Source organism: Streptomyces sp. NRRL F-5122 (genome assembly GCF_001507435.1).
Taxonomy (GTDB): domain Bacteria; phylum Actinomycetota; class Actinomycetes; order Streptomycetales; family Streptomycetaceae; genus Streptomyces; species Streptomyces lannensis.
Genome location: NZ_LMWH01000117.1, coordinates 1 through 57,671, shown reverse-complemented (window position 1 = coordinate 57,671; position 57,671 = coordinate 1). Strand labels below are relative to the sequence as shown.

General features: G+C 68.6%; 48 protein-coding genes and 2 pseudogenes (1 of these 50 running past the window's edge). 19 read left to right on the top strand and 31 right to left on the bottom strand.

All coding sequences use genetic code 11. The features are described 5' to 3' along the window. Positions 1–654, bottom strand: the 5' portion of a protein-coding gene (locus ADL25_RS15160) for an SDR family NAD(P)-dependent oxidoreductase (protein WP_059128259.1). The gene continues 141 nt to the left of window position 1, outside the view; only the first 654 of its 795 coding nucleotides appear in the window; its start codon is at positions 652–654; its stop codon lies beyond the left edge, outside the window. An 85-nt stretch (positions 655–739) separates the two neighbouring features. After that, positions 740–1,315, bottom strand: a complete 576-nt coding sequence (locus ADL25_RS15155) for a TetR/AcrR family transcriptional regulator (RefSeq protein ID WP_059128258.1) — start codon at positions 1,313–1,315, stop codon at positions 740–742. A 694-nt stretch (positions 1,316–2,009) separates the two neighbouring features. Between ADL25_RS15155 and ligA the strand changes: the two are divergent. Beyond that, positions 2,010–4,054, top strand: a pseudogene (ligA, locus tag ADL25_RS15150) (NAD-dependent DNA ligase LigA). A gap of 263 nt (positions 4,055–4,317) precedes the next feature. Here the strand turns inward: ligA and ADL25_RS15145 are convergent. The 6 genes from ADL25_RS15145 to ADL25_RS15120 form a co-directional block, all read right to left on the bottom strand. Continuing rightward, positions 4,318–6,735, bottom strand: a complete 2,418-nt coding sequence (locus tag ADL25_RS15145) for a glycosyl hydrolase family 95 catalytic domain-containing protein (protein ID WP_059128257.1) — start codon at positions 6,733–6,735, stop codon at positions 4,318–4,320. 236 nt (positions 6,736–6,971) lie between these two features. Continuing rightward, the gene (locus ADL25_RS15140; RefSeq protein WP_059128256.1) at positions 6,972–8,033 is read right to left on the bottom strand and encodes an ABC transporter permease; all 1,062 of its coding nucleotides are present in this window, start codon (positions 8,031–8,033) and stop codon (positions 6,972–6,974) included. Continuing rightward, positions 8,026–9,534, bottom strand: coding sequence for a sugar ABC transporter ATP-binding protein (locus ADL25_RS15135; protein ID WP_059128255.1), 1,509 nt, complete (start codon positions 9,532–9,534; stop codon positions 8,026–8,028). Before ADL25_RS15135 ends, ADL25_RS15140 begins: the two co-directional genes overlap by 8 nt. 20 nt (positions 9,535–9,554) lie before the next feature. Beyond that, entirely contained in the window at positions 9,555–10,631 is a 1,077-nt protein-coding gene (locus tag ADL25_RS15130; protein ID WP_059128254.1) for a sugar ABC transporter substrate-binding protein, read from the bottom strand. A gap of 104 nt (positions 10,632–10,735) precedes the next feature. After that, entirely contained in the window at positions 10,736–11,494 is a 759-nt protein-coding gene (locus ADL25_RS15125; RefSeq protein WP_059128253.1) for an SDR family NAD(P)-dependent oxidoreductase, read from the bottom strand. Further along, positions 11,491–12,798, bottom strand: coding sequence for an enolase C-terminal domain-like protein (locus tag ADL25_RS15120; protein WP_059128252.1), 1,308 nt, complete (start codon positions 12,796–12,798; stop codon positions 11,491–11,493). The genes ADL25_RS15125 and ADL25_RS15120 overlap by 4 nt, the downstream gene beginning before the upstream one ends. 304 nt (positions 12,799–13,102) lie before the next feature. Between ADL25_RS15120 and ADL25_RS15115 the strand changes: the two genes are divergently transcribed. The 9 genes from ADL25_RS15115 (at position 13,103) to ADL25_RS15075 (ending at position 21,244) form a co-directional block, all read left to right on the top strand. Continuing rightward, positions 13,103–13,816, top strand: a complete 714-nt coding sequence (locus tag ADL25_RS15115; RefSeq protein WP_059128251.1) for a FadR/GntR family transcriptional regulator — start codon at positions 13,103–13,105, stop codon at positions 13,814–13,816. Positions 13,817–13,919: 103 nt separating this feature from the next. After that, the gene (locus tag ADL25_RS15110; protein WP_059128250.1) at positions 13,920–14,771 is read left to right on the top strand and encodes a fumarylacetoacetate hydrolase family protein; all 852 of its coding nucleotides are present in this window, start codon (positions 13,920–13,922) and stop codon (positions 14,769–14,771) included. Beyond that, on the top strand, positions 14,771–15,760 hold the full coding sequence (locus ADL25_RS15105; RefSeq protein WP_059128249.1) for an aldo/keto reductase: 990 nt from the start codon (positions 14,771–14,773) through the stop codon (positions 15,758–15,760). Before ADL25_RS15110 ends, ADL25_RS15105 begins: the two co-directional genes overlap by 1 nt. Then, entirely contained in the window at positions 15,757–16,692 is a 936-nt protein-coding gene (locus ADL25_RS15100) for an amidohydrolase family protein (RefSeq protein ID WP_059128248.1), read from the top strand. The genes ADL25_RS15105 and ADL25_RS15100 overlap by 4 nt, the downstream gene beginning before the upstream one ends. Continuing rightward, on the top strand, positions 16,689–17,969 hold the full coding sequence (gene larA, locus ADL25_RS15095; RefSeq protein ID WP_059128247.1) for a nickel-dependent lactate racemase: 1,281 nt from the start codon (positions 16,689–16,691) through the stop codon (positions 17,967–17,969). The genes ADL25_RS15100 and larA overlap by 4 nt, the downstream gene beginning before the upstream one ends. Continuing rightward, positions 17,966–18,655 (top strand): nickel pincer cofactor biosynthesis protein LarB, encoded by a 690-nt coding sequence (larB, locus tag ADL25_RS15090; protein ID WP_059128246.1) that lies wholly within the window; start codon positions 17,966–17,968, stop codon positions 18,653–18,655. The genes larA and larB overlap by 4 nt, the downstream gene beginning before the upstream one ends. Further along, positions 18,652–19,833 (top strand): nickel pincer cofactor biosynthesis protein LarC, encoded by a 1,182-nt coding sequence (larC, locus tag ADL25_RS15085; RefSeq protein ID WP_059128245.1) that lies wholly within the window; start codon positions 18,652–18,654, stop codon positions 19,831–19,833. The genes larB and larC overlap by 4 nt, the downstream gene beginning before the upstream one ends. After that, positions 19,823–20,647 (top strand): ATP-dependent sacrificial sulfur transferase LarE, encoded by an 825-nt coding sequence (gene larE / locus ADL25_RS15080; RefSeq protein WP_079050364.1) that lies wholly within the window; start codon positions 19,823–19,825, stop codon positions 20,645–20,647. The genes larC and larE overlap by 11 nt, the downstream gene beginning before the upstream one ends. Before the next feature lie 90 nt (positions 20,648–20,737). Next, complete coding sequence (locus tag ADL25_RS15075; RefSeq protein WP_107116610.1) at positions 20,738–21,244, top strand: alpha/beta fold hydrolase; 507 nt, start codon at positions 20,738–20,740, stop codon at positions 21,242–21,244. A gap of 257 nt (positions 21,245–21,501) precedes the next feature. On the opposite strand, the gene ADL25_RS15070 is transcribed toward ADL25_RS15075, so the two are convergent. The 5 genes from ADL25_RS15070 to ADL25_RS15050 all read right to left on the bottom strand — a co-directional run bounded on the left by ADL25_RS15070 (position 21,502) and on the right by ADL25_RS15050 (position 26,868). Then, positions 21,502–22,350, bottom strand: coding sequence for a class II fructose-bisphosphate aldolase (locus tag ADL25_RS15070; RefSeq protein ID WP_059128243.1), 849 nt, complete (start codon positions 22,348–22,350; stop codon positions 21,502–21,504). Positions 22,351–22,445: 95 nt separating this feature from the next. Continuing rightward, entirely contained in the window at positions 22,446–23,375 is a 930-nt protein-coding gene (locus ADL25_RS15065; protein WP_059128242.1) for a DMT family transporter, read from the bottom strand. Further along, complete coding sequence (locus ADL25_RS15060; protein ID WP_059128241.1) at positions 23,362–24,372, bottom strand: BadF/BadG/BcrA/BcrD ATPase family protein; 1,011 nt, start codon at positions 24,370–24,372, stop codon at positions 23,362–23,364. Before ADL25_RS15060 ends, ADL25_RS15065 begins: the two co-directional genes overlap by 14 nt. A 34-nt stretch (positions 24,373–24,406) precedes the next feature. Beyond that, positions 24,407–25,579, bottom strand: coding sequence for an SIS domain-containing protein (locus ADL25_RS15055; RefSeq protein ID WP_079050363.1), 1,173 nt, complete (start codon positions 25,577–25,579; stop codon positions 24,407–24,409). Beyond that, positions 25,576–26,868 (bottom strand): D-tagatose-bisphosphate aldolase, class II, non-catalytic subunit, encoded by a 1,293-nt coding sequence (locus ADL25_RS15050; RefSeq protein WP_059128240.1) that lies wholly within the window; start codon positions 26,866–26,868, stop codon positions 25,576–25,578. Before ADL25_RS15050 ends, ADL25_RS15055 begins: the two co-directional genes overlap by 4 nt. Before the next feature lie 150 nt (positions 26,869–27,018). Between ADL25_RS15050 and ADL25_RS15045 the strand changes: the two genes are divergently transcribed. Further along, on the top strand, positions 27,019–27,807 hold the full coding sequence (locus ADL25_RS15045) for a GntR family transcriptional regulator (RefSeq protein WP_059128239.1): 789 nt from the start codon (positions 27,019–27,021) through the stop codon (positions 27,805–27,807). 567 nt (positions 27,808–28,374) lie between these two features. Here the strand turns inward: ADL25_RS15045 and ADL25_RS15040 are convergent. The 5 genes from ADL25_RS15040 to ADL25_RS15020 are packed head-to-tail and all read right to left on the bottom strand — an operon-like array spanning position 28,375 to position 34,477. Beyond that, on the bottom strand, positions 28,375–29,787 hold the full coding sequence (locus tag ADL25_RS15040) for a cellulose binding domain-containing protein (protein ID WP_059128238.1): 1,413 nt from the start codon (positions 29,785–29,787) through the stop codon (positions 28,375–28,377). Next, complete coding sequence (locus ADL25_RS15035; RefSeq protein ID WP_059128237.1) at positions 29,784–31,331, bottom strand: beta-N-acetylhexosaminidase; 1,548 nt, start codon at positions 31,329–31,331, stop codon at positions 29,784–29,786. Before ADL25_RS15035 ends, ADL25_RS15040 begins: the two co-directional genes overlap by 4 nt. 33 nt (positions 31,332–31,364) lie before the next feature. Then, positions 31,365–32,201: a carbohydrate ABC transporter permease gene (locus ADL25_RS15030; RefSeq protein ID WP_059128236.1), complete on the bottom strand. Its 837-nt coding sequence runs from the start codon at positions 32,199–32,201 to the stop codon at positions 31,365–31,367. Beyond that, on the bottom strand, positions 32,198–33,166 hold the full coding sequence (locus tag ADL25_RS15025) for a carbohydrate ABC transporter permease (protein ID WP_059128235.1): 969 nt from the start codon (positions 33,164–33,166) through the stop codon (positions 32,198–32,200). The genes ADL25_RS15030 and ADL25_RS15025 overlap by 4 nt, the downstream gene beginning before the upstream one ends. Positions 33,167–33,205: 39 nt before the next feature. Continuing rightward, positions 33,206–34,477 (bottom strand): extracellular solute-binding protein, encoded by a 1,272-nt coding sequence (locus tag ADL25_RS15020; protein WP_059128234.1) that lies wholly within the window; start codon positions 34,475–34,477, stop codon positions 33,206–33,208. A 197-nt stretch (positions 34,478–34,674) separates the two neighbouring features. On the opposite strand from ADL25_RS15020, the gene ADL25_RS15015 reads away from it, so the two are divergent. Beyond that, entirely contained in the window at positions 34,675–35,538 is an 864-nt protein-coding gene (locus ADL25_RS15015) for a GntR family transcriptional regulator (RefSeq protein WP_059128233.1), read from the top strand. Between the two features lie 119 nt (positions 35,539–35,657). Here the strand turns inward: ADL25_RS15015 and ADL25_RS15010 are convergent, their stop codons facing one another. The 6 genes from ADL25_RS15010 to ADL25_RS48975 all read right to left on the bottom strand — a co-directional run bounded on the left by ADL25_RS15010 (position 35,658) and on the right by ADL25_RS48975 (position 42,766). Then, positions 35,658–40,115, bottom strand: coding sequence for a trypsin-like peptidase domain-containing protein (locus tag ADL25_RS15010; RefSeq protein WP_079050362.1), 4,458 nt, complete (start codon positions 40,113–40,115; stop codon positions 35,658–35,660). A 4-nt stretch (positions 40,116–40,119) separates the two neighbouring features. Continuing rightward, positions 40,120–40,467, bottom strand: a complete 348-nt coding sequence (locus ADL25_RS15005; protein WP_059128231.1) for a CU044_2847 family protein — start codon at positions 40,465–40,467, stop codon at positions 40,120–40,122. A gap of 215 nt (positions 40,468–40,682) precedes the next feature. Next, positions 40,683–41,087, bottom strand: coding sequence for a tetratricopeptide repeat protein (locus ADL25_RS49760; protein WP_059128230.1), 405 nt, complete (start codon positions 41,085–41,087; stop codon positions 40,683–40,685). 236 nt (positions 41,088–41,323) lie between these two features. After that, a complete protein-coding gene (locus tag ADL25_RS49755; RefSeq protein ID WP_199839160.1) occupies positions 41,324–41,491 on the bottom strand; it encodes a hypothetical protein in 168 nt (55 codons plus the stop codon). A 120-nt stretch (positions 41,492–41,611) separates the two neighbouring features. Continuing rightward, positions 41,612–42,544, bottom strand: coding sequence for an aldo/keto reductase (locus ADL25_RS14990; protein ID WP_059128228.1), 933 nt, complete (start codon positions 42,542–42,544; stop codon positions 41,612–41,614). 48 nt (positions 42,545–42,592) lie between these two features. Beyond that, entirely contained in the window at positions 42,593–42,766 is a 174-nt protein-coding gene (locus ADL25_RS48975) for a hypothetical protein (RefSeq protein ID WP_159044930.1), read from the bottom strand. A 592-nt stretch (positions 42,767–43,358) separates the two neighbouring features. On the opposite strand from ADL25_RS48975, the gene ADL25_RS14985 reads away from it, so the two are divergent. After that, positions 43,359–44,150 (top strand): hypothetical protein, encoded by a 792-nt coding sequence (locus tag ADL25_RS14985; RefSeq protein WP_059128227.1) that lies wholly within the window; start codon positions 43,359–43,361, stop codon positions 44,148–44,150. A gap of 199 nt (positions 44,151–44,349) precedes the next feature. Then, entirely contained in the window at positions 44,350–46,254 is a 1,905-nt protein-coding gene (locus ADL25_RS46115) for a lamin tail domain-containing protein (RefSeq protein WP_199839159.1), read from the top strand. A gap of 382 nt (positions 46,255–46,636) precedes the next feature. On the opposite strand, the gene ADL25_RS14975 is transcribed toward ADL25_RS46115, so the two are convergent. Then, positions 46,637–47,302, bottom strand: a complete 666-nt coding sequence (locus ADL25_RS14975; RefSeq protein ID WP_267889249.1) for a TetR/AcrR family transcriptional regulator C-terminal domain-containing protein — start codon at positions 47,300–47,302, stop codon at positions 46,637–46,639. A 19-nt stretch (positions 47,303–47,321) separates the two neighbouring features. On the opposite strand from ADL25_RS14975, the gene ADL25_RS14970 reads away from it, so the two are divergent. Beyond that, positions 47,322–48,584, top strand: a complete 1,263-nt coding sequence (locus tag ADL25_RS14970; RefSeq protein ID WP_059128225.1) for a beta-ketoacyl-[acyl-carrier-protein] synthase family protein — start codon at positions 47,322–47,324, stop codon at positions 48,582–48,584. A 188-nt stretch (positions 48,585–48,772) separates the two neighbouring features. Here ADL25_RS14970 and ADL25_RS52180 read toward each other — a convergent pair whose 3' ends face one another. Together ADL25_RS52180 and ADL25_RS46110 are read right to left on the bottom strand one after the other, a co-directional pair. Beyond that, positions 48,773–49,132 (bottom strand): ATP-binding protein, encoded by a 360-nt coding sequence (locus ADL25_RS52180; protein WP_402525427.1) that lies wholly within the window; start codon positions 49,130–49,132, stop codon positions 48,773–48,775. A 135-nt stretch (positions 49,133–49,267) separates the two neighbouring features. After that, a pseudogene (locus tag ADL25_RS46110) lies at positions 49,268–50,501 on the bottom strand (PP2C family protein-serine/threonine phosphatase); the annotation flags it as partial. 1,046 nt (positions 50,502–51,547) lie between these two features. On the opposite strand from ADL25_RS46110, the gene ADL25_RS49750 reads away from it, so the two are divergent. Continuing rightward, positions 51,548–52,000 (top strand): hypothetical protein, encoded by a 453-nt coding sequence (locus ADL25_RS49750; RefSeq protein WP_181922980.1) that lies wholly within the window; start codon positions 51,548–51,550, stop codon positions 51,998–52,000. 515 nt (positions 52,001–52,515) lie between these two features. Continuing rightward, positions 52,516–52,905 (top strand): hypothetical protein, encoded by a 390-nt coding sequence (locus ADL25_RS14955; protein ID WP_059128223.1) that lies wholly within the window; start codon positions 52,516–52,518, stop codon positions 52,903–52,905. A 190-nt stretch (positions 52,906–53,095) separates the two neighbouring features. Here the strand turns inward: ADL25_RS14955 and ADL25_RS14950 are convergent, their stop codons facing one another. From ADL25_RS14950 to ADL25_RS46105, 3 genes are all read right to left on the bottom strand, one after another. Next, positions 53,096–53,251 (bottom strand): hypothetical protein, encoded by a 156-nt coding sequence (locus tag ADL25_RS14950; protein WP_159044929.1) that lies wholly within the window; start codon positions 53,249–53,251, stop codon positions 53,096–53,098. A gap of 140 nt (positions 53,252–53,391) precedes the next feature. Then, positions 53,392–54,006, bottom strand: coding sequence for a hypothetical protein (locus ADL25_RS14945; RefSeq protein WP_059128221.1), 615 nt, complete (start codon positions 54,004–54,006; stop codon positions 53,392–53,394). A gap of 568 nt (positions 54,007–54,574) precedes the next feature. Further along, positions 54,575–55,024 (bottom strand): hypothetical protein, encoded by a 450-nt coding sequence (locus ADL25_RS46105; RefSeq protein ID WP_234380919.1) that lies wholly within the window; start codon positions 55,022–55,024, stop codon positions 54,575–54,577. A 235-nt stretch (positions 55,025–55,259) separates the two neighbouring features. Between ADL25_RS46105 and ADL25_RS14940 the strand changes: the two genes are divergently transcribed. Both ADL25_RS14940 and ADL25_RS14935 read left to right on the top strand, forming a co-directional pair. Next, complete coding sequence (locus tag ADL25_RS14940) at positions 55,260–55,529, top strand: barstar family protein (RefSeq protein ID WP_059128220.1); 270 nt, start codon at positions 55,260–55,262, stop codon at positions 55,527–55,529. 98 nt (positions 55,530–55,627) lie between these two features. Beyond that, positions 55,628–56,170, top strand: a complete 543-nt coding sequence (locus ADL25_RS14935; RefSeq protein ID WP_059128308.1) for a hypothetical protein — start codon at positions 55,628–55,630, stop codon at positions 56,168–56,170. A gap of 198 nt (positions 56,171–56,368) precedes the next feature. On the opposite strand, the gene ADL25_RS14930 is transcribed toward ADL25_RS14935, so the two are convergent. Next, complete coding sequence (locus ADL25_RS14930; RefSeq protein WP_059128219.1) at positions 56,369–56,995, bottom strand: hypothetical protein; 627 nt, start codon at positions 56,993–56,995, stop codon at positions 56,369–56,371. Between the last annotated feature and the right edge of the window lie 676 nt (positions 56,996–57,671).

Sequence of the window (57,671 nt, the reverse complement as noted above, 5' to 3'; positions counted from 1 at the left end):
AGGCACCACAACGTCCAGCGCCTCTTGCGCCGTGGTGCCGGCGGCTGCGGCCGTTGTGTCCGCAAAAGCGCCCGGAGCTGTCCAGAACGGTGTGCGCACGGGGCCGGGAGAGATCGCGTTGACGCGGATGCCCTTCGGCGCGAACTCCTCGGACAGCGACTTGCTCAGGTTGGTCAGCGCGGCTTTGGCTGCCGAGTAGTCCACGACCATGGGGAAAGGTGTCCGGGCGTTGATGGAGCTGATGTTGACGATTGCTGCGCCTTCGGCCTCGGCCAGGTGGGGGAGTGCGGCGCGACTGGCACGCACGGCGCTGAAGAAGGTCAGGTCGAAGATCCGCTGCCAGTCGGCGTCGCTGACCTCGAGGAATCCGTTGCGGGGTTCGGCGGCGCCGACGTTGTTGACGAGGATGTCGATCCGGCTGTGGCGCTCTGCCGCCTGACGGACCAGGGTCTCGGCCCCCTCCGGGGTTGCCAGGTCGACGGGCACGACCGTGACGTCGTAGGTCTTGGCCAGTGCATCGAGTTCGGGTGTGGAGTGGCGGCTGCCGGCGACGACGTGGACGCCTTCGCGGGCCATCGCCTCGGCCACGGCCAGGCCGATGCCCTTGCTGGCTCCGGTGACAACGGCGACCTTGTCCTTGAGATGCAGTTCCATGAGCATTCCTTTGTGGATTGATTGATACACAATTTTGGCAAGCGGCGGCCCGGCTCACGTGGTGTGAGTCGGGGCACGCCTGTGGTCAGTCCAGGGCGCGCATCGCCACGGTGAGGGCGTCCTCGGTGAAGGTACGGCCAAGGCGTGCCTGGCCGACGACTCGGAGGCCCTGGACGAATGTGGTCAGGAAGCGAGCCAACTCGACCGGGTTCTTGTCCGCCGACAACTCGCCCCGCGACTTCGCCCGCTCCAGGGCTCCCGCAAGTGACGACTCGACGTGTCGCATCGCTGCGGCAACGCGTTCGGTGGCCGGGGGTTGGTTGCCGCACTCGGTGGCGGTGTTGACCACGAGGCATCCGCGCGTGGGGTCGGCCAGATCGGCCTCGATCATGGTGACGAGGATCTGCCGCACCGCGGGCCGGATCTCGGTCGCCTGTTCGAGGATCTTCACCAGGTCGTCCGCTTGGAGGGCGGAGTAGCGATCGAGGGCGCGAAGGTAGAGCTGTTCCTTCGAGCCGAAGGCTGCGTAAAAGCTGCCGCTCCCGATGGACAGTTCTTTGAGCAGATCCTGCAGGGACGTCTCGGCGTAGCCGCGACGCCAGAACAGGTCCATCGCGCGGTCGACCGCCTGGTCGACGTCGAACTCCCTGATCCGTGCCATGCCGGGAAGCCTAGCACTCTTTCTGGATTGGTCAATACAGAAAGCGGCGTGCCTTGATCATCTACCCTGCATCCGCGAGGTGTGCTCCCCTGACCTGCAGCGATTGAGTTGCCCAGCGGACTCTGCTGCCTGCCTCGGGGGCTGGTGATGCATCCGGTGTGTAGTGCTGCGGCCCGTCGGCGCCTGGCTCTGTCCGGTCGGTGCGCCTCGCGCACGGAGGGCCGCGGCGCGCCGCCGAGGCGGACCGGCCGGCGCGGGAGATCGCCGCTCGCCCCCGTCGCAGACCTGACCGCTCCCGTGCTTCGGCACAGCGCGGTAAGGACCGATCACGACACGCACGAATACCTCACAAGCCCCCGCAGCATACGGTTCCGACCCTGACCGGGCCGCTCAGTGCCTCGCCAGCCGACTGGGATCCTCCGACGTACCCCCTGTGACTGGGCTCCACTCTGGCCAGTCTGACCAGGTAGACGCCGCGAGATGCGTCGCAGTGGCGTCAGCGCAGCGACGAGGCGTAATGGGGGACCGGTCCGGCAGACGGGGTGTCCTCCGCATGCGCCATCGTTCTGTACCCGGCGCCGACCACGACAGAGGCCGGGCGATGGCCGGGGTTGCCGCGTGGCCGACCGCCGGCGCAGCGCCTTGTGGAGGCGTGCGGAATCGCATTGTCAGACCCCCACGCAAGGATCAGCGCATGACGACAGCCGCACCTGCCCTTTCGCTGACCGACCGTGCCGCCTACGACCACGCGGTCGAGCAGGCCCTTGCCGCAAGCGCGGCGTACTACAAGGACGGGAACACCACTCTCGACGACGCCTCCTACGACGCCCTTGCCCGCGGGATCGCCGCCTACGAGGAGGCGTACCCCGACCACGTCCGGGCCGACTCTCCCACCGGGAAGGTCGGCGGTGGCGTGGCCCCGGTCGGCGATGTGGCGCACACCGTGGCCATGCTCTCCCTCGACAATGTCTTCGACGCCGAGGGCCTGGCGAAGTGGGACGCGTCCTTGGCCAGACGGATCGACCACCTGGTGCAGGGCGGGTACGCGGTAGAGCCAAAGCTGGACGGAGCCGCGATGGCGGCCCGCTACCGCGACGGGCGCCTGGTGCAGCTCGTCGGACGTGGAAACGGTACCCATGGTGAGGACCTCAGCCACGCGATCGGCTCCATCGTCGGCCTGCCCACGCAGGTTCCCGGCGGCGCCACCGTGGAGATCCGCGGTGAGGTTCTGCTGACCCGGGACCAGTTCGAGAAGGCGAACGAGACCCGCTCCGCGCACAACGCGAAGGTCTTCTCCAACCCGCGCAACGGCACGGCCGGAACCTTGCGGGCCAAGGACCGGCCGTACACCATCGAAACCACCTTCTTCGCCTACGGAGCGGTGGCGCTGGACGGCGTCGACTTCCTGACCGGCGCCGGCCACGAGGCCGTCATGGGCCAGGTCGCCGCGCTGGGCGTGCAGACCACCTCCGCCACCGATGTCGGCCTGCGCGTGTATGCCACCCTGGCCCAGGTGCAGGCCCGCGTCGAGGAGATCCAGCAGCTGCGCGCCGAGTTGCCGTTCGGGATCGACGGGGTGGTCATCAAGGCCAACGACTACGCCGAGCAGCGGACGGCCGGTTTCGGCACACGCCACCCGCACTGGGCCATCGCCTACAAGCTGCCGCCCGTGGAGGCGCAGACCAAGCTCCTCGCGGTCGAGTGGAACGTCGGCCGCACCGGTCACATAGCCCCGCGCGCCGTGCTGGAGCCGGTGGAGGTCGACGGCAGCACCGTCACCTACGCGACGCTGCACAACCCCGCCTTCATCCGCAACAGCGGCCTGAAGGTGGGCGACACGGTCGTGCTCTACAAGGCGGGAGACATCATCCCGCGCGTCGAGGCGCCCGTGGTGGCGCTGCGTACGGGCGAGGAGACCGACATCGTCCTGCCCGAGGCGTGCCCGGGGTGCGGCGGGGACATCGACAAGTCCGGTGAGAGGTGGGAGTGCGCGGGCGGGGCGAGCGGTGGATGCGGGAAGTTGCCGTCCCTGAAGTACGCCGTGGGTCGCGACCAACTCGACATCGACGGCCTCGGCGTCACCTATCTGGAGACTCTTGTCGACGCCGGTCTGGTCAACGATGTCGCCGATCTCTTCTTCCTGAGCCAGGAGCAACTTGCCGAGGCGACCGGAAGCGACAAGCGCGCCGACGCGCTGCTGGTCCAGCTCGCCAAGGCCAAGGAGCAGCCGCTGAACAGGGTGTTCTGCGCGCTGGGCGTCGTGCGGACCGGTAGGACGCTCTCGCGGGAGATCGCCCGTCACTTCGGCACGATGGACGCGATCCGGGCTGCCACACCGGATGAGCTGGCGGAGGTCAACAAGCTTCCTGGCGCGAACGCCCCAAGATCGCGGCTCACATCGCCGCACTGGGCCCGGTCATCGACAAATTGGCCAAGGCGGGGGTGAACATGGTGGAGCCCAGCGTCGGCGATGCGGAGACGGGAAGTCGGCCGCTGACCGGCGAGGCGGTCGTCGTCACAGGAGGCATGCACGGGCCACTGGCCGGCCGCAACCGCAACGAGATGAATGAGCTCATCGAGCGCGCGGGCGGGACGGCGTCCAGCAGCGTGTCGAAGAAGACGACCATCCTGGTCGCAGGGGAGGGAGCCGGGTCCAAGCTGGCCAAGGCCGAGCAGCTCGGCACCAGGGTGCTCTCCGAGGAGGAGTTCGCCGCCCTGCTCGCCGAGTACCTCGCCTGAACACCCCTTCACCGACGTCAGGCGGCCGTCCGAACCCGCACCTCCAGACGTTGACGCCGGCCGCGGCGGCACAGGAGCCCCCCTCCGCCTTGACGAGGTCTCCCTACAGGTCCGATCGATGCGCCCCACGGGGAGCTGCCGGGACGGGGGCGTCGGTACTCCCCTCAAGGTCCTGCGCTCTTCGCCCGTTATGCCTCCACCGCGAGGGCGCCGCCGCGCCCGACTCCATCGACAGGATCGACGCGGACGGCGCCCCCAAGGTGTCAGAGTGGCGTGATCACATACTCCCCGCCTGCCTCGGTCTCGAACACGGCGACAGTGCTTTCGGGGCGCTTCACCTCTGTTCGAGCGCCGCCCATGGAGTGCACGGTGACCGGTGCGGTGGTGCGCAGTCGTACGGTGCCGGTCTGACGCGCTGCCAGGTGGGCGTGGGCCAGAGCGCCGTCGCTCCAGGAGAGGCCGACGGTGAGGCCGCCGCGGGCGAGGAGGCCGGTGACCCGGCCCTCAGGGAGCTGCGTAGGCAGGGCGGGCAGCAGGTGGACCTCACCGGTGTGGGACTGAAGCAGCCATTCGGTCACGCCCGCGGTTGCCCCGAAGTTGCCGTCGATCTGGAACGGCGGGTGCAGGTCGAACAGGTTCGGGGCGGTGTGATCGGGGGTGAGCAGGTCGGTGAGGAGCTTGTAGGAGCGAGCGCCGTCTTCAGAGCGCGCCCAGAAATTGATCTTCCAGGCGAGGGACCAGCCGGTGCCGGCATCCCCACGCATCTCGAGCGTCTTCAGAGCTGCCTGGAACAGTTCCGGGGTGGTGCGCTTGGTGATCTGGTTGCTGGGGTGCAGGCCGTACAGGTGGGAGACATGGCGGTGCTGCTGCTCGGGCGCGCCCGCGTCCCAGTCCTGCTGCCACTCCTGCAGCTGTCCCAGCGCACCGATCTTCATGGGCGGCAGTTGGGCGCGGGCCTCGCGCACCCGGTCGGCGTACGGGCTCGTGGTGCCGAGCGCCGTGCAGGCGGCGAGGTAACCGTCGAAGAGGTCGCGCAGGATCTGGTTGTCCATCGTCGGGCCCGCACACGCGGACACGCCGGCGTGGTGCGCGTTCTCGGGCGAGACGGACGGACAGGTCACCAGGTAGCCGGTGGTGGGGTCGGGGACGAGCGCGTCGAGGAAGAAGCGGACCGCTCCCTCGACGACGGGCAGCCGGCGGCGCAGGGCTTCGCTGTCGCCGGTGAAGCGGTAGTGCTCCCATACGGAGGTGGCCAGCCAGGCGCCGCCGGTGGGCCACATGCCCCAGAAGGCACCGTCCACGGGCGCGGTGCCGCGCCAGGCGTCGGTGTTGTGATGGGCGACCCAGCCGTTCGCGCCGTACTGCACCCTGGCGGTCTTCTGTCCGGCCTGGGCGAGGTCGTCGAGAAGGGCGAAAATCGGCTCCCAGCATTCAAGAAGGTTGGTGGTGGGCGCGGGCCAGTAGTTCATCTCCGTGTTGATGTTGATCGTGTACTTGGAATCCCAGGGCGGGGAGAGCTGGTCGTTCCAGATGCCCTGCAGGTTGGCGGGCTGGGTGCCGGGACGGGAGGAGGCGATGAGCAGGTAGCGGCCGAACTGGTAGTGCAGGGCGACCAGTTGAGGGTCATCCCCCTGGGCGAACGCGGCCACCCGTTCATCGGTCGGTGCGTCGGCCGCCTCCGTGGCGCCGAGGTCGAGCGTGACCCGGCGGAAGAGGGCGCGGTGGTCGCGCACATGCCGGGAGCGCAACTGTCCGTACGGGGTGTCGGCGGCGGCGTTCAGAGGGCGCTCGGCGCGGGCGCGGTGGTCGCCGGAGGCGTCCCGGTAGTCGTTGTAGCTGGTGCCGACGGACACCAGCAGGGTCACCGCGTCGGCCCCGTCCACGGTGAGCGTGCCGTTCTCGCTGCGTACGGAGCCCCCTTCGGCGCGGGCTCGGACCAGGGCGCGGAAGCGGACGCGGCCGGTGACCCCCTCACGTGTCTGCCCGGTCCCTTCCAGGGCGGCGGTGATCCGGTCCGGGGACGACGTCTGGGCCTGCTGGGGGCTGTCGAAGGCGGCGGTGAGCGACAGGACACCGGGGGTGCCGGCGGTCAGCCGCACCACGATCACCTGGTCGGCATGGCTGGCGAATACCTCGCGACGGTATGCCACTCCATTGCGGGCGTACGTCGTGGTCGCCACAGCTGTGTCCAGGTCCAACTCACGGCGGTAGGAGCTGACTTCACCTGTACCCGGAAAGGTCAGGCGCAGGTTGCCGACCGTCTGGTACATCAACTCCCCGACCGGGTTGCCCATGAAGGTGGAGTTGATCAGATCCTGAGCGGAGTTCCACTCGCCGGCGAAGACCCGGCGCCGGATTTCCGGGAGGTTCGCCAGGCCCTTGGGGTTGGCGGGTTCGTAGGGGCCTCCCGCCCACAGGGTGTCCTCGTTGAGCTGGAGCAGTTCGGTGTCGATTCCGCCGAACACCATGGTGCCGAGGCGGCCGTTGCCGAGCGGCAACGCTTCCAGCCACTGGCTTGCGGGCTCGTCGTACCACAGGGCGAGGCGCGAGGCCTCCGGCGTGGCGGCATCCTCCGCTTTAGATGCGGTCTGCGACGCCGTGGACGCCACAGCGGGTGGGAGGCCGACGGCGAGCGCGGCGGAGGTGGCTGCGGAGGTGACGAGAAATTCTCTTCGTTCCATGGGAATGCCTGCCTTTCGATCGCGGGTGGGGCCGGTCATTCGGGTGTGTGCAACTTTGGGGCAGCGAACGCCGCTTGACGCGGGCTCGCTGCTGTATGGGTCCTTCCGGCAGGAGTTCGCCTCGCCGGTACGCAGGTCGGCGTCCCGGCCGTGGTCGCCGCCGTCTGACGCGGTGTGGTCAGCCGGACGCGGGCGGCGGCGAAGGAGGAGCGAATGCCGGGCGAAGGCGGCGCTGCCTACTCCTGTGCCTTGCCTCCGGTGATGCGGGACAGCGCCAGGGCGATCAGGATGATCGCGCCGTTCAGGGCGCCGATCCACTGCGCGGGGACACCCCCGAGGGTGAGGACGTTCTGGATCAGGAAGAGCAGCAGGATGCCGGTGAACGCGCCGAACACGGTGCCCTTGCCGCCGTTGAGACTGATACCGCCGATGACCGCGGCGGCGAACACGGTGAAGATGTAGCCGTTGCCCTGTGCGGAGGCCACCGAGGCCAGGCGTCCCGAGAGCAGCAGGCCGCTCAGCGCGGCGAGGACGCTCGCGGTCACGATGACGATCCACAGCACCCGGTCGGTGCGGATGCCGGCCGCTTTCGCCGCGTCGACGTTGCCGCCGATCGCGTAGAGGGAGCGGCCGAAGCTGGTGAAGCCGAGCACCACGATCCCGATGGCGAACAGGATCAGGCAGGTCCACACCGAGGCGGGCATGCCCAGCCACTGGGCTGTGCCGAGGTAGAGCATCGATGGGGGCAACTGGAAGAAGGTCTGGCCGCCGGAGATGCCCGTCAGGATGCCGCGCAGCACGATCAGCATGCCGAGCGTCACGATGAAGCCGTTGAGCCCGAACCGGATGATGAACAGGGCGTTCACCACACCGATCAGAAGGCCGACCGTCAGGGTGATGGGGATGGACCAGCCGCCGGGCAGGAGTCCGATCCCGTGCGCCGCGCCCGCCGGGATGGTGAGCCAGGCCGCGACCCCGGGGGCGAGCCCGACGGTGGACTCCAGGGAGAGGTCCATCTTCTTGACGATCAGCACCAAGGTCTGCGCGAGGACCAGCAGTGCTATCTCGGACATGGTCTGCAGTACGTTGATCAGGTTGTCGGCCTGCAGAAACACCGGATTGACGATCTGGCCGACGATAGCCATGACGATGATCGCGGGAATGAGTGCCAAGTCGCGCAGCCGCGCGAAGGCGATTTTGCGTTCCCCCGTCCTCGCGGCGGCCGGCTGCTCGCTCGCGGTGTCCGGCTGCCCGCCGTTCGGGCTCTTCGCGGCGGCTGCGGTCGCACTGTCAGACATCGAGGTCCACTCCTTCCATTGCGGCCACGAGCTCGTGGTCGTGCCAGCCGCCGGCCTTCTCGGTCACTACACGGCCCTGGAACATCACCAGGACCCGGTCGCACATGCGCAGGTCGTCGAGTTCGTCGGAGGCGATGAGCACCCCGGTGCCGGACTCGGCGATCTCCTCGACCTTGCCGAGGAGGAACTCCTTCGACCGCACGTCGACGCCGGCGGTCGGATTGATCAGCACCAGCACCTTGGGGTCGTTGGCCAGGGCCCGCGCCATGACGACCTTCTGCTGGTTGCCTCCGGAGAGCCCGGAGACGGGCAGCTCCGGCCCAGGTGTCTTGATCGCCAGATTCTCGATCATGGAGCGGGCGAAGGCGTCCCGGCGGCGTCCCTCGATGAAACCGGGCGGACCGAGCCGTTCGGGAATGGTCAGGGTCCCGTTGTCCGCGATGGACATCTCCGGCACGAATCCCTGGTGGTGGCGGTCTTGCGGGACGAAGCCGACCCCGGCCTTCAGCGCCGCGGGCACGCTGCCGGACCGTGGACGAACCCCACCGATCGTCACTGTGCCCCTGTCGGCGGCCCGTAGTCCCACGACCGTCTCCGCCACCTCCGTACGGCCGCTGCTCGCCGCGCCGGCGATACCGACGATCTCCCCGGCGCGGATGCGGACGGACACGTCCTCGTACGCGCCCTGTACAGCGGCACCTTCCACGGTGAGTACATCCGGGGACGAGGTGTCCGCGTGGCGACGGCGTGCCCTGGCGGTCTCGGTCGCGCCCTCGCCGGTCATGGCGGCGACCAGTTCTGCGCGGGGCAGTGCGGCCACGGGGGCGGTCAGGATGTGCCGGGCGTCGCGGAACACCGTGACCGTGTCGCAGATCTCGTAGATCTCCTGGAGGTGGTGGCTGATGAACAGGAAGGTGACGCCCTGTCGTTGAAGGTCCCGGATCCGGGTGAACAGCCGGTTGATCGCGGCACCGTCCAGCTGCGCGGTGGGTTCGTCGAGGATGATGAAGCGCGCCCCGAACGACAATGCCCGGGCGATCTCGACGAACTGCCGCTGCTCGATGTCGAGTTCGCCCGCGGGGGTGCGCACGTCCACGTCGACCGACCAGGTCCGCAGCAGCTCGCGTGCCTTTCCGCGTACCGTTTGCCAGCTGATGAGGCCGCCGCGGCCGCGGTCGTGCCGGTTGAGGAAGAGGTTCTCGGCGACCGTCAGCCCGGGGATGATGGTGGACTTCTGGTAGACGCAGGCCACACGTTGCCGCCACGCGTCACGGTCCGCGGGTCGGGGGGCCGGCTCGCCGCCGAACGTCACCGTGCCCTCGTCCGGTGCGTGAAGCCCGGTGAGGATGGAGACCAGTGTGGACTTGCCCGCACCGTTGCGCCCGACGAGCGCGTGCGTCTGCCCCGGCGTGATCGTGATTCCGGCGTCGCGCAGCGCCACCGTGGACCCGAACCGCTTGGTGATCCCTGCCGCCTGGGCGACGGGCGGAGCCGTAACCATGTCTGCGTACCGCCTTCCGGTCAGCCGAGGTTGTTGCCCCAGAGGGACTTGTCGTCGCTCTTGAGGCTGGGGACCCCGCCGTAGGTGCCGCCGTCCGCCGTCACCAGGGGTGCGGAGAGCTGGTCTTCCAGAAGGCCCTCGCGCACCTTGATGATCGTGCTGTCGTGGTCGGTCTTGCCCGGCTTGAACGTCTTGCCGTCGAGCGCCGCCTTCAGGTAGTAGAGGGCGTACTTCGCGTAGAGGTCGGCCGGCTGGGAGACGGTGGCGTCGATCCGGCCCGCCGCGATGTCCTTGAGCTCCTCGGGAATGCCGTCGTTGGAGACGACGAACACATGCTTCTTGTCTTCAGGACCGACCAGCAGGTTTTTCTGCTTGAGCACCTGGAGCGTGCCGGAGAGGGCGAAACTGGACTGCATGTACACGCCCTTGATGTCGGGATGCGCGGTCAGGTCGGTCTGGAGCTTTTGCGCCGCGACCGCTCCGTCCCAGTTGGTGGCTTCACCGAAGACCTTGATGGACGGGTAGTTCTTCTTCATGCACGCGTTGAACGCCTCGGTACGGTCGCGGCCGTTGACGGAGGCGAGATCGCCCTGGAGCATGACGACCTTCCCCTTGCCTCCCAGCTTGGTCCCGAGGTACTGGCAGGCCTTCTCGCCGTATGCGCGGTTGTCCGCGCGCACGACCATGTACACATTTCCGGTGTCGGGACGGGTGTCCACCGAGACGACCGGGATCTTCTTCGCCTCCAGTTGCGCGAGGGTGGGCGCGATGGCGGCGGTGTCCTGCGGTGCCATCGCGACGCCTTTGACGCCCTGGCTGATGAACGTCTGGACGTTGGCGGTGAGCTTGGCGACGTCGTTCTGTGAGTTGGTGGTCTTCAGGTCGAGCTTGAGTTCCTTCGCGAACTGCGGGGTGTACTTGATGTACGAGTTCCAGAAGTCGGTGTCCGAGCGCGGGTAGTCGACCCCGATCACCCCCGAACCACCGCCCTGGCCCGAGGCCGACCCGGATCCGGAACCGCCGCAGGCGGTGAGCGCGGTCACAGTCAGGGCGGCGAGGCCGCCGAAGCAGGCGTATCGGGTGGTTCTGAGCTTCATCGCTCGTTCTCCTTGCTGGTGGGTCACGCGGACGGGCTGTGTGCGGAGCCGGCTGTGCGGGGTGCGGATGCCGTGAGTGAGAGCCGAGAGAAAGGGGAGCGGGGTCAGGCGCGCGGGCGGATCCGCAGGCCTTGCATGCCGCCGTCGACGGGGAGGTCGGTGCCGGTGGTCGAGCCGGACAGCGGGCTCGCCAGGTAGGCGATGGCCGTGGCGACTTCCTCGGCGGAGACGAGACGGCCCATGGGCTGGCGGGCGTTGAGGGCGGCGCGTTCGGCCGCTGGGTCGGCGGCCCGGTCCAGGAGGCGGCCGATCCACGGGGTGTCGGCCGTGCCCGGGTTGACGCAGTTGACGCGGATGCCGGAGTGCACGAGGTCGGCGGCGGCTGCCCGGGTGAGGGCGAGCACGGCGCCCTTCGTCGCTGAGTAAAGCACCCGGTCGGGCAGTCCCGCGGTGGCGGCGATGGAGCAGGTGTTGACGACGGCCGCGCTGTCGGAACGGCGCAGATGGGGGAGAGCGGCCCGGGTCACCCGGACCATACCGAGGACGTTGACGTCGAAGACCCGGTGCCACTCGTCGTCCGTGTTGTCCTCGATGGTGCCCTGGGCGCCGATCCCGGCGTTGTTGATCAGGATGTCGATGCCTCCGAGCACGCGCGCGGTCTCCTCGACGGCTGCTCGAACGCTCGCATCGTCGGCGACGTCCGCGCGGATACCGATGAGGGGTTCGGGAACGTCCTCCGGTTTGAGGTCGAGGCAGGCGACGCGGGCACCACGGACAGCCAGTAGGCGCGCGGTGGCCAGCCCGATGCCGGAGGCGCCGCCGGTCACGAGGGCTGTCAGTCCCGCGAACTCGAGAGCGCTCATCCGTCGGACTCCCCGCTCCACACAGGGCCGTCGGGGTAGCGGTGGTCCGCTAGCGACTGCGGGTGCAGTTGGGCGCTGATGCCGGGGGCGGCCGGGGCGAGGTAGTGGCCGTCGCGGATGCTGACCGGGGCGGTGAAGTGCTCGTGCAGGTGGTCTACGTACTCGATCACACGGTTCTCGGTGGTGCCGCTGACGGCCACGTAGTCGAACATCGCCAGGTGCTGCACCATCTCGCACAGTCCGACCCCGCCGGCGTGCGGGCAGACCGGGACGCCGAACTTGGCGGCCAGCAGCAGGATGGCGACGTTCTCGGTGACACCGGCGGTGCGGCTGGCGTCGAGCTGCAGGACGTCGAGCGCGCCCGCCTGAAGGAGCTGTTTGAACATCACCTGGTTGTGTGTGTGTTCACCCGTGGCCACCTTGATCGGCGCCACCGCCCGGCGGATGGCGGCGTGGCCGAGGATGTCGTCCGGCGAGGTGGGTTCCTCGATCCAGTACGGATCGTAGGGCGCGAGCGACGCCATCCAGTCGATCGCCTGCTGAACTCCCCACGCCTGGTTGGCGTCGACGGCGATCCTGATGTCCGGGCCGACCGCCTCGCGGGCCAGCCGCATGCGGCGCTCGTCGGCTTCGCGGTCGGCGCCGACCTTCAGTTTGATCTGCCCGAAGCCATCGGCGACTGCCTCCTTGGACAGCCGTACCAGCTTCTCGTCGTCGTAGCCGAGCCAGCCGGGGGTGGTGGTGTATGCGGGGTATCCGTGCTTCAGAAGGTCCGCGGTGCGTTGGGCGCGGCCGGGCTCGGCCCGGCGCAGGATGTCAAGGGCTTCGTCTCGGGTGAGGGCGTCCTGGAGGTAGCGGAAGTCGACGAGGTCGACCAGCTGCTCCGGGGAGAGCTCGGCCAGCAGCCGCCAGACCGGCTTGTCGCTACGCCGCCCGTAAAGGTCCCAGACGGCGTTGACGATCGCTGCGGCGGCCATGTGGATGGCGCCCTTCTCCGGGCCCAGCCAGCGCAGTTGGCTGTCGCCGGTCAGCCGACGGGAGAACCCGCCGAGATCGGCCAGTACCTCCTCCACCGGCAGCCCCACGATCAGCGGGGCCAGGGCTCGTACGGCGGCGACCTCGACCTCGTTGCCGCGTCCCACGGTGAAGGCGAGTCCGTATCCCTCGTTCCCGACGCTCGTACGGATCGTCACATACGCGGCCGAGTAGTCGGGCTCGGGGTTCATGGCGTCGGAACCGTCGAGGTCCCGCGAAGTCGGGAACCGTACGTCGACGGCCTCGACCGCGCTGATCAGCTCACTCATCGGGCCCGGCACCTTCGGCTAGGAGGGTCCGGTGCTGTCTCGGCGCCATGGTGACCACCCATCGTCGTGTGTCAAAAAGATGTCCTCTCTGCTAGAGCAGATGCTGGACATGGGATGGATTTATAGAGTCGACCGGTCCGAGTGTCCATACCCCGGGAGAAAAAGGCATGGATTGGCGCGTCTCACCTGTGCTTTTACGCCGACGTCATATACGGGACGGGGGTTGCGCCATCCCATCTCTTCCGTAGTGATGGGATGTATTGCTAGGCTGCCATGGCCTGGGCGACGAGCAGGGAGCAGCCGCATGTCATTGACCGACAAGGCCATCGACCGCATCAGGGATCTCATCCAGTCCGGCGAGCTACCGCCAGGCGCCAAACTGCCGCCCGAGCAGCAACTGGCCGCGGAGCTGGGCCTGTCCCGCAATCTGATGCGGGAAGCGGTGAAGGCACTGGTGGTCGCACGGGTGCTGGAGATCCGCCGGGGCGACGGCACGTATGTGACCAGCCTCGAACCGGAGCTGTTGCTGAGCAGCATCGGGTCAGCGGTGGAACTGCTGCGCGGCGACACCCTGCTGGAGCTGACCGAGGTGCGCCGCCTCTTCGAACCGGTCGCCACAGGGCTGGCCGCCACCCGGATCTCGGCCGAGGAACTGGCCGAGGTGGAGCGGCACCTGGACGCGATGCGAGCGGCCCGGGACGACGTGGAGCGGCTCAACGAGCACGACGCCGCGTTCCACCGGGCGGTCGTCGCGGCCACCGGCAACGCCACCCTGGCCACCCTGCTGGAGGGGATCTCCAGCCGGACGCTGCGCGCACGCGTATGGCGCGGTCTGGTCGACGACAACGCCGCCGCCCGCACAGTCGCCGAACACGAGGCGATCCACCAGGCGCTGGCCGCCGGCGACGCCCCCCTCGCCCAGGCCGCCGCGCTCCTGCACGTCAGCACCACCGAGCAGTGGCTGCGCGAGCACCTGGAGCCGAACGGCGGCGTCCCGAGCGACGTGATGAACGTCTAGCAGTTCCTTTCGCGCCATCGTCCACCGATCCGTCGTCACCCCCCGTGTCCGGTCCCAGGGGCCGGACACGGGCAGGCACGTTCCCTCAGCGAGGAGCACCCCGATGAGATTCCTGCGCGTGGGCCCTGCGGGCTCCGAGCGTCCCGCCGTCCTCGACACCCACGGCGTCGCTTACGACCTGACCCCGCTGAGCGCCGACATCGACGGCACCTTCCTGGCCGGAGGCGGCGTGGAGCGCGCCCGCGCCGCGCTGGCCGAGGGAGCTCTGCCGCGCACCGATCTGACCGGACAACGGACCGGCGCTCCGCTGGCGCGCCCGGGCAAGGTCGTGTGCGTCGGGCTGAACTATGTCGATCACGCCGAGGAGACCGCGACCACGCCCCCGGCCGAGCCGGTGGTCTTCATGAAGGCCGCCAACACGGTAGTCGGACCCGACGACACTGTTCTCATACCGCGGACCAGCATCAAGACGGACTACGAGATCGAACTCGCGGTGATCATCGGCCGGACCGCCCGTTACCTGGACTCGCCGGATGCCGCCGACGAGGTCATCGCGGGCTACGCCATCGCCGACGACGTGAGCGAGCGCTCCTTTCAGCACGAGCGCGGCGGGCAGTGGGACAAGGGCAAGTCCTGTGAGACGTTCAACCCGCTCGGGCCCTGGCTGGTGACGCCGGACGAGACCGGGGACCCCCAGGACCTGGCGCTGCGGCTGCGGGTCAACGGCGAGCCACGCCAGGACGGCCACACCAAGAACATGATCTTCGGTGTACACCACCTTGTCTGGTACCTGAGCCAGTTCATGGTGCTGGACCCCGGCGACGTGATCAACACAGGAACCCCGGCAGGAGTCGCCTTCGGCGCCAACGACTTCGCCTACCTCCGGGCCGGCGACGTGGTCGAGGTGGAGATCGACCGGCTCGGCCGTCAGCGGCACACCGTCGGGCAGGCCTGATGGCCTCCGCGGTTCGCCCCTGGTACGCCGAACGGGTACCTCTCGGACGCTCCGGAGTGACGGTCAGCCGCATCGGGCTGGGCACCGCTCCGCTGGGCGGTCTGTTCTCGGCCGTCGGCGACCGAGAGGCCGCCGGCACGTTGGAGGCCGCTTGGGCGGCCGGGATCCGGTACTTCGACACCGCCCCGCACTACGGTGCCGGGCTCGCCGAGCGGCGGCTCGGATCATTCCTCACCGGCACCGGGCACCCGCGCTCGGAATGCACGGTGTCCACCAAGGTCGGCCGGCTACTCGTGCCGGGCGACCCCATTTTGGGAGAAGAGGGCTTCCACGGCGAACCCGGCCTTGTCAGGATCCGCGACTACAGCACCGAAGGCGTCTACCGCTCCCTCGCCGAGAGCCTGGAGCGCTCCGGCCTCGACGCCTTCGACATCGTGCTCATCCACGACCCGGACGACAACTGGAAGGAGGCCGTCACCGGCGCTTACCCGGCGCTGGCCCGGCTGCGCGCCGAAGGAGCGGTCCGGGCGATCGGCGTGGGGATGAATCAGACAGCGATGCTCACCCGCTTCGTGACGGAGACAGACCTCGACTGCGTGCTCGTGGCCGGCCGCTACTCCCTGCTTGATCGCAGCGCGGCCGACGAGTTGCTGCCCGCGTGCGCCGAACGCGAGGTGGGCGTCCTGGTCGGCGGTGTCTTCAACAGTGGCATTCTGGCGAATCTGGGAGCCGATGCCACGTACGACTACGCGCCGGCCCCAGAAGCGGTGCGGTGCCACGCCCTCGCTCTCAGCGAGCGCTGCGCCGCCCACGGCGTGGCGCTGGCCGCCGCGGCCCTGCAGTTCCCGCTGCGGCACCCCGCCGTCACCGGTGTCGTCGTCGGGGCGCGCAGCGCGCAGGAGATCACAGTGAACGTCGCGCACGCCACCGCGACGATCCCCGAAGAGCTGTGGGCGGCGCTCGATGCCCTCGAACAGGACGGACGATGAGCAGGGTCGACGCACACCACCACGTCTGGCGGCCGGCATCGGCCCCACCGTCCGCCACGGGCTCGGGCCCGCGGCGCCGTGTACACGAGTGGCTCGACGCTCCCGGCATGGCCCCGCTACGGCGGGACTTCACCTTGGCGGACCTGGCGCCGGCAGCCCGGGCCGCGGGCATCGACCGGACGGTCCTGGTCCAGGTCCTGCCCGACATCGACGAGACCGCCGAGTTCCTGATGCTGGCCGCAGCGGGCGATGTGGTCGCGGGAGTCGTGGGCTGGGCCGACCTCACCTCGGACGACCTCGCCGGCACCCTGGACGCCCTGCGGGCGGCGCCCGGTGGTGACCATCTGGTGGGCCTGAGGCACCTGGTGCAGGGCGAGCCGGACCCGGGCTGGCTGAATCGGCCGGACGTGCGTCGGGGGCTGCGCACGGTCGCGCAGGCCGGCCTCACCTACGACCTGCTCGTCCTCCCGCACCAACTGCCCGCCGCCATCACCGCCGTCAGGGAGCGGCCGGAACTCACGTTCGTCCTCGATCATCTGTCCAAGCCGCCCATCGCCACGGGCGAACTTCAGCCCTGGGCCTCGTTGGTCCGTGAACTGGCGGCGCTGCCCAATGTTTTCTGCAAGCTGTCCGGCATGGTCACCGAGGCCGAACGGCACCAGTGGAGCGTGGACGCCCTTCGTCCCTACGCCGACGTGGTGCTCGACGCTTTCGGCCCGGAGCGGGTGATGTTCGGCTCGGACTGGCCTGTCTGCCTGCTGGCCGCCTCCTACGAGCAGGTCGTCGACGCGGCGGAGGCACTGACTGCCGACCTCACCGCAGCCGAGCGTTCCCATGTCTTCGCCGTGACGGCCGAGCGCGCCTACGGACTGGGCGAGAGAGACGGGCGAGGGCGAGCCGGTGACGGAGGTCCTGTGGGGGTGGTCCGGTGAAGGTGCGCCTCGCCTACGGGCAGTCAGGGCTTGACATCGAGGTGGATCCGCGTGCGGCGACGGTCGTCGAACCCGTCCACCACGAGGGGGCCGCGGAGCAAGTGGCCGTCCTGCGTGCGGCCCTGCGAGACCCGGTCGCCGGACCGCCGCTGCGCGAGCGGGTGCGCCCGGGGCAGACGGTGGCCATCTCGGCCTGCGACGGCACCCGCCCGCAGCCCCGGCACCTGATGATCCCGGCCGTCCTCGACGAACTCGACGGCGTCGTCCGCCCAGAGGACGTGGTGATCCTCGTCGCGACCGGCACCCACCGCGGCAACGACGACTCCGAGCTACGGGCGATGTTCGGCGACGAGATCGTGGACGCGGTACGGATCGTCAACCACGACGCCCGCGATGCCGGGCAGTTGGCATGGATCGGCACATACGGCAACGGCGTGCCGGTGTGGCTCAACCGCGAGTGGTGGGAGGCAGACGTCCGCATCACCACCGGCTTCGTCGAACCCCATTTCTTCGCAGGTTTCTCGGGTGGTCCCAAGCTCGTCGCCCCCGGGCTCGCCGCCCTGGAAACGGTGCTCGTGCTGCATGACGCGGCCCGCATCGGCGACCCGCGCGCCACCTGGGGCATCACGCACGGAAACCCGGTCCACGACGACGTGCGCGCCATCGCCGAAGCCACGGGCGTCACCTTCGCGCTGGACGTGGTGCTCAACCGGGACAAGGACATCGTGGCCGCGTTCGGCGGCGACCTGCTGCCGATGCACGCCGCCGCGACGGCCACGGCCAAACGGATGGCGATGCGCCCGGTCCAGGCGCCGTTCGACGTCGTCGTCACCACCAACTCCGGCTTCCCCCTGGACCAGAACCTGTACCAGGCGGTCAAGGGGATGTCAGCGGCCTACCAGGTGGTCCGGCCCGGAGGGGTGATCGTGTGCGCGGCCGAGTGCCGTGACGGCTTCCCCGACCATGGCTCGTACCGGCGGGTGCTGGCCTCCGCGCCGTCCCCACAGGCGCTGTTCGCCGACATAAGCGCCCGGACCGAAACGATTCCGGACCAGTGGCAGGTGCAGATCCAGGCCCGTATCCAGTCGGGCAGCCAAGTCATCATGCACACCTCCTTCCTCAGCGACGCAGAGCTGGCCACAGCCCATTTGCGGCAGACCCACGACATCTCCGCCACCGTGGCGGAGGCGCTGGCCGCCGCGGGCCCGGACGCCCGCCTCTGCGTCCTGCCGGAAGGTCCGCAGACCATTCCGTACATCGAACGGGGGCGGACGTGAGCGAGGTGCTGGACCTGGGATACGCACGGCTCGACCTCGGCCGTGAGGCGAGGCAGGGACTGCCCGAGGTCGTCTACGGCCCCGGCAAGAGCGCGGAACAGATCGTCGGAATCGTCACCGGGCTCCTGGAACACAACACCGGGCCCGTGCTCGCCACCCGCGTCGCCCCCGATGCGGCGGAGGCAGTCCTGGGGCGGGTGGCCGGCGGGGCGTATGACGAGAAGGCCCGACTGCTGTCCTGGCGGCCGGCCGCCGCCGGGCACTTCTCCGTCATGGTGGTGGCCGCCGGAACGTCCGACGGTCCGGTGGCCGCCGAAGCCGCCGCCGTGGCCTCGGCCATCGGACTGGACACGACGGTCGTCCACGACGTGGGGGTGGCGGGACTCGACCGCGTCCTGCAGGTGCGCGGCCGGCTCCAGGACGCCGACGCGGTCATCGTGGTGGCCGGCATGGAAGGCGCCCTCGCCAGTGTGGTCGGCGGCCTGGTGCGCGCCCCCGTTGTCGCGGTGCCCGTCTCCACGGGATACGGCGCCTCACTGGAGGGCGTCACCGCACTGCTCGCCATGCACGCCTCCTGCGCCGCCGGGGTGACCGTGGTCAACATCGACTCCGGCTTCTCGGCGGCCATGGCGGTCCACCGCATCGCCCAGGCCCGGCTGACAGCAGACCACGGAGGCACCGAGTGATCTGCTGGGTCAACCCGTTCACCGGACTGGCCGGGGACATGCTGCTGGCAGCCCTGATCGATGCGGGGGCACCGCTCGACCGGATACGGGCCGCTGTCGCCGCCACCGGCCTGACCGGCTGGGACCTGACCGCCGAACGCATCACCGACCACGGACTGACCGCCACCCGGGTCCGGGTGGAGGTCACCGACCCCTGCACCGAGCGCCGTGCCGCCGAGGTGCTGGAGATGGCCTCCCGGGCAGCCCCCCAGCCTGTCGCAGCCCTCGCCGTCGCCGCCGTGTCCGCCATCGCCCAGGTGGAGGGGCAGCTGCACGACGCCGACCCGGCCACCGTCCACCTGCACGAACTCGGCGGCCACGACACCCTAGTCGACATCGTCGGCAGCGCCGCGGCCCTGAACGCCCTCGGCGTCACTGACGTCATCAGCGCACCCCTGCCACTCGGCCGGGGCCGGGTGAAGAGCGCGCACGGCGTCCTGCCCTGCCCCGCGCCGGCCACCCTCGCCCTCCTGACGGGAGCGGCCGTCACGGGCAGCGACCTGCCCGGCGAAACGGTGACACCCACCGGAGCCGCGCTGCTCCACGCTGCCGGAGCCCGCTACGGCCCACCGCCGCCCATGACGCTGGGCGCCACCGGCTACGGCGCAGGCGCCCGCCGCCTGCCCGATCGGCCCAACGTCGTCTCCGTCAGCCTCGGTGCCCCCCTTCCATCCGCACCGGACGAGGACGTGGTCGTCCTGGAGACCAACCTTGACGACGTCACCGGCGAACTGCTCGGGCACGTCATCACAAGGGCGCTGGACGCCGGTGCCCTCGACGTCTGGACGACCCCCGCGGTGATGAAGAAGGGCAGACCCGCCCAGATCCTGCACGTCCTCACCACCCCGCACCACGAACGACGGCTGCGGGATCTGGTCTTGGCCGAAAGCGGCGCCCTCGGCATCCGGCGCGTCGGCGCGACACGCACGACGCTGCCGCGCGCCTTCGAGACCGTGGAGGTCGCCGGACACGTCGTACGGATCAAACACGGTCCGCACGCGGCCAAGCCCGAGCACGACGACGTAGCGGCCGCAGCCTCGGCCCTGGATCTGCCCTTGCGTGCCGTCGCCGCGCGCGCCCTTCGTCTCAGCCGAGGAAAAACGATGGTGACGAGTCAGGAGGAAGAACGTGCCGAGTGAGGACACCTTGGAGCACCGGCTCGAGGACCGTGTGCGTGCGCTCAGGGGCCCCTTCGCCGTCGCCTACTCAGGCGGCGCCGACTCCGCACTGGTCCTTGCCGCGGCTGTACGTGTGCTCGGGCCCGAGCGAGTCCTGGCCGTCACCGCCGTGTCGGAGAGCCTGGCCGACGGGGAGCTTTCGCACGCCCGGCGCCTCGCCGACGAGCTCGGGGTCACCCATCTCGCGGCGCGCACACATGAGTTGGCGCAACCCGGTTACCGGGCCAACGGTCCCGACCGCTGCTACTTCTGCAAGTCCGAGGTGCTGGACACGATCGCCGCACTCGCCCGCGAGCGGGGCCTGGAGATGGTGGCCACCGGCACCAATGTGGACGACGCCGCAGACCCCTACCGGCCGGGCATCCGCGCCGGACGGGAACGCGGCATCCGAACGCCCCTCCTCGACGCCGGCCTGACGAAGGCGGACGTACGCCGACTCAGCAGGCACTGGTCGCTGCCCACCTGGAACAAACCGGCGACTCCTTGTCTTGCCAGCCGTGTTCGCTACGGCATCGAGGTCACCCCTTACCGCCTGGCCCGCGTCGACCGCGCCGAGACGGCCATACGGGCCTTGCTGGCCGAGGCCGGACTGCAGGTCACGGACCTTCGGGTCCGCGACCTTGGAGACCGGGCCCGCGTCGAGGTGGATCCGGCCCTCGTAGCCCGGACCGCGGCATTGCCAGCCCTCGCTGAAGTGCTCGCCGCCGCAGGCTTCGCCGACCTGCCCCACGAGGTCGAACCGTTCCGCTCGGGACGGCTCAACATCGATTCCTGATGCCGTTCGTCAAACCGCGAGAGTGCTGGACGGCGTGAACTTGTAGCACCGTCCGCCTCGTGAACGGACTCCCAGGGCCTCAAGGCCTACCTGAGCACCATCGAGGGCCCCATCGTCCTGGTCGGCCACTCCTACGGCGGCATGGTCATCTCCAACGCCGCCACCGGCAACAAGAACGTCAAGTCCCTGGTCTACGTCGACGCATACATCCCCGCCGCCGGCGAGACGCTCGGACAGCTCACAGGCGCCGAAGAAGGATCGGCGTTGAACGTGCCCGATCCCGGCACGGTGTTCAACTTCGTGCCCATCTCCAATGGGGGCGGCAACGTCGACCTGTACGTCAATCCCGAGCTCTTCGCGCAGATCTTCGCCGCGGTCATCGACCCGCACAAGGCGGCCGTCCTCGCGGCCTCCCAGCGCCCACTGGCGGCCAGCGCTCTCGAGGAGCCCTCGGGCGCACCCGCCACGCCTGCCGAGCAGACGTACCTGGCCAACCGCGCACACGCGCACACTCTGAAGATCAACGCCCCCCACCTGTCCATGGTTGCCAAGCCGAACGTCGTGACCGACCTGATCACGGACGCTGCACGTCACTGACCCCCAAGCCGGCGAGGCGCACCGAACCTCCCCCAGCGGTGTGCCTCGCCTTCCTGTCCACCCGCCTCCTGGATCCTCTCCTGCTCCATCCTGGACATCACCAGGGCTGACGACTGAACGCAGTGGGCTGTTCCCGACGGCGCTCCCACACCACTGCGCCGGCGGCCGCCGCTGCCGAAGAGGAATCAGCCGGGATACGGTCTCCGACCGCAGTGTCGAAGATGGGCGGAACGTTGACGGCGGCAGGTGTGTCGTGGTCAGGCCGCCAGCGCGGCGAGGACGTCTCGCACGGTGGTCACCACGGCGTCGCGAGCTGGGCCGAGGTATTTGCGCGGGTCCGTCAGCGCTGGCTCCCTGAGGAGCACATCGCGGACGGTGTGGGTCAACGAGACGTTGAGCGCTGTCCCGATGTTGATCTTTACCATGCCTGCCAGGACCGCGGCGCGCAGTTCTGCATCGGGAACCCCGGATGATCCGTGCAGCACCAACGGGACCGGAACAGCTTCCCGAAGGCGTGCGATGAGCGTGTGGTCCAAGGCCGCCGACCGTTCGGTCATGGCGTGGCTGCTGCCGACCGCGACCGCCAGGGCGTCCACACCCGTACGCGCCACGTAGTCGGCGGCTTCGGCCGGGTCCGTGCGCACTCCCTCGGCGTGCGCACTGGCGGGGGAGTCGGGCTTGCCGCCCACGTACCCCAGTTCGGCCTCGATCCAGAGGCCCGCTTCGTGCGCCCACCGTGCCGCCGAGGCGGTGGCGGCGAGGTTGTCGGCGTAGGACAGTGCCCCGGCGTCGAACATCACCGAGGAGAACCCGGTGTCGGCCGCTTGGTGCAGCAGGCCGATGTCCGTGACGTGGTCGAGGTGCAGAGCGACGTCGACCGTTGCTGTCTCAGCTATGGACGACGCCGCCAGTGCGAGGGGAGCGAGCCGTCCTCCGTGGTACCGCACGGCATTCTCGCTGATCTGCAGGATCACCGCCCGGCCGGCGGCCTCGGCGCCCGTCACGATGCCCTCTGCGTGCTCCAGGGTGATGACGTTGAAGGCGGTGACGCAACTGTGCTCGGCGGCGGCCCGGGCGACGAGGTCTCCGGTGGGGACCAAGGACATGTGCGTACTCCTCGTACGGGGGCTCGACTTGTCGTGGGGGAGAGACCTGGCCCGCCCTCCGGGCGGGCCAGGTCCAAGCTGCAGGATGCAGCGGCTTACGAGCCGGCAGCCGGTGCCGACGGCTCCAGAACCTGGGGAATCTCCTCGCGCTTCTCGTCGGCGTAGACCATCAGCGTCGATCCACCGAGGGCGAGCACGATGCCGATCGTCGCCCATATCGTCGGCAGCGTCTGATAGACCACCAACGACAGCACGATCGTGAGGACGGGCGCCAGGGCGTTGGTGATCGGCGCGACGACGCTGGCCTTTCCGCGGCTGAGCGCCATGACGAGGAACAGTGCGCCCACGGCGTTCAGGATCTGGGTGCCGGCGGTGAGCGCCGGGGCCTGCCAGGGCGCGTCGGGCAGCCCGCCCATCATGAGGACGGCGACAGGTACGAGAAGCAGTCCGCTGATGGTCATCCAACCGAACGTCGTCGCGTCGTTGACGCCGGCGAGGGCGGCCTTGCGCATGAAGAACGCTTGCGCTCCCCAGGCCACGCAAATGAGGACGGCCAACAGCATCCAGGACCCGGTGCTGACCGAGCCGCCCGCGCCCGCGGGGATGCTGATCAGCACGATGGCGATCAGCGCGGCGATCACTCCGATGACGGCGAGCTTCCCGATCCGTTCCCGGAGCAGTGCCACAGCCATCAGGACCGTGATCACGGGGGAGAGGGAGACCACGGGGAAGATCAGGTACGCGGGACCATCGGACAGCGCCTGGAACAACAGGAGTTGACCGCCCGCTCCGGTGAGTCCGGCCGCGAGCCCGTACACCGCGGCGATCGGGCGGCGGTCGAACCTTTCCCGGCGCAGTGCGACCGCGGCCGGGACGAGCATGGTGAAGGCCCAGATGACGTAGATCATCTCGTCCGGATAGCCATAGCGCTCGGTCGGCTGACTGGAGAACGCTCCCCAGACGCCCCAGAACAGAACCAACAGGCCCGCGTAGAGGATCCAGGTTCGTTTGTCACGCGTCGTCATGGCTGTCCTCCGTGGTCGTGATGTTCGAGCTGGAGCGCAGTGTGGCCAGTGCCTCGGTGCCGAGAGGGGTGCCGGCGAGCTTGGCCGCGTAGATCGCGGCGCCCACCACCGGTTCGAACAGGGGTTGCCGCAGCTCGTACTCGGCCGCGCTGCTCTTGAGCGCGGTGGTGAACGCGTCGAGCACGCGGGCCGAGCGGAAGACGCCGCCGGAGTAGGAGACGAGGACGGTCTCGTCGGGGGAGAAGCCCAGGCGGCGTCGGGCGCCGTCCACCAGCAGGGCCAGTTCCCTGCCGGCCTCGGTGAGGATGGCGGCGGCTTCCGTGTCGCCCGCCGCGGCCGCCTCGACCACCAGAGGGGTCAGTGAGGCGATCTCGCTGCGGTGTCCCTCCCAGCGGTTCAGCACGACGTCGATCACCTCGAGGTCCGAAGCCAACTCGAGGTGCCGACGCAGCAGTTCGGCGAGAGGGCCCTCGGGCAACCGGCCGTCGCTCATCCGGGAGAACACGTTCAGTGCCCGGGCGGCGATCCAGTACGCCGATCCCTCATCGCTGAACAGTTCGCTCCAGCCGCCGGTGCGGACGCCGTGGCCCTGCCGCTCGCCGTAGGTCATCGAGCCGGTGCCGCTGATCACGTTGATGCCGTCCACCGCGCCGAGCGAACCGGCCCAGCCGCAGATCATGTCGTTGTCGCTCGCATAGCGCTGGTGCCCCAGTACCCGGCCGGGGGCGGCGTCCAGCGCGGCGACGTCGCCGGGGACCTCTCCGTAGCCGGGCAGGCCCAGGAACGCGTGGTCGATGTCCGCGGGTGTGATGCCCGCGGCCTTGGTCACGGCCCCGATCCCCTGTTCGAGGACCCGTACGACGTGGTCGACGCCGCCGGTGGCGTTGTCTGCGAAATAGTAGGCGCCCTCTCCGAGAGCTCGGGCCCGGATGGTGCCCGCGCTGTCGATCAGGCAGAAAGCTGTCTTCGTGCCTCCGCCGTCCACACCCAGAAACATCGTTGTTCCTCCGCTCGGCTTTCTCTGGACGCTGTTACGCGACGTCGTTCCGTCGCTCCGGGAGCGGGTGCACGGTCACGCCCTGCACCACGCGGTTCACCTCTCCCGAGGGGAACGGGTTGTCGGGCCGGATGCCGCGGGCCATGGAGGAACGCAGTGCGATGAGCTGCGCGGTGACCACGGCGGGCAGGGCGATCGCGGTGTCGTCGGCGCCTACGAGTCCGGGCAGCAGCCAGGTGTCGTCCTCGGGCAATCCGTCGTGGGACGCGGTGACGGCCACGACGCTGCCGGGCGCGAGGCCCGCGCGCAGCTCGGTGATGATGTCGAGGTCGTAGCGGCGCGTGTAGGGGTCGTTGGATACGTACACGACGACGGCCGTGCGGTTGTTCAGCACCGACTTGGGGCCGTGGCGGAAGCCGAGCGAGGACTCCGAGGATGCGACGAGTGCGCCCCCGGTGAGCTCCAGCAGCTTCAGCGCGGACTCCTGGGCCAGGCCCTTCAGCGCGCTGCTGCTGCCGAGGTAGACCAGCCGTTCGGGCCGGCGGGCCAGCAGGGTGTCGATGGCCTGGTCCAGGCCCCCTGTCGTGATGTGCTCGGCCGCCGCGGCCGGTGCATCGATTCCGTCGGTGTCCAGCGCACCGAAGGCGAGCAGGGACGCGAGAAGCATGCTGGTGAAGCTCGACGTCATGGCGAAGCCCTGGTCGTTGGCCGAGCCCGGCATGAGCAGGACATGGGACGCGGGGTTCTCGCCGTGCGTCCGGGCCAGGCGTCCGGCGCTGTTGCAGGTGATGACGAGGTGGTTCACGCGGGTCAGGACCTGCTCGGCGAGCCGGGTGGCCGCGACGCTCTCGGGGCTGTCCCCGGACCGCGCGAACGACACCAGCAGTGTCGGGACGTCGTCCGGGAAGGAGGCGTAGGGATCCGCGACGATGTCGGTCGTCGACACCGCGTCCACGCGCCGGCCGGTGGCCTGCGCTATCGCCGACCGAACGACCTCCCCGGCGAAGGCCGAGGTACCGGCTCCGGTCAGGACGATTCGCAGTTCCGTCTCGGCGAGCAGCGGTTTGAGGAACGTGTCAAGGCGGGCCCGCCCGTCGGCGACGATCGCGCCGACCTCACGCCATACCGCGGGCTGCTGAGTGATCTCCGCGACCGTGTGGTCGGCCCCGCCGCCCTGGGGCATCGCGGTATGGGTGGAGGTGGTCACACGTACTCCTTGTCTTGAACACGGCATGCACGGTCGTAGTCGCGCAGGACGTCTCGGATCCGGTCGACGACCAGGTCCCGGGGCGTCGCGGTCAGAGCGCCGGTCCGAACCCGCCGGTACTGGTCGGGCAGGTGGGCACTCAAAAGAGGAAGGGGGATGTCCAGGGCCGAGAGGTTGGCGAACATTCGGTCCTGCGCGGCGGCTATCTCGGGGTCCGGCCAGTAGTAGCGCATCCGGTCGCTGTAGCTGTATCGCCTGGCCAGCCGCTGCTCGGCGGCGTCTCCTTCGTAGTAGCCCGACCACCAGGAGGGCTCGTCGCGCATTCGGCGGTCGACCACCTCGGTGATTCCGGAACGCGTCTGGGGGGCAACGAGCTCGTCCTCGATGGCCGCCAGTGCGAACAGGGCCTCGCGGAGCGCGAACGTCAGCCCGGGGCCCACTTTGAGTACGGCCCAGTGGTCCTCCACCAGGGCGGCCAGCCCGTCGACGGTCTGGTAGTCCGTCGAGTGGGCCTCGAAGACCATGTTCGGCTCGCCCGCGAGGACCTCACGCAGCTGGGTCGTCCGCTCGCGCCGGTAATCGAACACCTGATGGTGGTCGAATTCGACACCCGGCTGCACGACCAGGGCCATCACACGTGGCCACGCGTCGGCGACGTGGTGTGCCGCGAACGCGTCCCGGTTGCGCTCCAGGGTCAGGAGTGCGGCCGGGGGGCTGGTGGCCGCCATGTCCTCCAGGGTCTCGTGCGCCCCTCCCGGCACCGGCACCTCGGTGCCGATGACGTAGCGCAGAGCGCCGGCGGAGCCGCCCGCGGTCCCCTCGGCCACCCGCACCAGACGGGCGGTGCGCTCGGCGACCACGTCGTCGGTCAACGGTACGGGATCGCCGGCGCAGGAGAAGCTGCAGTCGAGGTGGATCTTCGTGAAGCCCGCCCGGACGTACGCCGCGACGAGGGCGTCCGCCTCGGTCATCGCCTCCTGCGGTGGCAGCGAGCGCCACCGGTTTGGCCCCAGGTGGTCTCCGCCGAGGACGATCCGGTCCAGCGGCAGGCCGAGCTCCGTGGCTATGCCGTGCACCAGATCGCGGAAGTCCTCCGGGCGCATGCCGGTGTACCCGCCGTGCTGGTCGACCTGGTTGGAGGTCGCCTCCACCAGGAGGGTGCCTTCCGAGGCGAGCGCCTGGCGCACGGACGCCTCGATGACCAGCGGGTGGGCCGAACACACGGAGGTGATGCCGTGCGGCTCACCCGCCTTCTGGCGTCGCACCACTTCGTCCAAGGGGTTCCACATGATCCGCTCCAAGGTTCGCCGAAGAGCGCGGCCCGAAACGGTACGCATGCCTCCGGAAACGTCTCCGGAATGCTATTGGTATGCCTCTTGGTCGTCAATGGTCTCAAGTTGGTATTGAACTGGTATCACGCCAACTGGTATACATCTGGTATGCCACCGGACAACGCTCTTCCCCAGGGCCTGCTGGGCGCCGACTCCCTGCCCCTGTACTCCCAGATCGCCGGACGCCTTCTGGACGACATCGCCGCCAACGGCGCCCGACCCGGGGACCGCCTGCCGTCCGAACGGTCGCTGGCCGGCCGGTACGGGGTTTCACGCGTCACGCTGCGCAGCGCGCTGAACGAACTGGCCGAGCGCGACGTCATCGAGTCCTCGCCGGCCCGTGGATGGTTCCTCGCTCAGGGCTACGAACGCGCGGTACCGGCCTCCCCGCCGTCGTCCGCTCCCGGGGGCAGTCAAACGGTGCAGGGCTTCGCCGACTACGCCGACCAGCACGGTTTCCAACTCCGGGACGAGGTCCTGGAATCCAGGGTCCGGGCAGCCACGGTCCAAGAGTCCGAGGTACTGCGCGTCGGCCCGGGAGCGGCGCTCTTCGAGATGCGCCGACTGCGTTTCCTGGATGACATCGTCGTCGTGCTGGAGCACAACCGGCTGCCCCTCGGGCTGTGTCCGCAACTGGCAGAAACCGACTTCACCAAGGACACCCTCTTCGCCACTCTCCGCCGCGCCGACCCACCCCAACTGCCCAAGGTCGCCGACTACTCCGTGGAGGCCCGGCATCCCACCGAGGAGGAGCGCAAACTGCTGGAGATCACCGATGCGACCCCCGTCCTGGTCGCCACGCAGCTCGCCTTCAACCAGAACGCACAGCCGCTGGAACTCACCGCAGCGGTGTTTCGTGGCGACCGGTACCACTTCCGGGCTTCGATCACTGGGTGAACTCGCCGCGTGTACATCGCTCAAGGCGTCCAGTCACTTCGGGGGCGGGGCCGTATTTGCCGAGAGGGGTTGCGGTCAGGGGCGCAGCTGACGAGGGAGCCGAACAGGGGCGGTCTGGCGGCGAGGTGCAATCCGGTGAAGTCGCCTGCCTTGGTGACCGCACCGGGGATGGCCTGCGGCGCACTCGCCCCATTGCTGGAGCCGAGCCTGGCGCGGCTGCCACGGTTCGGTGCAGTGAGTACGGGCACATTCGTCTTCGGTATCGCGTTCGCCGTCGTGCTGCTGTCCAACGTCCTGTGGCGTCAGGACGTTCGGCGCGCGAGCGCTTTGCACAGGGCCTTGCGCCGGTGCCGGGCCCGACGCGGCCCCGGACCGGTTGCCCTTGCCACCCTCGTGACCGCGAGAGTCGTACCACGTGTGGGCCATGGCCCCTCGCCGTGGCGGGTGGCATCCTGTTCGCGACCGGGCAGCTACTCCTGAAGATGATCCGAGGCGACGACTCCGGCACGCCGAACGCCCAGGAGAGGGGAGTCCGCGCTGTGGACCGCGCGGACTCCCCAACGCCGGTCAGGCGCCCGGCACCGTGTCCTCGAACGTGGTGCCCGCCGACCGGAAGGCGGACACCTTGTCCGCCACCTGGGCAGGGGTGAGCACCTGATCCTTGACATGCAGGACATAGTCGACCTGCTCGTCGTACGCGCGCGGGCTGGTGCTGCTCTGCCCGCCGAAGTCGATCAGCCACTGATTGAAGTTGATCGACATCGGCCGCTCCGGCAGGTACTGGGCGTCGTGCGTGCCGAACAGCTGGCCGTCGATGTAGTAGCGGATGGAGCTGTTGTTGATGGTGAGCACCAGGTCGTGCCAGCCGGCGTAGCTCTGGCGGCCCTCCGTGTGCTGGTTGACGGCCTGCCACGGGTCCGGGTTGTAGGTCTCCCAGGACGTCGTGTACAGGATGTTCGACGACTCGCCCCAGCCCCCGTTCGGGAGGTACTCGAAGTCGTACTCCGAGTAGTCGTCCGCCATCGGCGCCTTGAGGTCGTTGATGGTGAAGAACGTCTGCACGAGGTGGTCCCCGTCGGGCCCGCTCTTGGGCGTGTCATTGAACTTGACGCGCGCTGCGTACGTGCCGTTCTTGAACTTCGTTGCCTTGGTGAGGACTTCGGTCTGCTCTGTGCTTCCGCCGGTCCCGGACGTCGATGTCTCCAGGTTCATCACCGAATCGCCGCCCGAGGAGGCGAACGTCACGTTCTCCGGAGCCCAGGTCGCGCCCGGCACGCCCGGACCGCCGGAGTTGGAGCGCACGCTCCAGCCGTTCGCCGAGATCCTCGGGTCGTTGTACGCCGAGTAGTTGAAGTCGTCGAAGAGCGTCGCCCCGTCGGCCGGCGGGTCCGTGGGCGGATCGGTGGGATCGGTCGGGTCGTTCCCCTCGGGCGCCGTGCCCCAGACGAGGCCGCCGTCCACCTGGGCGGTGACCTTGGACCAGTTCGCGTACGACGTCTGCGAGGCGCCGAAGGAGTAGTCGTCGCTCTGGTTCAGCGGCTGCCAGTCGGAGCGGTAGAACCGCAGCTGGAGGTCGCCGGTGTCGGCACCGGGCGCGAGGGAGCCGGCTCCCGATGTGAAACCGATCTCCAGATACCGGTCGGCGTTTGAGGTCGGGTGCTCCAGCGTGCCGAACGTGCCGGTGATGTTGGCGCAGCCCTTGACGGCCCAGGAGCACGCGAAGCGGTAACTCGTACTTGTCGTGTCGGACTTGAAGTAGTAGCGCAGCTTGACACTGCTGAGCGGTACCGCGGAGCCGCCGGCGTTCCTGACCTTGAGCCACGGCTCGGCCTGGTCGCTGCCGGTGGACCCGGTGTGATACTGGACGGTGAGGTCTCCCGCCGCCGCGTCGGCGGTCGAGGGCAGTGCGAAGAGGCTCACGGACCCGAGCACGGCGGCGACGGCGCAGGTCAGGGTTCTTCCGATGGTCGTCCTACTCATGACTGTTCCTTCCCGGAACGGTGGGGGATGGGGACGTACGGATGGAGCGGCCCGTGCCGCACACCGAGCGCGGTGAGCCGGGTCGAGTGCGTCCCGAGCCGGCGCTGGAAGTCGGGCCATGACGCGTCGCCGTGCCAGGCGCGGTCAGCGAATGCGCACAGGCGGGGGAAGGCGAGATAGTCGATGTGCCCGGGCGTGGCGGCGAACTCGGTCCACAACTCGGCCTGTACGCCGATGAGGTCGCCCACGGCGTCCGGCTCTTCGGGCAGGTCGTGGCTGTGGACGGCGCGCAGGTCGACCACGGCGCCGGGTTGTCCGGCCGGCTCGTCCGGGTTGTCCGTCTGGGGGTAGTCCAGGTACGCCGCGCGGTGCTGGGCGCTGATGACGGTGTGGCCGCGCTTGAGGGCGATCCGGGTGTGCTCGGGCTCGCGCCAGGTCATCACGGTGAACTCCGGCGGCAGCTCCTCGCCGGTCTCCGCCCAGGCCACCGGGGTGCGCCCCCGTTCCAGCAGATGTGCCCCGACCCTGCGCAGGAACCAGCTGTGCAGCGCGTCCGTGCCCGCCAGGCCTTCGGCGTCGGCCCGGGCCCGCGCCACCGGACTCGCCGCCCACTGCGTCGTCGGGCATTCGTCGCCGCCGATGTGCACGTGCGGCGAAGGGAAGACGTCCAGGACCTCGTCGAGAACGGCACGGCAGAAGTCGAACACCGGCTCCTGGACGCCGAGGATCGTGTCGCACACCCCCCAGTGGGTCCACACGTCGACCTGCCGCCCGGGCACGGCGCCGAGCTCGGGGTACGCGGCGATCGCGGCGCGGGCGTGCCCCGGCATCTCGATCTCCGGCACCACCGTGATCCCGCGCTGGGCGGCGTAGGCGACCAGTTCGGTCAACTCCCGTCGGGTGTAGGAGCCTTCGTGCGGGATGCCGTCGAAGACGGTTGACCCGGCCGGGCCCACCATCGACTCGGCGCGTCGCCCGCCCACCTCGGTGAGCCGGGGGTATGCCGCGACCGGCATCCTCCAGCCCTGGTCGTCGGTGAGATGCAGCTGCAGCACGTTCAGCTTGTGCAGTGCGAGCATGTCGACGTACCGGCGCAGCATCGACACCGGCTGGAAGTGCCGGGCCACGTCGAGCATGAACCCGCGCCACGGGTGCCGCGGCACGTCGGTGATCTCCACGCACGGCAGCCGCAGCTCGGCTGGATGACGCCTCAACAGGGCTGTGGCGGGCAGGAGTTGGCCTACGGTCTGGATGCCGTGCAGCAGCCCCGTGACGTGCGCCGCCCGTAGCAGGACGGCGTCCGGCGAGACGGTCAGGCCGTAGCCCTCGGTGCCGAGCCCGGTCAGCCGCGGGTCGAGTGCGAGAACGAACGGCCCGTCGGCGCGCGGTCCAAGGGGCAGTCCGACGGCCGTCCGCAGCAGGTGCGCGGCGCGTTCGGCGCCGGGGGTGATGCGTAGTGACGTGGTGCTGTCGAGTGTGAAGTGGCCCGGGCGGTGAGCGAGGTGGGTGGGCTGGGGGATCAGGGCAGGGCGAGGTGCGGACACTGCGTACCTCCGGGACACGTGGGTGGCGGCGGGTCAGCCCTTGACAGCGCCGGCGGCGAAGCCGGACGTGACGTGCCGCTGCAGCAGCAGGAACACCGCGAGTGCGGGCAGGGCGAACAGCGTGGAGGCGGCCATGGTGGCGCCCCAGTCGGTGCCGAACGTGTTGTGGAACGAGGACAGCCACACCGGCAGCGTTCGGTGGTCCTGCTGTTTGATGATCAGGAAGTTGGCGTACGCGAACTCGTTCCATGCCGTGATGTAGCCGAACAGCGACGTCGCCATCAGTCCGGGCGTGAGCAGCGGGAACGCCACATGCCTGAAGGCGCCGAACCGGGTGCAGCCGTCGACCTGTGCCGACTCCTCCAGCTCCGCCGGGATCGTCGCGATGAAGCCCCGTAGCACCACGATCGTGAACGGCAGCGTCATCATGAAGTACACCAGCGTCAGCGTCGGCAGCCGGTCCAGCATGTCGGTGTCGCGGGAGATGATGTACACGGGGATGATCAGCGACTCCCACGGGGCCATCTGCGCGACGAACACCATCAGCATGAACTGCCGCCGCCCCCGCCACCGCATCCGCGCCACGGCGAACGACGCGCCAAGGGCAACTATCAGAGCAAGCAGCACCGCCCCCAGTGTCACCAGGACGCTGTTGCGCCAGAACAGACCGAAGCCTTCCGCGTCGATCGCCCGCTTGAAGTGGTCGAGTGTCCAGGTCTGCGGGAGCAGTTGAGGGTGCTCGGACTGGATGTCACGGTTCGGTTTGAAGGACGTCGTGATCATCCAGTAGACGGGAAAGAGGCAGATCACGATGGTGAGGGCCGCGGCCAGGTGCAGGGGGAGGCGGCGCACCGCACGTCGGGTGCTCACAGCTCGCCCTCCTGACGGAACATCTGCCGGAAGTACACGATCAGAATCCCGGACATGAGCACGACGGTGACCATCGATGCAGCCGAGCCGAGGTCGTAGCGCTGCTGGGCGAGCGCCGTCTGGACCGCGTACACCGGCAGGATCGTCGTGGCGTCGCCGGGGCCGCCGCGGGTCATCACCCAGATCTGCACGAACGCTCTGAACGTCCAGATGACTTCGAGCGAGAGCACCAGCATGAATATGGGCCGCACGATCGGCAGGGTCACCGAGCGGAAGACGCGGAAGCCGGACGCGCCGTCCAGCCGCGCGGCCTCGTACAGCTCGGACGGCACGGTGGTGAGTGCCGAGTACAGGGTGATCGCCGCGAAGGGCACCGACTGCCACACCACGAGCGTCACCAGGATACCGAAGGCCGCGCCCCCGTGCGCCAGCCACGGGTATCCCTCGAACGACGTGAACCCGAGGCCCGTCAGGACATGGTTGACGATGCCGAACTCCGAGTGGAACAGCCACTGGAACACGGTCGTCGCCGCCACAACCGGCATCGCCCACGTCAGGACGAGCGAACTCAGCACGGCTGTGCGCCAGCGCCGCCCGAGCCGCTCGATCATCAGCGCCACCAGTGTGGAGAGCACCATGATCAGGGCGACGTTCACTGCCATGAACAGGAAAGTGCGGCGCACCACGGTCCAGAAGCGCGGATCCGTCAGCAGGGTCCGGTAGTTGTCGAACCCCACGAAGTGCGCGTCGCCGAGAATGAGTTGACGCAGACCGAAGTCCTGGAAGGAGATCAGGACGGCCCGGGCCAGCGGATAGACCAGCAGGTACAGCATGCCGAGGACGGCGGGCGCCACCAGCAGATACGGCCAGACGCCGGACATGGTGGCGCGGCGGGCCGGCCCCGGTGTGCGCCGGGGCGGCCGGATCAGGGGGCGGGGCGCGGTCCGCTCATGGACGACCGACACGGCGCACACTCCTTCCTTCGTCACGGGACAGATCGGGGATCAGGAACCGGAGTTCATCGCCTGCGTGATGGCCTCGGACGCCTTCGTCGCCTCGGACGCCGCCTCCTTGCCGGTGAGCACGGCCGTCATGTAGTCCTTGATCGGGTTCTTGGCCTCGACCGCGGCCCACCCCGGCGTGTTGGGCGTCGCGTGCCCTTCGGCCGCGCCGACCGCCATCGCCGAAGCACCCGGATCGGCCGCGACCGCACCGGCGAGAGTCGTCTTGTTCGGCACGTAGCTCATGGCGACGGCGAGCTTCTTCTGCCAAGCGTCGCCGGTCAGTTCCTTGATGAACGTGTAGGCCGCGTCGTGATGCTGCGACACCGCGGGGATCACCAGATCCGAACCGCCCGTGAACACGGCTCCGGGCTTGTCGACGGTCTTGCCGGGGATCGGGAAGAAGCCCAACTTCCCCTCGAGGCCGGCGTTGTTCTGGACGACGACGTTCGCGCCGCCGGGCGTGCTGATGACCTGCGCCACCTGCCCCTTCGCCATCACCTCGGCCTGCGGGGGCTGTGCCTCGTCGGAGTCCTTCGGGCCCTTTCCGAGCGCCTGCAGCTTCTTGTAGAACTCCATCGCGTGCAGCGCCTCGGGGGTGTCGAGTGCACCCTTCCAGCTGCCGCCGGACTGGGTGGCCAGATCGCCGCCCTCGTCCCAGATGAAGCCCGAAAGGGTGTACCAGTTCTGCCCGGGCAGATAAATCCCCTGCTGAGAACCCTTGTTGAGCTTCCGCGTGGCACTGATCCACTGATCCCAGGTCTTGATCTTCGACGCGTCCACGCCGGCCTTTTGGAAGAGGTCCTTGCGGTAGATCACGACGCGGTTGGCCGCGTAGTAGGGAATGCCGTACTGCTTGTCCTGGTAGGAGCCCGGTTCGGAGAGCCCTTTGAGCCAGGAACTGCCGCCGAGGTCGCTGACCTTGTCACTCAGGTCCAACAGGCCGCCGCTCTGGGCGAACTGGGCCACCTGGGTGTTGCCGGTCTCGATCACGTCGGGCGCGTCGTTGCTGGCGAGGGCGGCCGTGACCTTCTCGCCGATCCCGTCCCACTCCTGGATCTGCACCCGCACCTTGATGTCGGGATGCGCGGTTTCGAAGCCCTTGACGAATTCCTTCTGGAACGCGGCCGACACGCTGTCGCGCATCAGCCATACGTCGATCGTGGTGCGCCCACCGCCGCCTGACCCCCCGTCGTCGGAGCCGGACGAACTACAGGCACTGAGTCCGGCGGCCGCGACGAGCGCGGACAGACCGGCGAGCAAGCGGAGCTTCACGGGTCACCTCTGGGAGTCGGACCTGACCAGTTCGCGAACTGGTCAGGTGACCTCTGGTGGTGGAGAAAGGTGGCATAGACCAATGAGCCCGTCAACCCCCCAGGTAAGGCACGCCAGTTGGCTGACATGTTGTCGATCTCACCCGTGTCGTGGTCAACTGGTCAGGTAACTGGTCCTACAGAGCGAGGGGGCGGAACGTGAGCGCCGAGGGGCACGAGGCGAACGAGGGGAGCACACCGGGATCGGTACTCAAGCGGGAACGGGTGCGTGACCACATCCTCGAACTCATCGAGTCGCAGCATCCCGGCGACCCGATCCCCTCCGAGCGCACGCTCAGCGCCCGCCTCGAAGTCTCACGGCCGACACTGCGCGCCGCGGTGGACGAACTCGTCGCCGCGGGCCTTCTCGTCCGCGAACACGGGCGCGGCATGTTCGTCGCGCCCGAGAAGATCACCCAGGAACTCGTCTCCCGGGAGCAGACGATGTCGCTCCCGCAGGCGGGCGGGGCATGGTCGAGCCGCCTCTTGGAGTTCACCACGATCCAGGCAGGCGCCCGCGTCGGCCGCCGCCTGCGCCTGTCACCCGCGGCGAAGATCGTGTACGTGGCCCGGCTCCGGCTTGTCGACGGGGCGCCGATGGCCATCGAGCATCTGCACATCCGCGCCGACCTCGTACCCGGCCTCAGCGCCCAGGAGTTGGAGGACGGTGACCTCTACGAGCATCTGCGCGGGCATCACGACGTTCACGTCCGCGAAGCCATGCAGACCATCGAGCCGACCGTCGTCACCCGGGCCGAGGCCGAGGTCCTCGACGTGCCCGAGCTGTCGCCCGCAATGCTCATAGAGAGACTCACCAGCGACGCGGCCGGGCGCCCCGTCGAGTACGTGCACTCGCTCTACCGCGGCGACCGCTACCGCATCGTCTCCCGCCTCACCCTCGGCCCCGCCACGACCCCCACGGAGCCCGTGGCAGACCACCACCCAGGCATCCCGCCGGGCGACTTCGGCCGCCTCGGTACCGTCGCCTCCTCCACCCGGGGTGACGTGCAGCAGGCACCCTGACACCACCGCAGCGGCAGGCACGGACGCGGGCCACCGCACGGTTGCGGCGCCGCCTCGGCCGACCACCATCGCCATGGCCGCCGCGCGGCGGACCTACGCGGTCACGGCAAGAGGGAGGGTCAGGACCCCTGCTGGCTACCGAGTGTGACGTATGGAAGCACGGCGTTCGGCCGCGCACAGGGCGGACGGTAGGCCTCATGGGGCACGTACCGGCTCCACTGGCTGCGTGTGATCACGTCGCCGACGGTCGCGCACACCGCGTCGGTGTTGGCGGACGGGTTGACGTTCCATACGTCGATCGAATCGGAGATCGTGGTGGCCAGCAGTACCCCGTCCGTGCTGAAGGCGACGTTTCCTCCACTGATCGCGCCATCGGGCTGGAAGGCCGCAGACGCCTGGAACAGAGGTGCGCGAGGGTTGCGGGTGTTCCAGATCTCGAGGTGGGCGCTTCCCTCGCCCTGCCCGATGGGTGTGTCCCTGGGGACGCTGCTCAGCACGAAGGTGTTGCCATCCGGACTGAACGCGGGGGTCTCGCCCAAGTAGCCACTGACGTGGAACGTGGTGGGGTCACCGACGATGCGGTCGTCGGCGATCCGGAAGATGCGGAAGGTGCCGGAGGAGTCACCGACGGCGAGCCAGTGTCCGTCCGGGCGGAAGACGCTGGTCGACACCTGCGTCCCTGGCGTCAGATAGCGGGCGGGAAGGGCCACCGGATGGTGTGGATCGGAGATGTTCCAGGAGAGCAGTGCATCGTCGGTGTCGGCGATCAGCAGGCGGCCATTGGGGGAGAGGGCGATGTGGAAGGCGTCGGCGGGGACCTGCGCGACTTGCCGTGGGTGGGCGGCGTCGGTGAGGTCGAACAGTTTCACCGTGGGCGCGCGGCCACTGTTCGCGCTTCGGTCCTCGTTGTTGTCGTCGACGGCCAGGATGTGGCTGTCCGGGGTGAAGGCGAGGCCGTGCACACCGCGGTCGATGCCGTCGACGGTCGCGATGACAGGAAGGCCGGCCTTGGTGGTGTCCCGGAGCCGCAGGACGAGCCGTGCCTTGTCGTGTCCCTCGGGGATGTGCTCGCTGTCGGCGAGGATCTTGCCGTCCGCGCTGAATGCCGCAGCCTCCGCGCCGATGTAGCCACCGGGGAGATGCGCGATGTCGCGGTGGGGCGGTTGCCCGGTGACGTCGATGACCTTGCCCGAGTCACCGCCCACGACGGCCAGAAGCCGCCTGGGGCCCGGGCTGAAGGCCAGGGCCACGTCGAATCCGTCGGGCCGTGCGCCGTAACTGCCCGCGGCGCCCGGCTGATAGGGGTCGCCGGCGTCCCACTGCTGGACACCCGCGCCCGTCGCGTGCAGTAGCACGCGCCCGCTCGGTGCGAACACCGCGGGCCCGTTGAAGGACTCGTTCACACCGGAGAGCGTGTGCACGGGCGTCACATCTGCCATGGAGTGTGTCTGCCACAACTGGTCGCGCCCCTGGCCGTACGAGTCGCTGCACACCGTCGCGAGGACACCGTTGTCAGGACTGAAGGAGACGGACAGCAGGCCATCGACACACAGGTCGGTGGGGCCCTCGTCGCTCGTGGGCGCCGCGAGTTGGCGAGGCGGCTTCCCAGGGGCCGTGCTCCAGAACCTCAGTACGCTGTTGTTCCCGTCCCCGGGCGTCGCGAGGATCGCACCGTCCGAGGTGAAGGCGAGCCTGTGCGCCACTGGGCGGTATGCCGACGAACGGTGCATGTCACCGTGGAAGCCGTCGACCGTGGCCGACGGCTGTCTGCCGGACGCCGACACGTCCCACAACCGGACCTTGTGGTCGGCCCCGGAACTGGCGAGGGTCGGCCGGGTCGGTGAGAAGGCGAGCGAGTCGACCTCGCCGCGATGACCGGGAAGAGCCGCCAGCTGCCGCGGCGCCCGCGGCGCGCTCACGTCCCAAAGTTCGATGGCACCCCTCTTGGTGCCCGCAGCGAGATACCGGCCGTCGGCGCTCGTCGCGAGCGCGGTCACGGCATCCCCGCCGAGGCCGAGTGTGCTGAGGTCGTGAGGGCGTGCCGGGTCGGTGAGGTCCCAGAGCCGTACGGTGTGAGCCGCGGCACCGGTTGTCGCCGCCAGCACGTGCCCGTTGGGAGTCAGTGCCAATGGGCCGCCCTTCGGCCCAGCGATTCGGGCCCGGGCGTGACCTGACATGCTCCAGATGGCGATGCCGCCGTCCGTGGACATGACCAGGGTGTGCCCGTCGGGGGATTGCGCCATGTCCGAGACGGCGTCCACGCTGTCGAAGACGCCGGGAGCCGCCAGCGCAGCCAGTAGGGGGCCCGAGCCGGTATCGGGGTCGAGCCGGTACGAGGTCAGGGCCAGTTGTTTGGCAAGTCCGGGATCCGTGTCGAGTATGCGTTCCGACTCGGCCGCCACCAGGCGGGCCACCGCGCTGTGCCTCTGGGCGACCGCGTTGTCTCGCTCGAACAAGGCGACCACTGCAGTGCCGGAGGCGATGAGAGCCAAGGCCACTATGACGGTGATCACCGTGCGCCGCACGCGCCGGCGCCGTGCCGCCGCACGGCGTGACACGGCAAGGAACGCGGCGATGTCGCCGGGCAAGCCGCGCTGCTGTGACCACTCCACGCCTGCTTCCAGGTCACTTCCGCCGAGGAGGTCGTCCGACCTGCTCGACTCCCGCCAGCGCGCCCAGCGTTCGCGCGAGCGTCGCAGCCAGTCCTGGAAGTCGCGGTCCCTGCCCACCCAGGCGCGCAGGGTCCCCCACTCCCGGATGAGCGCTTCATGGATGAGCTCCGCCACCGGCTCACCCTCGTCGTCGCGCTGTCCCGGCAGGGGCGCGGTACGGGTGACGACGACGCGGTCGCGCGTGAGCGCGCTGAGGACGTCCTCGGTCTGCTGTTCCCGGGCTTTCGCGGAAAGGCCGTCCGTGGTGTCCTCAGCCAGTTCGCGGAGGACGGCGAGCGGAACCTGTTGCCGGACGGCCGGAATATGGTGGGCCTCGTCGGCGGGCCGTACCAACGCGGTGAGGATCCGCCGTACGGTCGGCCGGGCTTCTTGGGGCAGTTGGCGTACCACGTCGTCGCACCATGTCGCGATGCCGCCGGAGACTTTGCCAAGGGCCTGGTACCCCTGGTGGGTGAGGTGCCCGTCGTTCTTTCGCCGGCGTTGCCACAGTCGGTGGAGGGTCAGTTCGAGCAGTGGCAGTACGGTGACGGGGGCCCGCTGCGCGCCGGCCTCGTCCGGGTCGATCGCGAGGATGTCGGTGACGATCCGGTCGGCCAGCCCCTTCTCGAAGTGTGCTCCCACCGCTTCGGCGGGTCGGGTGACGATCGCGTGCAGGTCTTCCTTGCTCAGCGTGGCCTGCACGCTCATCAGGCCTGGAGCGACGGCGTCCAAGAGGTCCGGGGCCAGAGCGGCCAGCCGGGGGTAGAAGTCGTCGCGCATGACCAGGAGCACTGTCAGGGCCGCGTCGGACGTGACCGCCGCGGCGATCTCCCGCAGGGCCGCACGCTGTGGCTCGGGTGTCTGCCCGTCAGGCGACGTGTGCGACAGCAGCTCCTCGAACTGGTCGACTATCAGCAGGACACGGTTGTGGTCAGGGAATTCGGCGAGTCGCCGCTCCACGGCGGTGGCGATGCCATGTGTGCGAACACCGAGCAGTCCCGCAACCTCGAGCGCGGACAGCAGATCATGTTCCGGGCGCACGGACACGGGCAACCAGCGGTCGCTGTCCGGTAGTTGTCCCGAGGCGAGCGCGGGGAGGACTCCCGCCTGGACGAGTGAGGACTTGCCCGCACCGGAGGGCCCGAGGAGCGCGACCGCCCTGCGCTGTCCCGCCAGTGCCTCAACGACGCGCTCTACAGCGGCTTCCCGCCCGTGGAACCATGCGGCGTGCTCCGTGGCGAAGGGCTTCAGTTCCCGGTAGGGGCACACATCGTGCAGGTTCAGCGCGGTGCACACCTTGCGTAGCGCCTGGGAGGGCGTGGCGTACGCGATGCCCAGGCCCTTGAGGTATGTGTCGGGTGCGGCGATCGCCGTGACCATGCCGATGACAAGGCCGGTCATCGCGTCGACGACGGGCGCGCCGCTGAATCCGGTCGTCAGGTCGTTGGCGGCGGTCAGTTGCAGCAACGGGTCGTCGGACCCCTGAGCGCCGCCGGGCGGCAGCAGGTCACCGGCTACCGCGAACCCGTGGTGGCCGCCGGGTGGAGCCTGGGCGGGAAACCCGAACGACTTCACATGGTGGCCCTGGCACCCCTCGGCGGAACCCAGCCGCAGTGGCCGGACCCCTGCGAGGGGGGCGTCCAGTTCCACCACGGCGATGTCCAAAGCCTCGGGCGCGCTCCACTGATCTGTCCGCACGTACCCCTCTTCGTCGGGGGCGCCCGGCGCGTGGGGGAAGGCGAATCGGACGCGGCCGCCGGGTCCGGACCCGGCTTTGACGACCACGTGGGCGCATGTGACGACGGTCCGGTCCGCCACGAGGAAGCCCGCGCCCGCCGTATGCTGTGCGCCGTCGAGCACCCGCACCACTGCAGTGTGGGTTCCGGGCTCCGAATCCTGCAGGGCACCCTGGGCCGGCGCGCTCACGGCGTCACTCCTCCACGGCGTCCCGCTGCCGTCCGGTGTCCTCGTGGCGCCAGGTCATCTTCACCTTGAGGTGGCAGCCGACGCCGGTCTTCGTGATCACAGCGCCCGCCTCGACGGCGAGATCAACACCGAACTCGACCTCCACCTCGTCGGGGCCTGCCTCCCGGAGTCGGCGCAGCACACTGCGTGCCGTGTCGGTCACGGGACCGAGTGCCGCCTCCAGCGTCACGGGCAGGTTCTGGACGGTCTGCGCCATCCGGCCCGCCTTCACCGGCCCGCCGACCTCGGGCGACGCCTCGATCAGTACCGATCCGCCGCCCTCCAGCTCCAGCCGGGCGAGCCCCTCGACCATGACCCCAACTCTCCTACGGTTTACGGTTGTTAGCACCCTCTCACGGGGGCGCGACGTAACACCAGGTGCCCCTGTGCGCAGAGCGCCCATTGCTTGGGTTTCATTCCCGAGAACAGTCGGGACGCATCACCCACCAACAAGCCTGACCAACCGCTACGAGGAACCGGCGCCCGCGTCCGGAGCTTCGGGCGGAGGATCCGCGGCGGTGATATGGGTCAGCAAATCCCGCGCTTCGCGGATGCGTGGATGTGTGGGATGGAGGAACTGCTCGCACTCCTGCCTGCCTGACGAGCCATCACTTCGGCCTCGTCGCGGCGGCCCAGACCGTTCAGAGCCGCGGCGATGACCGTGGCCGACTGCCCGCTCCCGGCGCGGGACGCGGGCGGCGTCGGCTGTCGGGACTCGGCGAGCGCCTCCTCGTACCGGCCCTGCCCGTTCAGGCTGCGCACCAGGAGAGACCGCAAGTACGCGGCTCTGTTCTCCGTCGCGCGGGGCAGATTGCCGCGCGCGACGGCCTCCGCCTCCTCGAATCGGCCCTGTCCGCACAGGGCTTCCGCCAGACACGCCGGAGCGGACAGCTCGAGGTCCGCCACCTGGGTGAGATGGGCCAGACGGGTCACCTCACGCAGGACGCCGGCGGCCTCGGACTCCGCGTTCGCGTACCGCTCCTGGCCGAGGAGAACGACCGCGCGATTGACCCCACCACCAGCAGAAGGGTCCGGCGGCTGCCGCTCGTCTGTTGCAACGCCGCTGTCAGCGCCTCCAGTTCGGGCAGCACGTGCTCCCTGCGTCCGTGCAGCACCGCGGCCGTCAGGGCGAACGTCCTCGCCATCCACACCGGCTCGGGACTTCGGTCTCAGACGCGCGGCGGCCGGGTCGCGAGGGCCTGCGCCCGGGCTTCGACTTCTTCGTACTCGCCCGTCGCGAACTGGTCCAGGAGACCGCGGAAGACCGTCGCCTGTGCACGGGAGATCCCGCCCGCAGCCCGCCCGAACAAGCCGATTTTCCTCTGCGTGAACTCCACGCGGTGGGACCTTACGGGCCCGCCTCGGTCCGTGCCTTCGGGGGGCCGGGCAGGGGGCTTCGGTGTCGGGGGTGCTGCGGCGTCGTCCTGTCCGGCAGGGACGTGAGGCCGGGACGGCGGTCAGGGCACGATGTAGCCGGCGGCGCGGAACAGTTCGTACCATTCTGCACGGGTCAGTGGCACGTCCGACCCAAGGGCGGAGTCCGCGACACGCTGCGGTGTGGTGGTACCGATGACCACCTGCATCCGGGCGGGGTGCCGGGTGATCCAGGCCGTCGCGATCGCCAGGGACGGCACATCGTACTTCGCCGCCAGGCGGTCGATGACGGCGTTGAGTTCGGGGTGGCTTGCCGAGCCGAGGAACGGGCCGTCGAAGAAGCCGGCCTGGAACGGTGACCAGGCCTGCACGGTGATGTCGTGCAGCCGGCAGTAGTCCAGGAGACCGTCGTCACGGCTGACCGACTGCTCCAGGCCCTGCATGTTGGCCGCGACACCCTGCGCGACGAGCGGGGCGTGCGTGATGGACAGCTGGAGCTGGTTCACCACCAGCGGCTGGCTGACGTGGCGGCGCAGCAGGTCGATCTGCCGGGGGGTGTGGTTCGAGACACCGAAGGCCCGTACCTTGCCTGCCGTGGCCAGCTGGTCGAAAGCGCGCGCGACCTCTTCGGGTTCGACCAGGGCGTCGGGGCGGTGCAGCAGCAGGATATCGAGGTAGTCGGTGCCAAGAGCCTTGAGTGAACCGTCCACCGACTCGAGGATGTGCTCGTAGGAGAAGTCGAAGTACGGGCCTTCGCGGACGATGCCCGCCTTCGACTGGATGATCAGCTTTTCGCGCTGCGAGGCGCTCAGTTGCATCGCCTCGGCGAAGCGGCGCTCGCAGCCGTGCAGCTCACTGCCGTACACGTCGGCGTGATCGAGGAACGTGATGCCCGCGTCCATCGCAGTGGCGAGGAGTTCGCGCACCTCCTCGTCGCTCTTGTCCTGGATGCGCATCAGGCCGAGCACGATGTTCGGGACGACCATGTCGGTGCCGGGCAGGGTGAAAGTCTTCACGATGGAGTCCTTGTCGGAGTGTGGTGTTCGGTGCCGGTACGGGGCGTCTCAGGCCGCCGTCAGGTGGGACATCTGTTCGCGGGCGAGTATGACGTCGGTGGCGGCCACCGAGTCACGGATGCCTACGGGGCGTGAGAACCCGGGGATCGGGACGACCGCGGGTGTGAGGGCAAGCTCCCAGGCCAGGGTCACGCGGTAGACGCCGATCGTGCGTTGCTTCATCGGATATCTACTCCGGTAGTGGAAGACAGGTGGTCAGAGGTCTTCTCGCACGGAAGGCCGGCCCTGCCCGAGCCTAGGAACAGCTGATCCAGAAGTCCAACAGCCGTTGGTCATGACATTGAGAAATGGAATGGATAAATGGGTCTGCGGCAGATGCATACGTGCTTGCGCCCGCCGAGGAGCGCCACGTCACTTGGGCAGCGGAACTCGAGGGAATGTGGCAGTCGGGTCCATCGGTCGCCGTCCGTGGCCTCGGCGACATCGGCCTTGCGCGGTGACCACCACGCCCTCAGGCCCTGTCAGGAGCCAGGTCGTCAGTGAGAAGTGCGGGGCTCTGTGGGCTGGACCGTGAATGGCTGAGGGTCTCATGACCCGTGGGTGGGACTTGCCGCCGCACGGAGTGTGGTCGCCTACGGCGTCGTGCACCGCACCGCGGTGGTACTGACCGCCGTGATCGCGCACCGTACTGGGGGTGAAATGTCTCCGAACATTGGGGCAACCACGACCGGCCTCTGAGGGTCTAGGGAGCGTGACACATCATCAGGTTCGCCATGAAGAGACGGCGGACCCGACGATCCCGAAGGGGGATTCCATGCGCATTCGCCCGGCCACCGCCGCCGTATTCCTTGCCACCGCCCTCTCCGCGACAGTGAATCCTGCATCCGCCCAAGCGGCGGACCGAGCGGCATCCAGCGACACGACGTTCTCGAAGGTCGTCGTCAACGCCGGTGAGGACATCGTGCTCGGCCTGACCACCAGAAAGACCATCACCATCGCGTGGACGGTGAAGGATCCCGACGGTGTCGCCGCTTCCTGGGCCTACCTGTGGCACGGACCCAACACCGACGACGCCGACGGCATCCTGCCGACCTACCCGCCGGCGGGCAAGTGCACGGTGTCGTCCACCGATCGCACCACCTCCATCTGCAAGGTGAGCTTCGCCGTGGACGCCGCGCGGGACGTCGACGACAACGACCTCGCCGGCACCTGGAAGGTGCTCGCCGAAGCACAGGACGTCAACGACGACTGGACAGCCGTCGACGTCGTCACCACAGTCCGGATCAAGCGGTACGCCAAGGTGACGGTGAACGCCTCGCCCGAGCCGGTGAAGAAGGGCAAGAGCATCACGGTCACCGGCAAGCTGACCCGCGCCAACTGGGAGAGCGGCACCTACACCGGTTACGAGGGTCGGCCGGTCCAACTGCAGTTCCGGAAAAAGGGCAGCACCACCTACACCACCCTGAAGACCGTCACGAGTGGCAGGAAGGGAGCGCTGAAGACCACCACCAAGGCCGGAACCGACGGCTACTTCCGCTTCCGCTTCACCGGCACCACCACAACCGGACCGGCCACGGCAGCCGGCGATTTCGTCGACGTCAGATGACGGTGACGGTGGCATCGCCTTGCATGTGCCCATCCACGCACGGCATTTCGGCGACGAGCAGGCGACATTCAGCTGGAGTACACGCCGATTCAAGGTCCGATCATCAGAGTTCGACCTCGTGTCTACTTCTCATTCGCGTATCGGCCTTGCCTCCGTATGCGCCGCGTCTTTGACGTTCTCGGGACTTGTCTTCACAGGGATGCTTGCCGCGCAGCCCGCGGCTGCCGCGGACCCTGCCGGATACCAGAATGTTCGGATCAACGAGGTCACCTCGTCGAACAACGACACGGTAGAGCTGTACAACGCCGGTTCGACCGCGGTGAGCATCAGCGGCTGGAAGATGTCCGACGACAGCTTCTCGCCGCAGTCGTTCAGCCCGTCCTCCACCACCATCCCGGCGGGAGGCTTCGTCACCTTCAACTCGCCCAAGGGGCTGGGTGACTCGGACAAGCTGGTGATCTACACGTCCGACGGCACGGTGGTCGACCGCGTCGAGTGGGCCACCGACAAGGCGAAGCCGGCGATGGCGCGCTGCGGCGGCGACGGAACCGGGGCGTGGGTGACCGTGACCGCGGCGACCACGTTCGGCGCTGCCAACGGCGCCGGGTGCCCGTCGTCGGTTCCGGAGGCGAGCCGGGTGCGGGTCAACGAGGTCACCTCGAACGGCGCGGACACCGTCGAGCTGCACAACGGCGGAGCGAGCGCGGTCAGCATCGGGTCGTGGAAGTACGTCGACAACGACACCAGCCACTCCCCGGCCTCGATCTCGTCCTCCTCGCCGAGCGCGACCAGCATCCCCGCCGGCGGCTACGTCACGTTCAACTCCACCATCGGCCTGGGTGACAACGACTCGCTGTTCCTCCTCGACAACAACGGCAACACCATCGACTCGGTGACCTGGGCGACCGATGGTGCCAAGCCGTCCGCCGAGCGGTGTGCCGACGCCATCGGATGGTTCCAGACGTCCACGAGTGCCACGCTCGGCAGCGCGAACTCCTGCTCGGGCTCCGGCGGAAACCCCGGCGGAGACCCCGGTGGTGGCACGGGCCACCTGTTGGGCGGCGGTGGCTCGCTCACCAAGAACTGTGCCCCCGAGGCGCCCTCCGGCACGGGTTCCCGCCCGTCGGGCACGCTGGCGTGGCCGGGCGGCCTGGATGTCACGATCGCCGACAATGTCTGCGCGTTCACCACGTCCACGGGCCCGGAGGGCCGTGACCTGAGCGGCCTGGCGTTCGACCCGGCCAACCCCTCGGTGCTGTGGGCCTCCAAGAACAAGAACTGGCTGTACAAGCTGGTCAAGAGCAACGGCAAGTGGATCCCGGACCCCTCGTGGAGCGCCACCGGCAAGCAGATCCGCTTCTCGGGCGGCTCCGGCGAGCCGGACTCCGAGGGACTGACGGTCGGCGCCAACGGCCACATCTACGTGAGCTCCGAGCGCGACAACACCAAGAACACGGTCCCCAAGGACACGATCATGGAGTTCGACCCGGCATCGACCGGATCGACGCTGACCCCGATTCACCAGTGGGACATGACCTCGCAGTTCCCGCAGCTCAACACCGGCGACAAGGACGACGCCAACCTGGGCTTCGAGGGTGTCGGCTACGTGCCCGACAGCTGGCTGACGGCGAACGGCTGGATCGACCCGCTCACCCACGCCGCCTACAACCCGGCGAACTACCCGCTGCACGGGTCGGGCCTGTTCTTCGCCGGCCTGGAGTGGGACGGCACGCTGCACGTCTACGGCCTCAACTCCGACGGAACGTTCACCACGTTCGGCACGATCGCCACCGGCAAGGCCTCGGTGATGGATGTGTCGTTCGACGCCGGAACCCAGCGCCTCATCGCGACGTGCGACAACACCTGCGGTGAGACGCACACGTTCATGAAGATCAACGCCAGTGGCGCGATCGTTCCGGACGTGACTTACACCGACCCCGCCGTCATGCCGACCGACAACCTGGAGGGCTTCGCGATCGCCCCGTCCTCGAGCTGTGTCAACGGCTCCCGCGAAGCCGTCTGGACCGACGACGGCGTCTACGGCTTCGGCTCCGGAAGCTCCTCCTACGGACACGCCCTCTACAGCGGCACCTTCCCCTGCTGACACCGACCGCACCAGCACGACCGCGAACAAGTCCGCCGGCACCCTGCGGTAATGCGGGGGCCGGCGAGGCGTCCGGGCCCGGGCTCGACGGGGACGACGGCGCTGTGCAGTGAGCACGCCACGGCCGCACAGGCGGCAAAGGGGTGGCCTCCCGCCGGGAGGCCACCCCTTCCGTTCCGCCATCTCCTACAGGCCACCCTCACCCATCCCCGCACTCCCGAGCACTGGCGCACGCCCCTCGCCGAACGCCGCCGCATCCTGGACCGCTCTTGCTCTAGCCGCAGCAGTGGAGTTCGCCGGCGACGGCGAATTTGCCGACCGCGACAAGGCCACCGTCGTGTGGGAACCGCGCACGTCGTCGCCGTCGGCCCGTTCGACTGAGCTAGCCGGGTTCGGGTTCGTCGTGGATGGTCAGTGCTCCGGCGAGGTCGAGGTCGGCGACAGTGCCGTGTGCTCCGGCGCGGACGAGCAGAACTGCGCCGAGCGCGGTGCTCCAGAACGTCCTGGCCTCCACGTCGAGCGGTCGATGGGCCCTCCAGCCACGACCGTCGATGAGTTGGCTCACGAAGCGCTCGGATTGCCGGAACAGCAACTGGAGGTGCTGGTCGATCACGGGGGCGAGTTCGGGCTTGGAGATCCCAGCGGCGAGTGCTCGCGCGACTGACGGGAGCGAGGGCATGGCCAGTACGGCGCGGGCGACGTTGCGGCGAAATGTCGCCGCATCGGGGGCTTGGCGACCGATGCGCTCAATCCGTCGGGCGTCGTGCAGCAAGCCGAGAAAGGCGGCGTGCACGAGCAGCGAGTCCTTGGAGCCGAAGTGGTAGGTGACCTGATTGGGGAAGGCGCCTGCCGCGTTCGCGATCTCCGCGACGCTCACCTCGGCGCCGGGCCGCTCCTTGCAGAGCCGTGCAGTTGCCTCAATCAGCCGGCGCCTCGTTGCGTGACCGCGGTCGCGCGACCGAGCCGACGTTGATCGAGCTTCGGTTCGCTTCTCCTCCACGCCGAAATTGTATGTGATACAACAAGGCTTTGTTCGCTTGTATCGCATACAAGAAAGGTCGAAGGGCATGCACCGGACTGAAGTCGTCGTGACCGGACTCGGCGCGATCACACCACTGGGGGCAGATGCGGCGTCCACCTGGGACGCCCTGCTTGCCGGCGAGTCCGGTATTCGCGGCGGCGTCCTGCACGGCCACGGGGACGCCGGCCTTCCCGACACCGTCGCGGGGACGATGGCGATCGACCCCGCCGAGTTGCTGCTGCCGGTACAGGCCAGGCGGCTCGACCGCTCGCAGCAGGCGGCCTTCGCCGCAGCGGCCGAAGCCTGGGCCGATGCCGGCGCCCCAGAGGTGGACCCGAACCGGCTCGCATCGGCGATCGGCACGGGCATCGGTGGCGTACAGACGCTGCTGAAGGAAGACGACGTACTGGAAACGGCCGGGACCCGGCGCGTCTCGCCACGCACGGTCCCCATGCTCATGCCCAATGCAGCGGCGGCGCTGATCAGTATCGAATACGGTGCACGGGCCGGGGTCTACACACCCGTCTCTGCATGCTCCTCCGGTGCCGAGGCGATCGCCCTGGGAGCCAGGCTCATCCGCGCCGGCGAGGCGGACATGGTCATCGCGGGCGGGACCGAGGCCGCGATCACCCCGATCACCGTCGCCGGCTTCGCCCAGGCACAAGCACTGTCGCGGCACACCGCCGAACCCGCCTCAGCGTCCCGGCCGTTCGCCGCGGACCGCAGCGGATTCGTCCTCAGCGAAGGCGCCGCCGTCGTGGTGCTCGAAAGCGCCGAGCATGCCAGCGCCCGTGGCGCGCGCGTCCACGCGGTGCTCGCAGGCGCCGGCATCGCCGCCGACGCTCACCACATCACGGCGCCCGCTGCCGACGGCTCCGGCCAGATCTCGGCCATGCGAAAGGCCCTCGCGCAAGCCGGTTTGGCTCCCGAGCAGATCAGCCACATCAACGCCCACGCCACCGGAACTCCGGTCGGCGACGTCGCCGAGGCGCACGCGATCGGGCAGGTCTTCGGCCGCGCCACCGTGACAGCCCCCAAGGCGGCGCTCGGCCATCTCTTCGGTGCCGCCGGCGCGATCGAAGCGCTCATCGCCATCCTCAGCGTGGAGCACGGCGTCATCCCGCCGACCCGCAATCTCACCACGGCCGGCGTCGGTCCCGACATCGATCTCGATGTCGTCGCAGAGCGACGAGGCATCCCCCAGGAGGCCGTGCTCAGCAACTCCTTCGGCTTCGGTGGGCAAAACGTCTCACTCATCGTCACCGGCACACGGCATCACGCGTCCCGTACAGCCCCGACCACACCATGACCCACGCGAACCACCATCGTCTGTGGAGGGGCGCCGCCGATTGACGCTCAAGGCGGCGCAGGCACAGGCGGACACAATGGGGGCATCGCATGGCTGATGTCGGGCAGCGACGGCCCCCGCATCGGCGGCCGGCGTGTCCCCCTGCAGTGGAGCATGCCCGACGCTCGCGACGGAGAGGGATGGGCCGGTTACTCCTTGCGCGCACGTGGTGTGCCGGAGGCGTGTCCGTGTGAGGGTGCGGAGTCCAGGTCTTGTTCGGCCCAGACGACTTTGCCGCCCGATTCCGAGCGGGCGCCCCATCTGCGGGACAGCTGGGCGACCAGGAAGAGGCCGCGGCCGTTTTCGTCGATGGCGCGTGCGTGACGCAGATGGGGGGAGTTGGCACCGGTGTCGAATACTTCGCAGGTCAGGACTTGGTGCTGGATCAGACGCAGTCCGATCGGGCCGGTGCTGTGGCGGACGGCGTTGGTGACCAGTTCACTGACGATCAGTTGTGTGCGGTCCCGGAGATCTTCCAAGCCCCATTCGGTCAACCGGCGGGCTGCCATGTGCCGGGCGTTGCCGACAGCGGTCCGGTCGTTCGGCAGCGTCCAGGAGGCGACCTGGGCGGGGCTGAGCGAGAGCGTCCGTGCCAGTAGCAAGGTGAAGTCGTCGGATGAAGCCTGACCCGGGAAGGGCTCTGTGGCTCTGGCGCACAGGTCTTCCAGGGAGCGACTGGGTTGTGCCAGGGCGGTGCCAAGGCAGCGCATTCCCACGTCGATGTCGTCGTCGCGGGTTTCGATCAGGCCGTCGATGTACAGGGCGAGCAGACTTCCCTCGGGCAGTTCCAGCTCCACGGCCTCGAAGGGGATGCCCAGGCCGATGCCGAGTGGGTCCGGTCGGCAGGTCGGGGAAGGTGACCCGGCCCTGCGGGCCGATGATCGCGGGCGGGGGGTGCCCGGCCCGCGCCGTGGTGCACCGGCGGGTGATCGGGTTGTAGACGGCGTACAGACAGGTGGCGCCTACGACCGTGGGGATCTGGTGCGCGGCATTGGCGTCCTCCTCGGCCAGTCGCTGGAACGTGTCATCGAGATGGGCCAGCAGTTCGTCGGGAGGCAGCTCCATGTTGGCGAGCGTGCGTACGGCGGTGCGGAGCGTGCCCATGGTCGCGGCGGCGTTGATGCCGTGTCCGACCACATCACCAACGACGAGGCCCACCCGGGCGCCGGACAGCGGGATGACGGCGAACCAGTCGCCTCCGACGCCGGCTTCCGCGTCGGCCGGCAGATAGCGCCAGGCCACCTCGACCGCCGCGCCCCCCGTCAAACGGTGGGGGAGCAGGTTGCGTTGCAGCGCGAGGGCTGTGGTGTGTTCGCGGGCGTATTGGCGAGCGTTGTCCAAGGAGAGCGCGGCCCGGGTGACGAGCTCCTCGGCGAGGAGCAGGTCATCCTCGCGAAACGGAACGGGGTGCTCCGTGCGCAGAAACACCGCGACACCCAGGACGGCGCGCCGCGCAATGATGGGCACGATCATCAGGGAGTGCATCCCATACTCTCGGATCTTTTGCACCCGCGCTGGGTCGTGGTCGATCCATGTACCGGGGGAGGCGTCCGTCACCGGTTCCAGATGGGACCTTCCCGTGTGGAGAACGTTGGCGAGCGGCGAGGTCGGAGGGACGAAGTCAGTCTCCCCTTGCACACGGGACGACTCCGGGGTTCCAGGGCGGATCGAGGCCTGACCTGCACGGAGGAAAACGGAAGGGCGACCACTCGTCCTGTCGATTCGAGTCGGGGGCTCTTCGCCGAACCCAGCGAAAAAACTCGATGGCTCCCTCCACGCCCCGGCGGTAGACGCCCAGGCCGGAACCGTGCCCGGCGCCGCTACGGGAGATGTGCGGCGTGATCCGCAGGGCGCGGACCTGGTCGCGGTATCTGTCATGGTCGTGGCCGCGATCTGCGTAGATCCGGTCCGGGTGCCGGCGACCGCGTTTGCCACGGACCGGCGGGACAGCCTGGATCAGAGGGTCAGTTGGGTGAAGTCGGGAACATGATCACGCGGTCTTCGGTCATGTCGCAGGCCCGACTCGTCCTGCGTGTGCGTGGGGAGGGCTGCACACCAAATACGTAACCGCGACACGGGGTGGGTGCGTTGGATCTGCATGTGCCATCCGGATGGTGCCCTGTTGATACGGAGTGTCCAGTTCGGAACCACCGTGGCAATATCCGTCACTTCAGGGCGCCGAGCAGTGTGTAGAGAGTTTGTCCTCAATTCGTGTTCATGTCTGCACGGATGAGCAACCTGTGCGTTTGACTCCACCGGTGGGAAAGTCGATGGATTGGATGATCGGTGCGCTCCGTAATTCCATCCGTTGTGCCGCCAGGGTCGCGCGAAGATATCCGGGAACCTGTGTCGTACTCCTGCGCTCGAGGCCCACCTTGTGTTTTCAGCGGGGCCCGCCCCCTTGCTGAACCTCCATGCGAAGGGGACTTTCACATGAACTCCGCGCGGTGAGCAACTCAGTCGTCCTGGTGCAGGCCGACGCAGTCAAGCATGAGGCCCTGAGCTTCAGCGGCGAGTGCCACCAGGTCGGCGTCTTCGCCGCCTTCTGAGAGGCAGCCCGACTGCCTACTGCTGAGCTGTCGGAAGTTGTCGACGTTGCTCATCGTCGAGTGCCCGTTCATGGCCCCGAGACGGCCAGGGGGCGCTCATGCATTGGCAGCGTCGCCGCCTTAACGGCCGGTTCGGCTGCGGAGCAGGTCGGCATAACGACCGTTTTCTCCGTCGCTTGTGCGGAGCGGGTGCGGCAGCGGTTTCGTGAAGGTCGGGTGGTGAATCTGAATCGATGCCTCGGAATCAGTGTGAACTTTCTGGATCCAATGGGCGATCCAGAAAGGTCAACGGGGTGGTGTCGGGTGAATCTGCTGCAAGGGCGGCCGAAATCCCGCGGCTTGTTTTTACCTCAGCGTCTGAGGTAGGCAAGTGGCGTGAACAATCATCCCCATGGCACACAGCCGGCGCATGATCCCTACGGGAGCAACCGTAGCCACGGAGATCACCCTGGCTATCAAGAGAGCTATCCCGGCGGACGGAGCGACTACGCCTACTCGAACCCGACGCCCAGCAGCGCTCCGCGCCGTCAGCGCCGTCAGCGCCGTGAGGGCGAGAGCCGGGACCGCGCGGCGCTCGTCATCCACACGATCGGCGACATCGCCGCCGGCTTCCTCGCTTTGTGGATCTTGCTCTACATGCTGGACGCGAACCAGTCCAACGGCTTCGTAGAGTTCGTCCGCGGCGTGGCCGAGTGGCTGGCCGGCTGGTCGCAGGACATCTTCACCATGGACACCGAGGGCCTTCGTGTTCTTCTCAACTACGGCCTGCCCGGGCTGGTTTACCTGGGCGTGGGGCACGGCATCGCGGCATGGGTGCGCCGCCTCTGAGCCGAGGGAACTGGAGAAGCGGGACGAACGCGAGGACCGCCCGTGACCCGCTCGGCGTGAAGGAGAGCGATCCCCGGCTGAGAGCCATCCGTCGGCTCCGTGCCTGGATCAAGGCCCTTGAACGGCGAGGACAGCGGGCAGCTCAGTGGGCGGATCGCGGATTTTCCTACCATGCACCGACTCCCGCGCGCCTCGTTCGCGGCTTGGCCTCACGGCACGAACAGGTTTCCCGCCAACTGGTGCTCCAGAAGGTAAATCATGGCTTCCAGCGCCTGAGCGGGGTGCCCACGAACGGCCGGCGCCCCCGATACTCCCGGATGCCACATCCTCCGATCGCAGAGTCCTGGCCGGGTGCTGGGGTAAGGAGAAGGCTCGGATTGCCTCTGGCGTGCGCATCCGGGGCTGTCGCCAGTGCCCAGCCTTGACGTACTCGATCCGCATGTGGCCGATGTACTCAGGTGGAGGTGAGTACCTGACCTCTGGCCGGTGATGGGGTGAGCCGAAACGCTTGGGGCATGCGCCAAGGAATAGTGAAACCCGTTCGCCATCTCCTGCCGATCCTCGCGCTGGCTGGGGTGTCGCTGGCGCTGTGGGCTGCTTGGCTCGGCTGGGACCAGCATCGTGACGTGCAACCAGATGGCACGACGACCGGCCCGTACGGGGCGTGGCAGGTGATCGGGCTGCTACTGACGCTGCTGGCAGTGGTCTACTGGGCAGCATCCCGGCGCTACATCGCCGGCGCTGTGATCGGCACCACGGCCGGCCTCACCATTGCCGCCTATTTCGACTGGTCGGACGACTCCAGTGGCCTCTTCATGGTCGGCGTCGGGATGGTCATGATGGGGAGCCTTGTTGTGACGGCCGTTGCTTGCGCCGTGATCGCCTCTGCGAAACGAGACGGATGACGGATCGGAGCTTGACGCACGCTGAGTCGCTCCCGGCAGTCACTACTGGTTTCGGTGTGGGACTGCTCAATTGCCGTCAGAGACACGAAACGCCCTGGAGCGAAGATCCCCTTGGGCGCTTTGTCGGTGACACCTGGCTGAATTCCAACCTGCGGTCGAGCGGCGTCCACGCCCTTACCGGCGAGCTGTCTCACGTAACAGACTGCTCATCGTCGGTCGTCACCTCTTCAGTGGCGCGCTGTGCGGGAGAGCAGGCATGGTAGCGAGCCGGCGCGCGCCGTAGTTCCTCCAGTTCGACGTCCGGCAGGCTGCAGCCCCGGGCGAACTTCAACACGTCGTCCGCCACGACGCGCAGCTTCGTGCTCCGCACCTTCGAACTTTTCCGGGCGCCGGACAAGCGGCGGTGATCCGGTCGCTCCAGGTCCGAGCCGTTTCCGCGGGCCAGGCTCCATGCGACGGGAGACCCGCTGTCGCCTGTGGATGCTGCTACCGGGACATGGTGCCCGCAGCGTGGGAGCTGACCGGAGCCGGCTGTTTGGTGCGGGGTCTGCGGCGCACCGTCCCGAAGGGCTTGACAGAAGAAATCACCACGGTCGCGATCAGTACGCCGCAGGCTGCGGCCGAATCGCGGACCAGCCCGGTGGCGTCGGCGACGGGATGCCGGGCCAGCGCCGCCGAGGCTGCCGTCCCCAGGCCCGGAACCAGCACGAACGTGGCCAGGACGGTGCCTCCGGCCGTCACCGCGAGGCTTATCACCACCCACCAGTGGCGCAGCAGGCCCCAGGGCGTGAGCAGGCCCAGCGCGACGCCGGTGGCCAGGGCCAGCACGGCCAGCGGCAAGAGCAGCAGTTCGCCGATCAGGTGGGCGGCCGGGTAGACGGTGACCGGGTCGCTGCCCAGTCGCCCCGCCGAGGCCAGGGCCAGCACGGCGGCGTCGCTGCCCAGCAGCCCGACCGAGACCGTCACGTGTGCGGCCCGTAGCGCCTTGCGCCACCGCGGCGGCAGCAGCGTGCCGCGGCGGCGGGTGCGGCGCGCGTTGTGCGGGTGCGGCGTTTGGGTGGTGGGAGCGAACGGGGCGGGGTCCTGCGACGGGGTGTCCACGAGCCTCGCGTCCTCCGTGTCCGGTGTGTGTCCTGTCGGGGGCGAACGTCGCCTCCGATCCTGGACTCGGGTCGTGCAGACGTCGTCCTCCCCGGGGCGGCACACCGCCTACTACGGGGGAAGTAGCGGGGAGCCGTAGGACACCCCGTCAACAGGCCGGACCTGCTCCGGGGTACCAAACCATCTCAACGCCCCAGCGGCATGCGCACGAACCTGCGAGTCCTGTCGGTGCCGCATGCAAGACAGCCTCCCTGTTTCATCATTGGGGGATCGATGGACGAGATGGGACGAGTAGTCCTTGCCGCTGGGCATCTGGCACTCAAACCACGAGGCCCTCGGTGGGTCCGTACCTGACTGTGTGTTTTGGACGCCGTCTTCTCCACCAACGCCCACTACGAGCGACACACAGCCCCAACCTGCCATCGCTACGCGGCCTGGGCAGGCATCTCAGTTCCGCTGTCACGTAGCGCGCAGTTCCCCCGTCCCCGACCAACTCAGGCAGGTCACGCGCCTGCGCTCGTCCACGTGGTGTCACTCGCGCACAAATGGTCCACGACCGACAAGGTGGTCACCCGCCAGTCGCCGGCCCTTCCGCCCGGCGGCGCACGTCGCGCAGAAGACGGATCACCAGTAAGCGATGGATGCGGGAGCCGATGACGATCAAGCGATAGACCCGCCCATGGGGCCAAGGGAACGCCGCATACGTCGAAGCGCTGAGCAACGTCCCGCCGGGGTGTTCGGCGAGGGTGAGTAGCAGCTCGTAGCGGGAAAAGTGGTGACATCCCGTCAATCGGAGACGGTGCCCAGGGACGGCTTCGGCTACGCGGAAGCCCGGGAGCGTCGCGCCCTTGGCGATGGACTCACCGGAGGTCCGATTCGGTGAAGCACCCAGCAAGCGGACGAACGTTTCGGAGCCGGCAAACTGCGGGACCTGTGCAGCCAGAGCACTCCAAACCACGAAAGCCGGAGCAGACACGAGCACGCGATGCTCGTCAACGAACGGCAGTGCTTCGGTCACTCCCCTCACCCCCGTCCGGCTTCAGACGCATCCACGATTGCCCCCGTTCACGCCGCCGCCTCACGACACTCTCTGCGGACGACCTTCGCTTTACAAATTCGTTCTCCACCCTATGCAGCTGGAGCCCGCCTCATGGACCGGTGCCGTACGCAACTGCTGGTCGCCGCCGCCGTCCGCTGTCGTTGATGTCACTCGTGGATGTCAGAACGGTGCAACCACGTGTAAGCATGTCGCCGTGATCACCATCGATGTCAGCGAGGTGAGCGACGAGCGCTCTCTCCACCTGCTTCTGATGCGGGAGCTGGACTTCCCGGAGTTCTACGGCATGAACTGGGCCGCCTTCTGGGACGCAATCACCGGACTGGTCAGCATCCCAGACCATGTGCGCTTTCTCGGCTGGGATCAGCTTGCCGCCGACGTTCCCCGCGGGGCCGCCATGCTTCGCCGCGCGCTCGACGACTACCAAGCCACGTATCGCCCGGAGTTCGTCGCTGAGTATGCCTAGCGATGAGCAATTTCCGGGCTTCGGCATGACCCTTTCAGGCCTTGGCCAGCCCTTTCATGACGTGCGGCAGAGCCGGTCGCGGCGCACACTTCTTCGCCGTGGAGATCATCAAGGGCGAGCTGCAGCGTCTTCGGTCCGGTCTTGGGGCCGATGACGGCCGACAGCAGCCGTTTCTCGTACGTGGCCGGTTCACCGCCGAGGATCCGGCGCGGGTCATCGCGAATGCCCGCGCTGTGCTGGCGTGTGTGCTCCAGCAGACGAGTGACTGGCCGGCGCTCGAGCGATGGTCGGAGCTGCTGCCGACGGGGTTCGTGCAGCGTTGCGCGCCTGAGCCTGCGGACCCGGAGCCCGGCCGGCCATTCGATGCCGACGCCTGGTTGCAGAAGTGGCGGGCGATGACGTCCGAGCAGAAATCAGCGTTCAGCCAAGAGCCTTGGACACTGTCGGACTGGCTCTACTACTTCGACCCGACCGATGAGGGCATAGGCCACGACCGCAGCTGGTGGTGGTGGGACGCCGGGTCCGATGAGTCAGGCAACGGCTGGGTTGAGGTGGCCACCACTGGCTGGCCGTTCGGCAGCGGTTCGCTGTCCTGGCTGATCGAGGCCAGCGGTGGCAGGGATCTCGCTTACGGGCCCTGACCTACAGGCGCATTCGGGGACATCCACCTTGTAAGGGCGGACGTGATCTGTGAGGGAGGTCCCCAGGTCACTCCGGCTGTCGTGGCTGCACAGGTGAATGGCGCATCTCGACTGCGGCAAGCCGTTGTTGACCGTGGCTGACCGCGTGATGTGGCACGACAGCGGCACGGGCGTCCAGGGCCACGATTCCACCGTTCGTCACTTCAGATGCATGGGGACGATCGGGAGCTGTTCCCTGTAGGGCCATGTGAAGGTGCGGTCAGGTTCTAGATGGGCGTCTCCCCAGTGGATGGCATGGATTCCGTTTTCGGCGTCAGCCGTGAAAAACACACAGACCAGCCTGGTGGAAGCTCCCAGCTCCTCGAACGCTTCGTGCAGCCCTCGGTACTCCTCGGTCGCCACGTCCTCATCGATGTCGAACAGACCTTCCGGAGGCTGCGGCCCGTGCGCTCGGAACAGCCGGTGCCGAGTGGGTGACGCATTGGCGGGCAGTCGGGCTCGGTCGAGGGGCCTCGGCTTGTCTGCGTACCGGAACGGAAAGAGTGCGTGATCGTTAATCACGGCGTACTCGTAGCCGCGCACGTCTCGCACGGCTTCCCCTAGCTCGCGCGCCGTCTCCGCCAGGTTCTCGCGTACGACGCCCGCAAGGGCGACACCGTACGGACTCCGCTTCTTGAGTCCCGCAGCGAGATGCGCGGCATGAGCCTTTCCGTGTGCCTCTGCCAGTTGCATCGGGACCGCAGCGGCAAGCGCGCCGGCGTGCCTCCCAAACCGCTCAACGGCCCAGGCCGACGGACCTGCCGGATAGCCACCCAACACCGACATGCAGCGTTCCCCTCCCCCCAGGCTTCGTCTCTGAACTGTGTGACACGTAGACGAAGGGCACACAAGGGGGCGATCCGGCCAGGGCGCGACCGGACCTGCTCCTTGCTCAGACCAGCCACAACTGATCGTCGGCGGCCGTGACGTGCCGCCGCCTAATCGATCAACGCCCTGACCTGCTGCTGAGCTCGGGGCATTTGTCGGCGTTGGTCACTATTGAGTGCCCTTCCACCGCCCGAGGACGGCCCGGAAGGGCGCTTGTGTCTGCCAGCGGGGAATCCTGTTCAGCGCTCCTACTGCTCCCAGTGCCGATGGTCGGCCCACCGGTCGATCTGGGCCTGGGCGACGGCTGCGCGGTTAGCGTTCTCGCCGGGCCGAAGAGTCCTGAGAAGCGTGCAGGCGCCGCGCCCAACATGAAGTTCCCGAAAGCGCCGGCTGGGTCGGCACTGCACCCCTACGGCGCTGTATTATTGATGTGTCGTCAGTTGAGACTAGGGGCAGGGGTTTGGGGTTCGACTCCCCTTGCGTCCTTCCTCGTACTCGCTTCGGCCGCGTTGGCATTGAGGTTCGTTGCACTGGTCCTAGTAGGGCTTGGTCAGGTCGGTTGTGGTGGTGCGTGTCCTGTGGGCTGGGTGTGGCGTTGAGTGTGCGTGACTCCGGACGAGATTGCTGTGGTGCG

Excerpts from the sequence above, each read along its gene's own strand:
- ADL25_RS15155 (WP_059128258.1), bottom strand. The coding sequence starts at position 1,315 with ATGGCACGGATCAGGGAGTTCGACGTCGACCAGGCGGTCGACCGCGCG.
- ADL25_RS46115 (WP_199839159.1), top strand. The coding sequence starts at position 44,350 with ATGCTTGCCGCGCAGCCCGCGGCTGCCGCGGACCCTGCCGGATACCAG.
- ADL25_RS15070 (WP_059128243.1), bottom strand. The coding sequence starts at position 22,350 with ATGTCCTTGGTCCCCACCGGAGACCTCGTCGCCCGGGCCGCCGCCGAG.
- ADL25_RS15005 (WP_059128231.1), bottom strand. The coding sequence starts at position 40,467 with ATGGTCGAGGGGCTCGCCCGGCTGGAGCTGGAGGGCGGCGGATCGGTA.
- ADL25_RS15115 (WP_059128251.1), top strand. The coding sequence starts at position 13,103 with ATGTCATTGACCGACAAGGCCATCGACCGCATCAGGGATCTCATCCAG.
- ADL25_RS15140 (WP_059128256.1), bottom strand. The coding sequence starts at position 8,033 with ATGTCTGACAGTGCGACCGCAGCCGCCGCGAAGAGCCCGAACGGCGGG.
- ADL25_RS15060 (WP_059128241.1), bottom strand. The coding sequence starts at position 24,372 with ATGTTTCTGGGTGTGGACGGCGGAGGCACGAAGACAGCTTTCTGCCTG.
- ADL25_RS15100 (WP_059128248.1), top strand. The coding sequence starts at position 15,757 with ATGAGCAGGGTCGACGCACACCACCACGTCTGGCGGCCGGCATCGGCC.
- ADL25_RS15125 (WP_059128253.1), bottom strand. The coding sequence starts at position 11,494 with ATGAGCGCTCTCGAGTTCGCGGGACTGACAGCCCTCGTGACCGGCGGC.
- ADL25_RS14975 (WP_267889249.1), bottom strand. The coding sequence starts at position 47,302 with ATGCGATACAAGCGAACAAAGCCTTGTTGTATCACATACAATTTCGGC.
- ADL25_RS15120 (WP_059128252.1), bottom strand. The coding sequence starts at position 12,798 with ATGAGTGAGCTGATCAGCGCGGTCGAGGCCGTCGACGTACGGTTCCCG.
- ADL25_RS48975 (WP_159044930.1), bottom strand. The coding sequence starts at position 42,766 with ATGAAGCAACGCACGATCGGCGTCTACCGCGTGACCCTGGCCTGGGAG.
- ADL25_RS15130 (WP_059128254.1), bottom strand. The coding sequence starts at position 10,631 with ATGAAGCTCAGAACCACCCGATACGCCTGCTTCGGCGGCCTCGCCGCC.
- ADL25_RS15145 (WP_059128257.1), bottom strand. The coding sequence starts at position 6,735 with ATGGAACGAAGAGAATTTCTCGTCACCTCCGCAGCCACCTCCGCCGCG.
- ADL25_RS15050 (WP_059128240.1), bottom strand. The coding sequence starts at position 26,868 with ATGTGGAACCCCTTGGACGAAGTGGTGCGACGCCAGAAGGCGGGTGAG.
- ADL25_RS15045 (WP_059128239.1), top strand. The coding sequence starts at position 27,019 with ATGCCACCGGACAACGCTCTTCCCCAGGGCCTGCTGGGCGCCGACTCC.
- ADL25_RS15110 (WP_059128250.1), top strand. The coding sequence starts at position 13,920 with ATGAGATTCCTGCGCGTGGGCCCTGCGGGCTCCGAGCGTCCCGCCGTC.
- ADL25_RS15105 (WP_059128249.1), top strand. The coding sequence starts at position 14,771 with ATGGCCTCCGCGGTTCGCCCCTGGTACGCCGAACGGGTACCTCTCGGA.
- ADL25_RS15065 (WP_059128242.1), bottom strand. The coding sequence starts at position 23,375 with ATGACGACGCGTGACAAACGAACCTGGATCCTCTACGCGGGCCTGTTG.
- ADL25_RS52180 (WP_402525427.1), bottom strand. The coding sequence starts at position 49,132 with ATGGCAGCCCGCCGGTTGACCGAATGGGGCTTGGAAGATCTCCGGGAC.
- ADL25_RS15135 (WP_059128255.1), bottom strand. The coding sequence starts at position 9,534 with ATGGTTACGGCTCCGCCCGTCGCCCAGGCGGCAGGGATCACCAAGCGG.
- ADL25_RS14955 (WP_059128223.1), top strand. The coding sequence starts at position 52,516 with ATGCGCCAAGGAATAGTGAAACCCGTTCGCCATCTCCTGCCGATCCTC.
- ADL25_RS14970 (WP_059128225.1), top strand. The coding sequence starts at position 47,322 with ATGCACCGGACTGAAGTCGTCGTGACCGGACTCGGCGCGATCACACCA.
- ADL25_RS14930 (WP_059128219.1), bottom strand. The coding sequence starts at position 56,995 with ATGTCGGTGTTGGGTGGCTATCCGGCAGGTCCGTCGGCCTGGGCCGTT.
- ADL25_RS15040 (WP_059128238.1), bottom strand. The coding sequence starts at position 29,787 with ATGAGTAGGACGACCATCGGAAGAACCCTGACCTGCGCCGTCGCCGCC.
- ADL25_RS14985 (WP_059128227.1), top strand. The coding sequence starts at position 43,359 with ATGCGCATTCGCCCGGCCACCGCCGCCGTATTCCTTGCCACCGCCCTC.